Source organism: Armatimonas rosea, assembly GCF_014202505.1.
Taxonomy (GTDB): Bacteria; Armatimonadota; Armatimonadia; order Armatimonadales; family Armatimonadaceae; genus Armatimonas; species Armatimonas rosea.
This window is the reverse complement of record NZ_JACHGW010000001.1, coordinates 963,138-1,017,357: the sequence shown is the minus strand read 5'-3', so window position 1 is coordinate 1,017,357 and position 54,220 is coordinate 963,138. Positions and strand designations below refer to the sequence as shown.

The window sequence follows — 54,220 nt, the reverse complement described above, 5'->3', positions numbered from 1 at the left end:
CAGGAATCGTGTATTCGGGCCAGTCGTCGGGGCGGTGAAAGTCGCACTCGGCGTGGTTCGAGGTCGAGGCGACATCGGGTTCCGCGTCACGGTGAGCGTCGTAGCGGCAGACGCTCACCCGGATTTTGTCACCGGGAGCCGCGTCCACCGGCACGCCCAAAAGCCCCACCCATCCCTCATCCGTGCGCCACGCCCGAGCGATAATCTCACTTGGATCGTGCTTGAGCGTGTCCCCGTCGAGCTGGCCACCACGCGCCAGCGCAATGGTCGCCCGATCCGGGAACCTCAGGTGCAAGCGAACCCCATTCGGTGTCACATGCGCCTCGGTATAGGCATCGCTGTCCGAGCGCCGCACAAACACCTCAAAGACATCGCCCATTTCCCACGTGTTCTGGTTGTCCTCGGTCGCATCGTTGAAGACATCCGCATCGGTCAGCGTCCCCAGCGCCCACACCCGCCCGTCATGCCACGCAAGCTGGGCGAACGCGGGTAAGCCAGTTGGCTCAGACTGCCAACCTTGAATCAGGGGCAAGGGCGTCGACAATGCAAACACTGCCTGCACAGCAGCCACGTCCAACAAAACAAAAGGGGCAAGCGTTTTCAGCATGCCCCTATCGTACCCAATCGCGTCGGATTTATTCCTCGGCTGCCTCGGCTCCCCCGGTTGCTCCCAGGGAGAGGGCATCGTCGGCGACTCCAGAGTTCTTGATCTCCGCCTCGATCGCATCCATCATCTCCGGGTGCTCTTCCAGGTACTTCTTGGCGTTCTCACGCCCCTGCCCGATTCGCTCCCCCTTGTAGGAGTAGAACGCACCGGACTTGGTGACCACGTTGAGCTCGGTGCCGATATCGATGATCGAGCCCGCGCGGGAGATTCCGGTTCCGAACATGATGTCGAACTCCGCCTGCTTGAAGGGCGGGGCGACTTTGTTCTTTACAACCTTCACACGGGTGCGAATCCCCACCATGTCCGTGCCGATCTTGAGGGTCTCGACACGGCGCACATCGAGGCGCACCGACGAGTAGAACTTCAGGGCACGGCCACCCGGCTGGGTCTCCGGGTTGCCAAACATCACCCCGATCTTCTCACGGAGCTGGTTGATAAAGATGGCGGCGGTGTTGGTCTTGCTCAGCGAGCCGGTGATCTTGCGCAGGGCCTGGCTCATCAGACGGGCCTGGATACCGACATGGCTATCGCCCATATCGCCCTCAATCTCGGCCTTGGGCACGAGCGCGGCGACAGAGTCCAGCACCACCAGCGCGACCGCATTGGAGCGCACCAGCGCATCGACAATCTCAAGCGCCTCTTCTCCCGTACTGGGCTGGGAGATCAGGAGCGTGTCCAAGTTCACCCCAAGCGCCTTGAAGTAGATCGGATCGACCGCGTGCTCAACATCGACATAGGCACAGATCCCACCCTGCTTCTGCGCCTGAGCGACAATATGCGCCGCCACGGTGGTCTTACCCGACGACTCCGCGCCGTAGATCTCGGTGATGCGGCCCTTGGGCACGCCTCCGACCCCGAGTGCGAGATCGAGGGCCAGTGCGCCGGTCGGAATCGACTCGATCGGCTCGATTGTCTTCTCACCCAGGCGGACAATGGTCCCCTTACCAAACTGTTTCTCGATCTGCGCAAGGGCAATATCGAGCGCCTTTTCCTTATCCATAACAAACTCCTCACCGTTGCCCCGCTATCCACGGGGGCTTCCTACGGTTAAAACGGTCCAGAGACCGCGATTCTGACAAAATCCCACGGATTTTATTTTTTGTCAGAAATTGGGCTTGAAGCTCCAGGTGCCACGCGTGTCGTACGTCGCTCCCTCCGGCCCCAAGAAACTCTCAATCAGGGTGAGGCGGCGTGCCCACTGCACGCCACACTCCGTCAGTGCCTCCGCCGCCAGCGCCGAGCGCAAGGACTCGCTCTCTTCCTTGACCCGCCCCAAGGTGATATGCGGCACGAGCCCCCCGTGCTTGGGTGCCCCCAGCGGGGTCATCCACGGCTCCACGGACTCCACCAAGAGCTTCCACTCCTCGGAGCCCTCACTGAGCCCGACCCACAAGGTCTTGAGGGGACCTTTTTTCGGGAAGTAACTCGCTCCCGTCAGCCCCACCCGGAAGTCGGCGCGGGGTGGCACGAGAAACTCACAGGCCTCGATCACGCCCGGTAGCGTTGACTCGGCGACCTCGCCCAGAAACTGAACCGTGAGGTGGAAGTTCTCCGGCTCGACCCAGCGAACCTTGGCGTCCGGCGCACGCTCCTGAAGGCGTGCCTGGAGGCTACTCAGTGCATCGGCGAGGTGGGGTTCGAGCTCTATGGCGAGAAATAAACGCATGGCAAACTACTGTTCTACTATACCCTATCTTTTCACAAACTCACGGGAAAGGGGGCAAGGCGGAAAGAAAAATAAAAAGAATTTTCAGCCGGGGATTGAAAATCCCCGGCTGCATTGCAGGGAGCATCCCGAGGACGCAGGAAGCGAAACTGTATCGTTAGGGTAGAAGCTCGGCAACCGAGATGGGGACGGTAGTGAAGAGCGGCGCGACAGTGTCGGTCTCGGTGTAGGTTTGCAGGCTACGGTATCCGCTAGGGCCAGGCTGACGGCGAACCTCGACCGTGCGCTCATTGATATTGATAATCCAGTAATCTTCTATCCCTGCCGCCGCGTAGATCGGGGCTTTAACGACTTGATCGTACTCCAACGTGGTGTCTGAGACCTCGACAACGAGAACGGCAGTGGCTGGATGGGAGTTCACAAAGGAGCGCAGTTGGCCTTGGACAACCGCAACATCAGGCTCAGGGACGCTGGTAGTGAACTTCAGCGGAAGCTGCACACGAACGCGATAGCCCTCAGGTGCAATGGCTCGACAGGCTTCTTCGACAAGTTCAATCGTACTAGAATGACGTGGCTTCTGGGGCATAATTTCTACCAGCTCTCCATCAATGAGTTCGATGCGCTGCTCAGGTGCAAAGCCGCCCAGCGCGACGACACGCTCGTAGGCTTCGACACTCCAGCGAAAAGGGGTAGGATTGGCACTCATGGTCGTATTTTATCCGATGAGCTGCTTGCGGAGCATGTCCAAGGCGGTCTGGGTGGCGCGCCAGCGCACATCGGCGCGCTGGCCGGGGAAGATGTTTTTCGTGAGCTCGGTGCCGGCGGGGCCGGCCACCGCGATATAGACCAAGCCGACGGGTTTCTCGTCGCTGCCGCCCCCCGGCCCGGCGATCCCGGTGATGCCGATTCCAAAGTCCGCCTGCCCCAGCTCGCGCACCCGCTCGGCCATGGCGCGCGCGACCTCCGGGGAGACCGCGCCCACGGCTCCGATCAGCGCCCGTGGAATGCCCAAGAGCCCGATCTTGGTCTCGTTGGCGTAGGTGACCACGCCGGTGTGAAAGACACTCGACGAGCCCGAGATCGCGGTAATGCGCTGCGCCAGCCAGCCACCCGTGCAGCTCTCGGCGGTGGCGACGGTCTTGCCCTGCGCCTCCAAGAGCCGGACAACCACTTCCTCTAAAGTCTGGTCGTCCTCGCCGTAGACGACGCTCCCCAGCCGCGCCTTGATCTCGCTCACGACTGGCGCGATCAGCGCCTCGGCGTCTTCGGCACTCGCGGCTTTTGCGGTGACGCGTAGATGTACCTCGGCGGGCTTGGCGTAGGGCGCGACACTGGGGTTGGCTCCGGCCATGAGGTCGGCGGTCTTCTCCTCGGCGACGGACTCGCCCATACCAACAATGCGCAGGGTCCGTGAGCGAATCACGCTCCCACTCGCCTGGCCCCCCGGCCCCCACAAGCGGGGGAGAAGCTCGGTGTCCACCATCGGGACGAACTCATTGGGCGGCCCCGGCAGCGCGACCACGGTCTTGCCGTCTTTCTCCACCCACAGCCCCGGCGCGGTGCCGTTGGCGTTGGGGATGGGCTTGCCGCCGGTGGGGACATCGGCCTGCAAGAAGATCGCATCGTTGGTAGTGTAGCCGCGCTTCTCAAACCACGCCGTCAGGTGCGCCACGAGCGCCGGGTCGCGCACCAGCGGGGCATCCAGCGCCGCCGCAATTGTCGCGCGGGTGAGATCGTCGCCCGTCGGCCCCAGCCCCCCGATACAGAACACGATATCCGACCGAGAGAGCGCCAGCGTCAGCGCCGCAATCGCCCGCTCCAGGTTATCCCCCACGGTCGCCCGGTTGTAGACGCTCACCCCGCACTGCGAGAGCTTCTGCGCCAGATACGCCGCGTCGGTGTCCACGATCTGCCCGAGGAGAAGCTCGGTGCCGAAGGAAATAATCTCTGCTGTCATGCGGGGATGATACCCGGATTCCCTGCACGGGTTCGCGGCAAGCCAGGATGGAAATCATCCGGCTATGGGGCCTTCGGCCGCCTCCTCGTGCCTCGTCGGTAGAACTACGCCGCAGGCGCGGCGGTGGGCACCCTCTGGGTACTGCCCCAGAGCAGGACGTTCACCGTCCAAGATTAAATTCACCCCACGCGTGGGCTTTTTCCAGGAGTGCCTGCACGCACCCGGACTTTTCTTCGTGGTAGCCGTTGAGATCACTCTGGTGCTTGGCTGCCGACATACGCTTGACTTCCTGGTAGTGGGCCGCTTCATCCGGGTGCACACGCAGGTAGTCACGCAGGAGAATGGGTTCCTTCCAGGTCGTCGAGCCATGCACGGTAAAGTGCAGGTGGTGTGTCCCCTCGTTGTAGGGCCCCTTGCAGAAGAGCCGTCGCTGAAAGATGGGGTTAATATTGGCATCCTCGTAACCCAAGCGGGCGAGAGCCGGCACAAAATCATCGACATCACTTAAGGCAAGTACGGAGACAGAGATGTCAATAATCGGTTTCGCCCCCAGCCCCGGGACGGAGGTGCTTCCGATGTGCTCGATTTGCTGGAGGATGGGCGCGAGGTGGGTGGTAAGCTGTTGGCGCTCTTGTTCATACAAAAGCGGCCACTGCGGGTCGTAGTCAGCAATGACGATAGGTTTGCTCAAGTGGTAGGACATAGCAATAAATCGGTCTCCATTTTTCTCTGTATCGCGCCACCTGGAAGAGGTACTAAAGAGCTTCAGTAGGGCATGTGCAGACGCTGCTTGAGAGCGAGAATCCCTTCGTCGTCGCGGTCTGCGGGGCAGCGGTGCCCCCCCCGCCAAGCGAGCATTCGCAGGGGAGCGGTTTCATGACGAGTCCGGGTTGAAAGCCTGCTACGAGGCGCTTTTTCCGGAGGCTCGGATCAGAAACGCGACTCCCAGCACGGCACACACACCCGCAAGAACTGTCAGCTCATTTCCGACATACCGATACGATGCCTCAAATAAGCTACTATCCCAGTTCTTCAAACCTGGTCCCATAAACAGAGCCGCCGCAACGTAGCGAGCCGCAAAGAGAAATGCTGCTATCTTGAGAAATTCCATCCCCATGTAATCAAGTTTCATCCGCTCCGCCTCCTTTACCCCGATGTTTCGTCTACCAGCTCCTGCGCTTCAGCGGTAGGCGTGGTTTCTGGATCATCATACCGCGCACTAACCGGCTCCGTGTACCAGAGCGACGGTAGACGACGGCACTCTCTCCAGCAGGTCAGCGATCTCAGGAACCAGGAGATAGTCCCCCACGAGAAGATCAATCTCTTCCAGGCCGGGAATCCATAAGTGCCTCCCTCGCACGGGCAGAGGGGGAAGCTCGTAGCTCAGGGTCAGGCTGAGCTGAAGTGCTACATCGTCACTCTCGGCAGGAACAATCTGACGTGTAAAGTTTAAGTACGGCAGCTCCTCGGTGGTGTACTGATCCTGTGTCAGGGCTCCCCCCCTCCCACGTAGGTCCGTGGGTTCGTCGAGCAGCAGCTGCCGACTATTGCCCCACTGGAAAAGTAGCCGATCCCCCTCCTCCACCCGATCCGTGCCAGCGATCCAGAAATCGGCGTAGAACGCCACGAGCTCGGGAACCACCTGTCGCCCTGTCAGCGCCTGTGCTTTCCACTCCCGAGCACGCTCCAAAAAGAGAGCAATCGCCGCTTCTTGATCGATTTTCTTTGCTACCTTCACCCTAAATCCATTATACGCCGATGCAGAGTTGGTCGCGGAGCGCGGCGGCTTGTCCGCCCCATAGCGGGACGTTTACCGTCCACGCTAGGGGGCGATATTCTACCGCTTCCAGTGCGCCTTAAGCACAGGCAGATAGAGTCCTCCGACCACGGAGCGGGCTTGGAAGCCCACTTGCTTGCCGTCGGTGGTCTCGTACCAGTCGGTGAGGGGGACGCGGGTGGGGGTCTCTTCCACCCAGAGCAGGAGCGGCTTGACAAGCGCCTCGAACTCCGGGCGGCTCCCCGCGAGAGTGGCGGTCCAGACCGTCCAGTCCAGCTTGGCGTAGGTGCGCCGGTTGTCCAGCGGCAGGCCATAGCGCATCTGGCGGCGCTGGTAGAAGGCAAGCTCGGTCCTGGCGAGCTGTGGCGGGAAGAGGTTCAGCCCCAGCAGCGTGTCCCAGACCAGGTTGTACTTCTGGCTCCAGGTCCCCGGTCGGTCAAACGCCAGGCGGAAGTGGTCGCCATCGCCGGCCAGGGTCAGCCACTTGCCCGCCATCTCTCTTGCGGCGCTCAGGAACTGTTTGCTCTCGTCCGGGCGGCCGAGCCTCTCACAGAGCTGACCCCACGCGCCAATCGCCAGGATCGCCTTGAGCGAGAGGTTTGCGTTGTGCGCCAGGTGCCCCGCAAAGTCATCGGTGCAGAGCTGGTTCTCCGGGTCGAGGCCCTTTTCTAAGAGATACTTTGCCCAGGTGGAGAGCGTCTTCTCGTGCTTCTTGGCGAAGCCGACACTGCCCTCGGCGCGGGCCAGGGCGGCGGTGAGCAGCAGCAGGTTTCCCGACTCCTCCACCGGCATCTGGTCGCGCTCGTCGCGCTCCCCGCCGCCGTAGACCTGCCCATTGGCCTTGGGGTAGGTGCCCAGGTCGTGGGGGGCGAAGGGGAACTTCCAGCGCAGCGTCTCGGCGTAGGCCACCAGCGGCTCGATCATGGCCTTGAGGAGCGCGGGGGCGTAGCGCAGGAAGAGCGGCGCCGACGGGTAGGTGACATCGACCGTCGCGATACAGCCGTTGGAGAAATTCTCCTTGGAGAAGAACACCGGCTGGCCATCGGTGCCGGCCGCGAGCTTGTGGGCGGAGATCGCCTGCCGCCACGCCAGTGCGAGGAGCTGGGCGTAGCCCGCCCCCCCGACCGCGGTCCACTCCGCCAGCATCTTCTTATCAAAGGCCGTGCAGCGCGCGATCAGGCTATCGGCGTCTTTGTGGGCCACCTGCACGAGGTCGTTGATCCCCGCCCCATTGCGCCGCCACCAGCCACGCAGACGCTTGCCTAAATGCTCCAGCGAGAACTCGTCGTCGTAGGAGACCACCCAGCGGCGCGTGACCGGGCGAGTACTGACCTTGAGCCCCGTGAAGCTCGCAGCCAGCACGGGCCAGTCCTCGCGGGCGGGGCGCGGGAAGCGGGTGTCGTCGGCGCTGGGCAGCTTGCCGTCGCGGATAAAGCCATCGCGCACCAGCGTGTCGGTGCCGATCCGGGTCTCGGCGCTCTCGCTGGAGAGCTGGGCGTAGCCCCAGTCGATCCGCAGGTTGTCGCCGGTCTTTCCCAGCACGGGCTGCTCCGCGGTTCCGATCGCCAGCACCTCGAGATTGCCGACTTTTCGCCGGGTGGCAGCCACGGGCTGCGCGACATCGTTGACACACCACTCGCCGGTGATATCCAGGTAGAGCGCCACATCATGCGGCTTGCCATCGGTGGCGACCACCTCGGCGGTGATATACGATGCCGGGCGACTCAGCACATCAAGGTCATCGGGGAGGAGCGGCGACGTGAAGGTGACGCCAAGCCGGACGCCTTGGCCCTCGAAGGTGAAGCGGGTCTGGGTGGCACTGATCGTGTAGCCGGTCTGTGGGAACGGTGCGACACTCTGCGGCCCCTGCCCGGACCAGCGATAGGCCGTGCCATCCACCCGGATCAGCCCGACCAGCGCATTGACCGCACCGGTCCAGTGGCGCGCCCAGTCGGTGTTGAGGTTGTCACCAAAGGCCCAGACCGAGAAGTACGGGTCGTGGGTGATGAGCGGGATCGCCGGGGCGCGGTGGCTGGGCTGGCTCGGGTCGCGTGGGGCGGCGGGGACATGGGGCGCGGGCTGCGGGGTGGTGCTGGCGACAACCGGCTGCGGCATGCCGTCCTGCCAGACCAGCCGGTCCAGCCGCAGCGTCCGCCCGGTTGGGTTGGAGCCGTAGCGTGGCGCGCCTTGGTCACTCCAGCCGTGGTAGAGCAGCCAGTCGTCTTTTCCGATTGTCACGACAGACTGGTGCCCCGGCCCATAGACACGGCCCGGCTCCTGCGCTAGGATCGCCCCGAATTTCTTGTACGGCCCCGCGAGGGTCTCGCTCATGGCGTGCGCCACGCAGTAGCCCGAGTCCCCCTTGCCGGTCTCAAAGCCATTGGCCGAGTAGAGCAGGTGGTACTTACCGTCGCGCTTGAGCAGAGTCGGGGCCTCGGTGACCCCTTTCTCCCAGGGCTCCGTGGGGCGCAAGAGCTCGACCGTCGGGCCGACCGTCGAGAGCCAGTTCGCCGCGAGCTTACGCAGGACGATTCGCCGCGGGTCTTCCTCGGAGTAGAGCAGATACGCCGTGCCATCGCTCTCCACAAAGACGGTCGTGTCGATCACCCCAAGCTTTTGGTTCGCATCGGGCACCACCAAAATGGCCTTGTGCTCAAAGGGCCCCGTGGGCGACTTGCTCGTGGCGATCCCGATCTCGCGCTTGCCGGTCTTGGGGTTCTGCGCCGAGTAGGTCATCCAGAGCAGGCCATCGCGCTCGATCACCTCCGGTGCCCAGAGCTGCGACTTGCTCCACGGCGGGGTGAAGCAGGTCCCCCGATGGACCCAGTGCACCAGGTCCGCCGACTCCAGCACTTGAAAGCCATTGCCGTGCTTGGCGGTCTCGGTGGCGTAGGCCCAGAACTTGCCGTGCGCACTCAGAACAAAGGGGTCGGGGGCGTCTTCCGCCCAGACGGGATTGGTGTAGGTGCGCCGATTTTCTTGTGGATTCACAGGGCTCAGTATAGGTAGGCCCGAGACTCCCCGCCATGCGTCAGACGCAGGAGTCCCTTTGAGATACCTACGCCCCTGTGTGCCGCCGCCGCCGCCGTACCAGCGCCAGCCCGCCCAGCCCCATCAGGAGCAGCGGGGTAGGCTCGGGCGCATCGGCGGCGGGAACCAGGAAGCCACGGATCTCGCCGCCCGGAAACGCAGAGGTGTAGATATTGACGTAGGCCCTGCCACCGTCCATGGCGAGGTCCAGCGCATTGAGCGAGTCGGAGACAATGGTGGAGGGGATGTTGCCTAGGTCATTGGCCGCAAGATAGCCCGCCGTGTACGATCCGCCATCGGTCAGGTCGAAGTTATGGGTGTAGCTGCCACTCTTCCCCCCCGTCGGAAAGCCCGTGAAGGGAATCGCCTCAATCGCAGTTCCCGCAAACGGAGCTGCTGTCGCCGCATGAATCTGCGCCGAGACGACCGTTCCCTGTAGCCCCGAGAACGTCACATCGACATCCAGTGTCACAAGGTCCAAGTCCAGGGTGACGGTCGCAATGCCCACCCCCGGCGAGGCATTGGCTGGCGATGACAGCGGCCCCGAGAGAATCGCGGTGTAGACCGTGGTGTGCGCCTGGCTGGCGACCCCCGTTCCACAAACCAGCACGAGCGCAAGAGCAAGACGAGACGAAAACGACATAGAGACCCTCCGCTAGCTTAATCGCAGATAAGGGAGGGGAAAGTTGGGCAGTGGCTTGTTTGCTTTGCGAGTGGTAGATGCGAAGACAGCTACGGATGAAACAACAATTTAAAAGGCTGTCGGCTGAGGTTATCCCGCTCCGGGTGGTAGTAGGCAAGCTTGTTGGGAATGACGATAATAATCGCCCCGTTAGTGAGGTCAAAATCCGACTCTGCTGCGCTGAGATTCATCACCTGACCATCTTTATCACCGTAAACAATTAAGTGGCACAGCTGCTTTGGATTCGTTTTTGCCCACTCTGCCAGAGCTTGCCCTGCTTGCGCTGCGATCTCAGCGGGCGGCGAGTCTTTGTCAAAAACAAACCGGGGATCGAGATCGTCCTCTAAAACATGGGCAAGGCGCCCCAGCACTTTAAGACGGTTCTTCTCCGAGGCAAGAAAGGACAGCCAGCGCTCTCGCTTGTCGCGGGCGATAAATGTCTTGACAAAAGTCTCTTCGATAGGGTTCATATCTCTCAGGAAACGATACCACAAAATATGACGCCCCTCTTGCCCCAGCCACGCTACTTTCCGCCTGAGAAGGGGCGCTATGTCACGACGCCCGATCTCAAGCCGCTTGGCACCGACTACGGCAACGGGCGACTCGACCAAGTCGCGTTTCAGTTCGATGAGCACACGCCGCAGTTCTTAGCCAATAAAGCGGGGCGAGTCGCGCTCACCGACAGCTTCGCGGAGCTGGAAGCGCCCGTGGTGGCGGCGCTGGGCGAGCGCCTAGCGACCGAGTGGCCGGAGCGCACGTTTACCTTCTCCGACTTCAACACGCTCTGCCAGCAGGTCTGTGAGGACATTGCGATTGTCAGGCGCACCCCCACGCGCGGCGACTGGAACGCGGCACTGCATATCTGTGCGCCCAGCCATTGGGCTCCCGAGGAGAAGCTGGGTCTAGGCTACGCCGCGACCCATGCGCCAGTGCCAGGGACAGAGAGAACACGGAGCGCGGCGGGGTCGCTGGTGGAGCTGATGGTGACCCGTGGGCCGTTTGTGCGCTTCACCTGGGGGCTCGCATTCGACAACCGCTTGGACTGCCACCCGCGCCACGGCAAGTCCCCCTTTGATGGCGAGCACCTCTGGCTTCGGGTAGAGCGCCAGGTGCTCCTGCCCCTCCCCGAGCTCGATGCGGTCGCGTTTCTGATCCGGCTACACCTCTACGATGCCAAGAGCGTGCCCGTCGCGCCGCTCCTTGCCGCACTGGAGAGCATGTCTCCTGAAGCGCGTGCCTACAAAGGCCTCACCGAGAGCTGGGAAAGTGTCTTGAGCTGGCTCCGAACCTCCGCGACCGAGACCGTCCCCACCCAGCGCGCCACTTCCTGACCACCCACAAAGAGCAAGAGCGCGGGGATCGCCAGCACCTCAAAGCGCACCGCCGCGGGCAGCTCCTCATCGACATTGAGGGTAAAGACCCGCACCAGTCCTTGCTGCTCCCGTGCCAGCGCTTCTAGCTCAGGCGCAAGCCGGCGACACGCGCTACAACGGGCGGCCCAGAACTCCACCAGAGCGGGCACGCCCGCTTCGAGCACGTCTTCGTCGAAGGCATCGCTATTGGTTGCCTCCGCCCCCCCGGGCCAGTGGGCAATAAATCCTGTCTCGTTTAGATCGTCCATAACAAAAGAAAGCCCCTCCGCCACACCGTGACGGAGGGGCTTGACCTCTCAGGCCTTACTTAGGAATGGGCATTCCCATGCTGGTGTAGGCATCCTCGATCGCCTTGATATCGTCGAGGGCGACCTTGTTCTTCGGATCGAGCGCCTTGGCCTTGCGCAGGGTCGCGAGGGCCTGCGGGTAGCGCTGGCGGGGCGGGACGGTCTGGTCGAGCATCTGGCCATGACCATACTCTGCCATCGCTTGGGCAGCGGCAGCCTTGAGCTTGGCGTCCTTGGGCTTCTTGGCGAGCGCGGCGGAGGCGGCATCGGACTTCTTCTTTAGGTCAGCAACGCTGGGGCCTTTGGGGGCCTCGGGTGCCTTGGAAGCGGGCTTCTCGCCCTCCGCAGCCTTGGGAGCGGTCCAGCTCTTGGGCTTGGGCTCGGGGTCGGGGCCAACCTCGACACCGGCCTTCTTCGCCTCGGCGGCATCGTCAAAGCCCTCGAAGGTCAGGTTGTGCATCTTGTAGTAGAGCGCACGGTAGCCTAGCTTGGGCGGTGCCGGTGCGTGGCAGTAGTTACACTTCTTGCCTTCTTTTTCGGCGAACGGGGGACGGGCTTGCGCACCACTGACCATGAGGGCCAGGGCGACACCGCTCAGTGCGGCGCGAGTAGTAAAACGAATCACGATGAAAAACCTCCCAAACAGTTGTGTTTGATCTTGTTCACGTAGACGATTCGGCAACGCCAGGGTTCATTCCTGCATGAATCGCTAAAATCGTCGCCCCAACCCCAGTGTCAGCCCACTAGGATGGATCCCTTGGGTTCCTGGTCGGTAGCTGTAGCCCACCTCAAGCAGACGGCCATCGGAGGAGTCTTTGCCCGCAAAGAGCCGAAACCCTATCCCTGCATTTGTCGTGTGCCTTGCTCCCACAACCCGAGTGGCATAGAGACCACCTCCCATGCCGTAGTACCAGCCCTTCTTGGCAACCACACCGTCCTGGAGGTGCGTGGATGTCAGCCGAACCGCTCCGCCCAGCCCAATACTTGCCAGAGTCGTGTCGGCGCGGCTCCCCGTCAAGATGTCCACAAACCAGCCAAAGTTTGGCAAGTGCAGGCTAGTCACGGGGAATGTCTTGTTGTCATCGTCTCTTCCAATAAAGACATCGCCTGTCTGGAACTTGCTGTAGGTAAACCCCACCAAGGGATTTCCCGCAGCCTGCACCAGCCTGTTCTCCCCATAGAGCCCCTGGAGAGTCACCTGCTGGATCTGTGGGAGAAGAATCTTGTGCCCTTCCCGCTCGGTTCCTTCTTGAGCCCATCCCGGTGTGGTCAGTGCCAGGCAGCTCAGAGCAAGAATCATTTGTTTCATCACACTCACAGACAACGCAAGAGTATCGGTGGTTGTGACATTAGTGGTAGAATGACGCAGAATTTCACCTTAAAACCTTATGCCTTTGCCTCCCATTAGCCGACGGATTGTCGGGCAGATACTGATCGACGCCGCCTTGGTGAGCGTGGCCAATCTAGTGTCTTTTCTGCTCAAGTACGGCCCTCCCGCGCTTAGTCCCAGCGATGGGCACCTGCGGATTGTTCTGGTCACGCTCCCCGTCCTGGTAATCTTGCGGGTTTTAGCCTTTGGGATGCTTCGTCTCTACCGTATCCGCTGGCGCTACATGTCGGTGCACGACCTGAAGACAGTCGCGGGGGCGACCACACTCTCCAGCGCGATCTTCGCCGTCAGCCTGAAGCTCTGGGGCTTTGGGCAGGCATCGGCGTACTCGTGGAGCATGCAGATCATCGACTGGGTACTGACAATCTGCCTGCTCTCGGGTGTCCGGATCGCCTACCGCCTCTGGTCGGATAGGAGCCTGGAGGTGACCACTCAGCCGCGCCAGCGCGCCCTGATTGTCGGAGCGGGCGATGCGGGCGAGGCGGTCGCGCGGGAGCTCTTGCGCAGCCCGGCGCAGGGGATTGTCCCGGTGGGGTTTGTCGATGACGAGCCCAAGCGGCGGGGGGGGCGCATCCATGGGCTTCCCGTGCTGGGGACCACCCACGATATCGCCGCGCTCACCCAGAAGATCGGGGTCGAGGTGATCCTGATCGCCAGCCCCCGCACCGACGGCAAGACCTTGCGTGATATTGTCTCCCGCTGCGAGTCCGTGCCGGCGCGCCTCTGCCTGGTTCCAGGCATCCCCGACCTGATCGAGAGCAGCAGCGCCGCGGGCATCTCCCGCCTGACCTCCATCCGCGCCATCAAGATCGAGGACCTCCTCCACCGTGACCCGGTCCAGACCGACATGGCCGAGCTCTCGGGCTACCTCAGCGGCCAGCGTGTCCTGGTCACCGGGGCCGGCGGCAGCATCGGCAGCGAGCTCTGCCGCCAGATCGCTGCGCTCAACCCCGCGCGCCTCTTGCTCCTGGGACGGGGAGAGAACTCCATCTTCGAGATCCAGCAAGAGCTCATCCGTGAGTTTGGGATCGCCCCCACCGCCATTATCGCCGATGTGAAGGACCGCAACCGCATGGAGGAGGTCTTCCTCACCGAGCGCCCCACAGTGGTCTTCCATGCGGCGGCCCACAAGCATGTCCCCCTGATGGAGGCCAACCCCAGCGAGGTCGTGAGCAACAACGTGCTGGGCACCCGCAATGTCGCCGAGATCGCCGCGGGGTGCGGGGTGCGCAAGCTGGTCTATGTCTCCACCGACAAAGCGGTCAACCCTGAGAGCGTCATGGGGGCCACCAAGCGAATCGGCGAGCAGATTGTCTCCAGCCTCTCACGCCAGTACCCCGGCACCGAGTTTGCGGTCGTGCGCTTTGGCAATGTCCTGGGCTCCCGCGGCTCGGTTGTCCCGACGATGCAGAAGCAGATCGCCCGTGGCGGCCCGGTGACGGTCACCGATCCGCAGATGACCCGCTACTTCATGACCATCCCCGAGGCGGTCCAGCTCATCCTCCAGGCCGGCGCGATGGGCAAGCATGGTGAGACCTTCCTGCTGGACATGGGCGAGCCCGTGCGCATCCTCGACCTCGCCCGCGACCTGATTCGCCTCTCCGGCCTGCGCCCCGACCTCGACATCAAGATCGAGTTCACCGGGATGCGCCCCGGCGAGAAACTCAACGAGGAGCTGCTCTACGCCAGCGAGGCACGCCGCCCCACGGCCCACGCCAAGATCTCGGTCAGTGAGAGCGAGCCGCCCTCGCCGCTGCTCCTTCCCGCCGTGGACCGCCTGATCCGGCTCGCTAGCGAGGGCGAGCGCGATACCCTCCGCGACGAGATCCTCAAGGTCGCACGCGGCGATGTTCCCTACGCCGAGCCGGTCTTTGCCGGAGGAACCCCGATCCGCCGATGAGTATGGAGACGCCTCCCGCGCTCACCCAGGAGCTTGTCTCCCCCCGCGATCCTATCTACGCCCGGCTCGCCGCCGCTGCACGCGCGGGCCTGCTCCCCGGCTGGCAGCCCGTGGACTTCCTGCGCGGCGACCGCCTCTTCACCCGCCGCGAGCTAGCACAAATTTCAGCCCCCCTAACCCCCGTCCAACGGGGGGACAAAGCAGAATCCAATTCCTTCTCTCCCCCCCGTCGGACGGGGGCAGGGGGGGTAGAGAGCTTTCTTGTGGTCGGCAACGCCCCACGTGCCCTGATCGCCGCGCCGGGCTGGCAGCTTCAGGCCACCCGCGCCGGGGTCACCGCGGCAGAGCTAAGCACGCAGTGGCGGGGCTGGGAGCTCTCCGCAGGGCGCATGCCGCTGCGCTGGGGGCCGGGCTGGAGCGGGGGGATGCTCTTCTCCGACAGCGCCCCGCCCCTGGACCGAGTCAGCGTGAGCAAGCAGCTGGGCAAGTTTCGCCTCGAGCAGTTCTACGGCCAGTTCTTCGAGCCCAACGACCCCACCGCGCCACAGGACACGGCCAGCGGCACGCGACGCCACCTCGCGGGGCGGCGGCTGACCCTCCAGAGCACCGGCCCCTGGGAGCTCTCTGCGGGCGAGGCGATCAAGGCCCTGCGCCTCCCCGACCCCGCACTCGCCGCCGCCCTCCCGTGGTATGTCTACGAGCACGACTGGAGCGCGATCGGAAGCGGGCGCTGGCTGGGCCTGCCCCGCTCCGCCGCCTATAAAAACTCCGCGTGGCTCAACTACATGGCCGATCTCACCGTCGGCTACCAGCGGGGCACAGGAGTGCGCTTCTACGGCGAGTACCTCCTCGATGACATCAAGGCCCCCGCGTTTCTCGGTGGTAAGGAGACCACGCCCCAGCGCTCCGGGCTGCTGCTAGGCGCAGCGGGCGGACACGGACCGCTGGCCTGGCGCGTAGAGGCAGTCGATACCAACCGACGCACCTACCGCAGCGATGTCCTGCCCAACGAGTGGAGCCGGGGAGACTCACTGCTAGGGAGCCCCATCGGGTCCAATGCCTTCCAGCTCTTTGCCCGCACGGACTACCGTGTCCAGGAGCGGCTCTCTCTGGCGCTGGAGGCGCAGCGCGTGCGCCGCCGGGACACGACCCAGCCCGGCCCCGCAGACCTCAACCGCGTGACTCTCTTTGTCGCCACGACCCTCACCCCCCAGGCCTACGCCACCGCACGGCTGGAGCGCGACGGGGCGCGCTTGACCTTGGGATGGATGCCGTAACAGTCGCGGTCCAGGACCGCCAGGGCCGCCCGCTCGCCCACCGCTCGCTCAAGGTTCGGCTCCAGCTCTCCGGCTGGCGACAGCTCCCCGATGGCTCGACGCTCCCTTGCTTCGACCGCCTGGAGCGGCGCGGGGTCACCGATACACAAGGCAGGCTACGGGTCGCGCTAGGCTTTGACTTCGAGGGAGACTGGCGTGCGAGTCTCACCCCCGCGGAGCCCGAGCTGCTCGCCGTGCGCCAGAGCGACGCTACCCTGACGGTCTTTGAGCCGGCGGACCAGCAGCTCGCGGAGGGGACACCACTCTGGGGGCCCACACGGGGGCAGACGGGCCCGGCCGCGCTGGTGCTCATGGGCTTCGATGCGTCCAATGCCTTCACCGCGACCCAGCTCCTGCAGCTCATGGCCCCCGCCACCGACTTGCTCCGGGCGCTGGGCGGGAGTGTGGCGGTCCTGCGGTTTCCTAATACCCACCTCGCCCCCGAGCAGCTCGCCCCGCGTGCCGTTGAGGCGATTCGTGCCCTGGCGACACACGCACGGCAGCCGATCTCCGTGGTGGGGGTCAGCACGGGCGGACTGATCGGGCGGGTGGCTCTGGCGGACCGCTCGCTCCCCGTTCGTTCCCTCCTGACGTTTGACACCCCGCACCGCGGCGCGAACCTAAACCCCGAGCTCCAGGCGCTGATCCGCCGCTACGGAGGCCCCGCGATGCTCCGCCCTCTCGAGAGCCCGATCGCACAGCGGATCCTGCGCGACTACGCCTCCCAGATCCGCTGGGGCAAGCGCGGACTGGCAGCCTGGCCCGAGGAGATTGTCACGCGCCCCTGGCGCCCTCTCGCCCTCCCCCCCTGGCCACGCTGGTGCCACACCGCCGCCCTGAGCAACGGTGCCCGTCAGGGAACCCACACGGCGGGAGCCCTCCTGCGGCTCTGGCAGCCCTTTCGGAGCGACTTTGTCCAGGCGCGCCCCGCCGATCTTCAGCCTGGCTCGCTCCTCTCCGGGCTCGCCGGTTTCGCCACCTCGCTTCCCCTCGGGATCGCGGGGGCGATGATCCAGAGCCTCCCCACCTTCATCCCGACCGAGTCCGCGCTCGATGCCACTCCGGGGGAGACGCCCCCTATGGACGCCTATTTCTGCCTCCCCGACCATGCCCCTCCCCTGCTCCACGACCAGCTCAGCGAGCCCGCCGCCCACTTCCTGCTCCACCAGCTCCTGGGATAAACATTCCTGTTGGAAAAACCATAATATCTCTAGAATGACTCAGGAAACGTCGGAATGGATGCTCTGGCTTGCGGCCGCTTCGCAGAAAAGCCCGGACATCTCGTGCCTCCTCGATCCGCTGGGACGCCTGGTCTACCTCAATCCCACCACGGAGCGCCTTGTTCTCACCACGGAACTGGCACAGATGCTCTGGGCCACGACACTGGAGGAGCTCGATACCCCGACGGAGACCGCTCCTCTGAGCCACCTGGATGTCCTCAAGCAGGCCCAAGAGAGCCAGCACTGGCAGGGTTTTCTCAAGCTCCAGTACCATAGCCAGCCGGCGGTTCTTCTCACAGCGACGGTTGTCCCTCTGCTCTCCGCAAGCGACGAGGTCGCGCGCTTTCACCTGAGTGCCCAGGACATCACCCCGCTGAGCGCGGAGAGAGCCTTCCTCCCCGACCCGCAGAAGTACGGCCAGATGATGGAGCTCCTGGATGATGTCGTCAGCCTCCACGATGCCCACCTCAACACGCTCTTTGCCACTCCCGCGCTCAAGCGCCTGACAGGCTTTCCGACGCGCCAGCTGATCGGGCGCTCCGCCTTTCAGAAGATGCACCCCGACGATCAGAAAAAAGCACTTCAGGCACTCAAGTCGCTCAAACGTCGCGGAGAGACCACGGTTCGCTGGCGGCACAGTACCCGGCAGGGCGAGTGGATCTGGCTGGAGACACGAGTACGTCGCCTGGAAGACAGCTGGGCTCCGGCACGCTACCTCTGCTCCAGCCGCGATGTCAGCCCCCAGATTGTCAGCGAGGAGCGTGTCCTCTGGCGCACCCGCCACGATATTCTTACCGAGCTCTCCAACCGGAGCTACTTCCAGGAGCAGGTCCGCGATGCGATCACCACTCTCCCGGATGGCCAGCTCCTCGCCACTCTCTTTCTGGACCTCGATGGCTTCAAGCGCATCAACGACTCCCTGGGCCATGAGACCGGCGACTCGCTCCTGCGGATTGTCGCCCAGCGCCTGCGGGACACGCTCCGCGGCAACGATGTGATCGGGCGCATGGGCGGCGATGAGTTCACGATCCTGCTCAATCCCATCCACTCCCGCGAGGAGATCGAGGTGCTGGTGCGACGCCTGCTCGCAGCGGTGGCACGGCCCGTGACAATTCAAGGCCAGGAGCTCTTTGTCTCGACAAGCATTGGGATCAGCACCTACCCCGACGATGGCGCAGATGCGGAGACGCTCATCCGGCACGCGGATGTCGCGATGTACCAGGCCAAGAAGGTGGGCAACACCTTCCGCTACTTCACCCACGCCATGAACAACGATGCGCAAGAGCGGCTCCGGCAAGAGCGTTGCCTGCGCCGCGCTCTGGAGCTGGGGGAGTTTGAGATGCACTACCAGCCGCAGACCAACCCAAAGACCGGGGCCGTGGACTACATGGAGGCGCTCCTGCGCTGGAACCGGCCCAAGGACGAGTCCCCGATCAGCCCGGCACGCTTTATCGCGGTCGCGGAGGAGTGTGGCCTGATCGAGCCGCTGGGCTCTTGGATCCTGCAGAATGTCTGTGAGCAAGCGGCCACCTGGCTCCGTGAGTTCGGCTTCTGCCCGATTGTGGCGGTCAATGTCTCGACTCTCCAGCTGACCCAGCCGTGGTTCCTGCGGCGTGTGGAGCAGACCCTGGAGGCGACCGGCCTGCCCGCACACCAGCTAGAGGTCGAGATCACCGAGTCTGCCCTTTTGGACCGCAAGGCCGTGGCCCTGCGCACCCTCGACGGCCTCCACCACCTGGGCACCCGCCTCGCCGTGGACGACTTCGGCACCGGGTACTCGTCGCTCTCGTACTTGCGGGACCTGCCGCTGGACTGCCTCAAGATCGATGCGACCTTCCTGGTAGATATGCTCAACGCCCCCCAGACCCAGGCGATCATCCGCGCCATTATCGAGCTCTCCCACGCCCTGAACCTTGAGGTCGTGGCCGAGGGGGTGGAGTACGAGGAGCAGCGCCGCCTCCTCGCGGAGCTGGGCTGTGATCGTATCCAGGGCTTCCTCGTCTCCCCGGCGGTTCCCGCCCACGAGGTGCCCGCCCTGCTGGCGCGGCTCAACCCGCAGGTGCAAGAGCTACCAGAAGCAAAAGAGGCCCTCGCGGCCTAGCCGCGAGAGCCTCCGTGTGATCTCTCTTCTCTACTTTAGATTCTGCTGAGGAGCTCGGCGCGCTTCTTGTCATACTCCGCCTGCGAGATCGCTCCCTGCTTGAGCAGCTCGTGCATCATCGCCAGCTTCTCGACTGTCTCCGAGACATTGTCCCGTGGCTCGTCGGCGCTGGCGCTCGCGGCCTTGGCTGCGGTCTTGCCCGCGGCAGGCTCCGCCACCTCGGCGTCTTTTCCGCCCGGCAGCTTGACGGTCTTGAGCTTGAGGTGGAGCGTGTTGGTAAACGACTCTTTCAGCGCCTCGATCCCCGGGTCGCGCCCCTGGCGGCAGGCCTTGAAATAGTTCTTGAGCGAGTCGCCGGCGGCCCAGGCCACGGCGGCGGTCAGGGGTGCCTGAATGGCGACCGAGACCAAGTACCCGGCTCCCGGAATAAACTTGGCGATCTTGCTGGCCGCGTACGCCGCGCCGTAGGTCGCCCCCAGCACCGCGCCGGTCGTGGAGGCGATCGCCCAGCCCATCTGTCGCGCCCGCTTGGCCGAGACCAGCACCTGGTAGACTCCCGCAAGCTCCGTGGCCATCTTCGAGAAGGTCGCGGTCACCACGGCAACATCGACGAGCGGCAGGACGGTCGCCGCCGCAGAGACAGTGGTGTACGTGATGACAATGGCATTGGCCTTGCGGTCTAGCTCATCCCAGTCGGGCTCCATGTAGCTCATATCTTCGTTCCTCATCGGGGGCCACGGGGTCGGGCCCCGCTTTTTGTCTTCTTCCTCGGTACCGAGGGCTTCCTTGACCTTTTTCTTGGCCTGGTTGCCCAGCATTTTAGCAAGGGAGAGAATGTTGTCGCTATCCGGCATAGTGGTTGTTATCCTACCCTCATAGACAGAGAAACGGTATGCTAAGTTGCATGTCAAGAGTCGTGATGCGCCAGGAGTGGCGCGAGCTACTGTTTCTCCACTGGGAGGTCTCCCCCGATGCGGTGCAGGCTCGCCTTCCCCCAGGCCTGACAGTCGATACCTTTGCGGGCAAGACCTATCTCGGGCTGGTGCCCTTTACCATGCGCAATGTCCGGCCCGTCTGGTCGCCCCCCGTTCCCTGGCTCTCGCACTTTCACGAGACCAATGTCCGAGTCTATGTTCGGGACAACGCGGGGCGCGCAGGAGTCTATTTTTTTAGCCTGGAGGCCGCCAACCCGATCGCGGTCGAGCTGGCGCGTGGGCTCTTCAAGCTCCCCTACCACTGGGCCAAGATGCGCCTCCAGCACGACGGTTCCCAGATTCACTACGCCACGGAGCGCCTCACTCACCCACCCCGCCCCGCCCACTGCCGCCTGCGCTACGCCCCCGAGCCCGGCACCGTGCTCGCTCCCGCCGCCCCCCAGACCCTGGAGCACTTTCTCGTGGAGCGCTACCTGCTCTTTAGTATCGCGGGCAGCACCCTCTACTCCGGCCGGGTCGCCCACCCACCCTACCAGTTCCAGCCCGCGGTCTACGCCGAGCTTAGCCAGAACCTCACCCACGCCGCAGGCTTTCCGCTAGAGACGCCGCCGCTCCTGGCGCACTACTCCCCGGGGGTAGAGGTGGAGGTCTTTGGCCTGGAGCGGGTGCCAGACTCCCCTCGCTAGAAACCAGGAGGTTATAATAGCACCATGTCAACGATTGTCGTGGTCCGTAAGGGCGAACAGGCCGCTATCGCCGCCGATACGCTTACCAAGTGGGGCAGCCAGAAAGAGACCGCCGACTACGTGGTCAACCACCAGAAAATTGTCCCCGTGGGCAAGGGCTTTGTCGCCTACTGTGGCCCCTCCAGCGCGCGCCACATGCTCAAGAACTACTTTGGCAGCCTCAAGACCGCGCCTAAGTTCACCGACCCCGACGATATCTACGCGACCTGGCTGATGCTCCACCATGCCTGCAAAGAGCGCTACTTCCTCAACCCCAACGAGGACGACTCCAACGCCGTGGAGTCGACGCGCTTTGACTCCTTGATCGCCAGTCCCCACGGCATCTTTGGGGTAGACTCCGACCGGCTGGTGCAGGCCTTCACGCGCTTCTACGCCTACGGGAGCGGCTCGCAGTACGCCATGGGCGCCCTCTGGGCGCTCTACGACGACCCGTCGCTGACGGCAGAGGACCTCGCGAACAAGGCGATTGCGGCCTCAGCGGAGTTCAATGACAGCACCGGGCTCCCGGCAGTCTGTTATAAAGTGGAGCTAGTATGAAGACAACACTAGAAAAAACAACAAGCGGCTGGCAGCTCAAGCGCGAGGGCAAGCCCTACTTTATCCGCGGGGCGGCAGGTGCTCACCTGCTGGAGGACCTGGTCGCGGCAGGCGGAAACTCGATCCGCACCTGGGGCGCCGATGAAGCGGGCGGGATGCTCGATAAGTGCCAGCGCCTCGGGCTGAGTGTCACCGTGGGGATCTGGCTGGGCCACAAAGAGCATGGCTTCCGCTACACCGATCCCAAGGCAGTCGCGGGACAGCTGGAGGCGGTCTACGGCCATGTCGCCCGCTACAAAGACCACCCCGCGCTGCTCTGCTGGGCACTGGGCAATGAGATGGAGGTCGGCCTCGACGATACCGAGAGCGAGGCGATGTGGAAGCACCTGGAGCAGGCCGCGCAGTCTGTCCATAAGGCCGACCCCGACCACCCGGTCATGACCGTAGTCGCCGAGATCAGCGATAAGAAGATCGCCCAGCTCAAGCAGCTCGCGCCCTCGATCGATATCCTGGGGATCAACTCCTACGGCGGTGCCCCCAGCCTGCCCGAGCGCCTTAGAAAAGCGGGCTGGACCAAGCCCTATGTCCTCACGGAGTTTGGGCCGCTGGGCCCCTGGGAGGTCGGCAAGACCGAGTGGGGCGCCCCCCGCGAGGAGAGCAGCACCCAGAAGGCCCGGCGCTACGCCGAGAGCTACGCCCGCGCGGTCGCGGGGCAGGCGAGCTGCCTGGGGAGCTACGTGTTCCATTGGGATGATAAAGTTGAGGGGACCGTGACCTGGTTTGGGATGTTTCTCCCGAAAACAAGTGAGAAGCTCGCCTCGGTGGATGTGCTGACTCAGGCGTGGACCGGCAAGCCCGTTGCCAAGCCCTGCCCGGAGCTGGTGAGCCTGACCAGCACCGCCGAGGGCAAGACGGTCGCGCCTGGTGCCACGGTCTCTGCGACAGTCGCCGTGCGTGCGAGCGGGCCGGTGCGGGTGCGCTGGGAGTTACGCCGCGAGAACAATGCCTGGCTCACCGAGCTTCCGGGAGAGGCCGGCAAGCCCTTCACCCTCGCTGCTCCCACCGAACCAGGAGCCTACCGCCTCTTTGTCTATGTCCGCGATAGCCACGGCGGCGCGGCGACCGCCAACGTTCCGTTTCAGGTGAAGTAGCATGCCGGTCACGATTGCCGCGGTCGGGGATATCATGCTGGGGAGCGACTGGCCGTCGCCCCGGCTCCCGCAAAAGAACATCCTCCTGCCTGCTGCCGCGCTGCTTCGGGCCGCCGATATCGCCTTTGGCAACCTGGAGGGGCCGCTCTGCGACGGTGGCACGGTCACCCCGGCAAAGGCGAACGCGGCCCATAGCTTCGCCTTTCGCACCCCGACACGCTACGGCAAGTGGCTCCAAGAGGCCGGCTTTGAGGTGCTGTCCGTCGCTAACAACCATGCAGGCGACTTCCAGGCCACGGGCCGCACCCAGACACTCCAGACCCTCAAGCGCCTCAAAATCGCAGCGGCGGGCGCGAGTGGCACGGCCGTGCTGGTCAAGGAAGTGGCCTTTCTAGGCTTTGCGACCAACCCCATCTCGCCCAACCTCAACGATATCGCGACCGCACGACGGCTCGTGGCCGCAGCACGCGCCCAGAGCTCGCGGGTCGTGGTCTCGTTTCATGGCGGCGCGGAGGGAGCGGCACACCAGCATGTCCCCCGCGGCACCGAGGGGTTCTTCGCCGAGGCCCGCGGCGACCTGCGGCGCTTTGCCCACGCCGTGATCGAGGCGGGCGCCTCGCTGGTGATCGGGCACGGGCCGCATGTCCTGCGGGGAATGGAGCTCTACAAGGGGCACCTGATCGCCTACTCGCTGGGGAACTTTGCCACCTACGGGCGGATGAACCTACGCGGTCCCTGCGGGGTCTCCGCCGTCCTTCAGGTCACCCTGGATGAGGAGGGGAGGTTTGTGCGCGGCCAGCTCCATCCCCTGCTCCAGCGCTCCCCTGGCGGCCCACTCCCCGACCCCAAGAAGCAGGCCCTCACCCTCGTAAGGGCGCTCTCCCAGGCGGATTTTGGCAAGAGCGCCCCTAAGCTTGGCCCCGACGGCCAGCTGACTACTTAAGCACGGGGGGATCCAGCTCCCCCCCACGGGGTGCCTCGGGCCTCGGCGCGCTCTTCTCGATACCGTCGCTGAAGCCCTTCACAAAGCCCCCGAGCGCCTCCCCCAGAGCGCGCCCGGTCTTCTCTGCGCCCTTGCTCAGCCCTTCCAGCCCCTTGGCCAGCTCCCCAAACGCCGCGCCGAGTGCCTCGCCCACGATGCGCTCGGGGTGCTCAAAGTCCAGGGTCAGCTCCGGGCCACCGTCGGTGTGGAGCCGTAGCGCCCAGACACGCCACTCTTTCTCTTCTCGTCGTAGCAGCAGGCTCCCCGTCGTGGGCTTGGAGTCGCGACTGGTCAGCGTGACCGGCACCTCCGCGGTATCGTCTTTTACGGTCGCCTCGCCCAGGGTGAAGCCGCCGCTCTCGGATTTCTTGTCCTTGAGCAGGGTCGCGATATTGGGGCGGGCAGCCACGGTGGCCACGGCCTGCGCCGCGCTGGCATCGCCTCGGTTCATCGCAGAGAGAAAGGTTCGTGCGGCCTCTCGGGCACGCGACGAGTCGCTGGCACAGCCACAGGTAAGCGAGCACATCAGAGCAACTGTAGGAAAAAGTAAGACACGCATTGCAGAAACCTCCGCAAGATCGGACACAAAACGGGGAAAAGGGTTGCATATGGGTATTTTTTTGGAACTTGGCCGCGCATAATTACGGTATACTTCCGAGGATATTGTTATGCGACCTGTAATTCCGATCTCTCTTGTCTTGACCGCCGCAACTGCCGGCGGCATCCTCGTGCACAAGACCCAAGCGGCCCAGCAGCAACCCCTCTTCACCGAGGCGGAGCGCAAGGCCCTGGTCTCTTTCTGGAACGCGCCAGGGCGCTATAGTGTCGAGGTAAGCTCCCCCACACCGGGCAAGCCGGGGCCGTGGGCCGTGCGCCTCACCCCCGAGGGCTCGACCTGGTTCCTGGCCTACCAGCGCGCGGTCACCGGTGGCAAGAAGATCCCCCCCAGCCAGACCGCCAAGGGCGGAGTCACCGAGTGGGAGAGCTGGATCGACTCCAAGATCGCCTGGGATAAGTTTCAGGCACAGCGCCTCGCCGATGCCGCCAATGGTGCCAACCAGACCACGGTTGCCTCCAGCGGCACCACGCCCGTCCGCCAGCAGCCCACTCCTCCACCGTATCCGGGCCTCGCGCCCGCCGGGCTGATCGCGGCTGCGGGGAACCCGCCCGCCGCGTTCCACAATGCGACTGTCCCGCTGCAGTACACGGTGCGCTTCGATGAAAACGACGAGCCCTATGTCTACCGCGACAATGTCCGCTTTGACAAAGACCGCTTCGCCTACTACCGCTTCGCCAAGGGCGTGGTCTCCTACGGCAAGCGGGTCAAGGATATCCCCGAGGCCGAGCTTTCGATTCTCTTCAAAGAGGCGGGCTTCTCCCCCAGCGAGCGCAAGTGCTTCGCGCAGGTGAGCGCTCTGGAGGGCGGCTTCGAGACCACCCAGACCTACGACACCGGCTATGTCTCGGTGGGCTTTATCCAGTTTGTGACCATGGCCGACGGAAGCGGCGAGCAGGATATCTGCAAGGCGCTGGCGCTGGAGAAGAAAGAGAACCCGGCCGCCTTCCAGCAAGACTTCCGCCAGTTTGGCCTCGATATCCAGACCGACAAGACCCTCACCGTGGTCGACCCCGTCACGGGGGTGGAGCTGCAAGGAAAAGACGCGGTCAATAAGATCATCGAGGACAAGCGCCTCACCGCGATCTGGCAGCGGGCAGGGCGCCGGAGCGCGGCCTTCCGTGTAGCACAGATCAAGCAGGCAAAGGCGTCGTACTGGCCCGAGAACGACCCGATCACGGTCACCCTCACCGACGGCACAAAGCTCACCGGGACCGTGGGCGATGTGGTGCAGAGCGAGGCGGGCCTGGCGACTCTCCTCGACCGCAAGATCAACACGGGCAATATCCGCCCCTTTGTCGATGTGGTTGCCAAGGTCATGACCGAGAACAAGCTCAAGACCCTCGCGGAGGCTGCCAAGTACGAGAAGCCCATTGTCGCGGAGCTCACCTACCGCCGCAGCTTCTTGGAGGAGCCCAGCCTGAGCCAGCCCCCCGCACCGCCCACTCCCAAGCCGATCCAGACCGCGCACGCCAGCCACTTCTCTCTCTTTGGGTGGTTCAAGGACCTCCTCCACCTCTAAGCGCGGACGAAGTCGGATAGAATGGGAACATGAAGCTCAAGCACCCGTTCTCGGCGCTCTCGCACGGCATCGGGGCCCTGCTAGGAGTGGCTGCTCTGGTGCTTCTACTGGTCTGGTCCAAGGGTGAGCCCTGGCGCGCGACCGCGTTCTCGATCTACGGCGCGACCCTCATCCTGCTCTTCACCGGCAGTGCCCTCTACCACAGCCTGCCGGTCTCGGAGAAGGCGGAAGACGTCCTCTACGGGCTCGACCGCACGGGAATCTACCTGCTGATCGCGGGGACCTACACCCCACTGTGCCTGCTCCCTCTACGGGGTGGCTGGGGCTGGACTCTCTTTGGGATTATCTGGGGCCTGGCGATCACCGGAATCATCGTGGACTGGGTCACCAAGCGCAAGGCCCCCCACTGGGTCCAGGGCATGCTCTTTCTGCTGATGGGCTGGGTCTTTCTCATCGCGATCGTCCCCATGGTCAAGCTCATGACGGTCGCGCAGCTCGGGTGGCTCCTCGCAGGGGGGCTGATCTACTCGGTCGGGGCCGCGATCTGCGTGAAGTACCCTCTCCCTAAACCAGGCCGCGTCTTCCACTACCACGACCTCTGGCATGTCCTGGTACTCGCCGCAAGCGCTTGCCACTTTGTCTTTATGAGCCTTCTCTAGCTCTGGGCCGCTTAAGCCCTGCCCTATCGGGTAAGCTAGAGGCATGACAGAGCAAGAGTTTCTCACGGCGGCGACCACAGGCGATGAGGCAGTCGCGCTGGCAGCCCTCGCGGCCAATCCCGCCCTCGCCAATACCCACGGCCCCGATGGCACGCCGGCCGCGCTGCTGGCGCTCTACCACGGGCGAAAGGCACTCGCAGAGACACTCGGGGAGCTGCGCCATGAGACCCTCTCGATCTTTGAGGCCGCAGCACTGGGGCGTATCCGCGATGTCGCCGTGCTCCTCCAGCTCCACCGGGACCGCGCCCTGGAGGTATCATCGGATGGCTACACCGCCCTGCACCTGGCGGCCTTCTTTGGGCACCACTACTGTGTCCGCCTCTTACTCGACGAGCACGCCAATCCCAATGCTGTCAGCCAGAACGCGATGCAGGTCACCCCGCTCCACTCCGCTGTGGCCGGTAAAGACGAAGCCGCGGTCGAGGCGGTGGTGGCGGCGCTCCTCAATGCCAAGGCTGATCCCAATGCGATCCAAGCAGGGGGCTTCACGCCGCTCCAAGCCGCCCAGCAAAACGGCTACGCGCGGGTGGAGAGACTGCTCCGTGCCAAGGGTGCCCTGTGAGATGCAAAAGGGAATGAGCATTATCGAGGTAACCAGCCCGGACCTGGAGCTTGCGCTGACACTCCCCGAGAAATACGACCCTGCCCGCGCCTGGCCCCTCCAGACCGAGGGCCGGAGCACACAGGCGCTCGTGCTGAGCGCCGCACCCAAGTTTCTGGAGAAGGCCCTCGCTTGGACCAAGGCACGCTACCCGGTCGCGCTGGCCGACGGTGAGAAGCCGCAAGAGACAGCACTCACGGTGGAGGTCGAGGGGCTGCGCAGTGCCAAGGGCCAGCTGATCTACTCGGTCTTCGCCGGCCCCGACGGCTTCCCCGACAAGGGGGAGAAAGCGCTCACCAGCGGTACGTGCGCCCTAACCGACGATAAATCGGCGCGGTTTGTGGTGCCCAAGCTGGCTCCAGGAGTCTATGCCGTGACACTCTTCCACGATGAGAACAGCAACGGTAAGCTCGATACCAAGACCTTTGGGATTCCCAAGGAGGGCTTTGGCTTCTCCAACGATCCCAAGATCCGCATGGGGCCGCCGCGGTTTAAAGACACTGCGTTCGCGATCACCGGTGCCGGCCCCGAGCGGCTACTTTTTATCAAGGTGGTACACCTATGAGCCCCCTCTCCCTGGGTCGTCTCTCGGTTGCCTGGACACCGGCAAATGGCCTCCGTGTCACCCTAGACGGTGTCCCCGTGATCCGGCGCTCCACGCTCTACCTGGTCAAGGCCGGCTGGAGCGGGGTGCTCTTCAACCCCACCACGGTCCGCTGGAGCGAGACGGGCTGGCACAAGACCGGTGAGAGCTGGCAGGCCGAGGTGAGTGCCGAGAACGAGAGCGCTGCGGTCGCCCTAGAGTGGCTAGTCACGGAAAACGCTGTTACGACCACTCTGCGCTACCGCCTGAAGTCCGATATCCCCGCGGAGCTAGAATGGGCGGCGGGCTATGTCAATGCGAACCTGCTGGAGGGCGCTCCCCTCAGCGGCGACACCCGCCTGGCAACCGTCCCCCTCACGCCGCTCACCGGCTCCCAGGACGAGCGCCGCCTCGGGCCGCCGTTTCGCAAGCTCGCCTTCGAGACCAAGCTCGGACAGGTGGCCTTTGGCTGGCACAGCACCCAAAAATCCGAGCTACCGGTCTGCTTCGATGCACGCAAGGAGCCCTTCGAGTGGGCCCAAGCCGCCCCGATCTTCTGGCTCGGCCTGGGCTCCCCTCCCCGCCCGGTGCGTTTCGCCGACGGCGAACAGGCCGCGACCTTCACCATCACATTTGCCCCTCTTCCCAGCGACGAAGGAGCTATTAGGGGAAGAGGGGAGGCGAGGAACGAGCCGGGGAGATGGCCGCGAAGCGGGGCTAGGGGCCAAAAAGATGCCTTCGTCCCGCAAGCCGCCAAGACCCCGCTGGTGATCCCCACCCCCAAGAAGCTCACGGTCACCGGCCCGCCCGTGCGCCTGACAGACAAGACCAAGATCGAAGTCCTCGGCCCCGGTGCGGAGCGCGCGATTGCATTGTTATCTTCCTCCCCCGGCTCGCTGGGGCTCGCCACCCCCTCCAGCTCCGCGAAGGGGGGCGCTGCGAAGGGGGGGAGTAGGCCGGAGTCGTACACGGTCTCGGTGCGCAAAGATCGCATCCAGCTCGTAGGCAGCGATACGGCCGGGACACTCTGGGCGGCGCAGACCTTGCTCCAGCTCCTCGATAGCGATGAGCGCGGGCAAGTCATTCACTCGGTCGAGATCGAGGACTGGCCGACCCTGGGCTTTCGCGGCGTGCACTTGTTCCACGGGCAGAACGCGCTCCCGTTTCAGAAAAAGCTCATTGAGCGTCTCTACTCGCCCTTTAAGCTCAACCACCTGGTGATCCAGTGCGAGCAGCTCAAGTGGGAGAGCGACCCGTCGGTGGCCCCGAGCTGGGGCGGCACGAAGGCGGCGGTCAAGGAGGAGATTGCCTTTGCCAAGGCGCACGGGATCACGCTGACCCCGCTGGTGCAGAGCTACGGCCACATGGAGTGGCTCTTCAACAAGCCGCAGAACCGGGCCTTCGCCGAGGACCCGGAGCTGCCCTACGCGGTCAATATCTCCAACCCCGCCGCGGTAGGCTACCTGGAGCGGCTGGTCGCGGAGGCAGATGATTTGTTCGGGGCCCCGGCGTTTCATGCGGGCCTCGATGAAGTGACCATGCGCGGGCGCTTTCCGTACCGCTCCGCCCCCCGCACCTTCTCCGAGCTCTTTGTGAGCAATGCCAAGCACTGGCAGGCCTTCCATAAAAAACGCGGCAAGGAAATGTGGATGTGGGCCGACATGGCGCTGCACCCGTCGGAGGTGGCCCCGTGCTTTGGCACCGCTCCCAGTGCCGCCGATGCCAAGGCGGTTCGCGACGGCCTCCCCAAAGACATTGTCTTGTTTGACTGGCAGTACGGAGCGCATCAGACGTTTCCGTCGCTGAAGAAGCTCCGCGACGCCGGGTTCTCGCGGCTCGTGGCCTGCACCTGGTTCAATCCGGGCAATGTCTCGGGGTTCGCCAAGGCGGCCGCAGAGGTCGGCGCGTGGGGCGGCCTGCAGACCACCTGGTGCGGCTACGAGTCCAAGGCCGAGGTACTCGATGGCCCGGAGCGGCGGCAGTTTGTGGCGATGGTACTGGCCGCAGAGCACTTCTGGAACGGCGGCGCAACCAAGCCCCGTTGGGATGCCGGCGAGGTCTTCACGCGCCTCTGGGGCGAGAAGCAAACCCAGCCCACCAAGCCACGCCCCGGCGCGGTGGCGCAGCTCCCCGGCAAGGCACGCGAGGCGCGCCTGAGCGATGGGGTCCTCTACCGTCTCGCCCCCACCCTGCTCGCCGGAAAGCTCACCGAGCCCGCACCGCTCTCCCTCACACTGGAGCTTCACGGCACGACCGAGCTGCGGCTGATTATCGCAGCGACCCATAAAACCGAGCGGGGGACAGTCGTCGGAACCGTGACCGTCAAGGGAAAAGAGACGGCGCTGGTCTACGGGGTGAATCTCTCCACCAGCGACGATCCCAGTGCGCTCTCGGACCCGAGCGCACGCACGGTCGCGCCGGGGCTGCGGAGCCTGACGATCCCCAGCGGCGGCACGATAACGATCACTAGCGCCAACGGAGAGTCTGGGCTGCTCGTCCACGCCGCGACAGGGTTGGTATAATCGCCCCATGCTTTGCGAGAAATTCGATAACCCCGGTAAGGTGAGCTTTACCACGATCCCCACCAAGAGCGACGGTGGCATGACCGAGGCGCAGGCCCTGGAGCGCTTTGCCAAGCAGGCGGTTGAGCTAGGAAAGCTCCAGGAGCTGCTCTCAGCGGCGGGGACACATGCGCTCCTGGTCGTGCTCCAGGGCCGGGACGCGTCGGGGAAAGACGGTGCGATCAAGAGCGTGGCCGGCGCGATGAACCCCGGCGGGACTCGGGTTGCGTCGTTTAAAGTCCCCACCCCCGAGGAGCGCGCCCACGACTTCCTCTGGCGCATCCACAAGCAGACCCCCGGAAAGGGCGAGGTGGTCTTCTTCAACCGCAGCCACTACGAGGACATCCTGGTCGTCCGGGTGCACGAGCTGGCCCCCAAAGCGGTCTGGGAGAAGCGCTACGACGATATCAATAGCTTTGAAAATCTACTCGTAGATAACAATGTGATTGTGGTGAAGTTCTTCCTCCACGTGAGCAAAGACGAGCAAGAGCGGCGGCTTTTGGAGCGCGAGGCCAACCCGGACAAGGCCTGGAAGCTCAATCCCAGTGACTGGACCGAGCGCAACTTCTGGGACAACTACAGCGCGGCCTACGACGATGTCCTAGAGCGCTGCTCGACCAAAGACGCCCCTTGGTACGTCATCCCCGCCGACAACAAGTGGTTCCGCAATGTCGCCATGGCCGAGGTGCTGATCGAGACCCTCAAGCCCTACAAAGCCGAGTGGAAGGCCGCGCTGGCAAAGCTCGGGGCGGAGCAAAAAGTGGCGCTCGACAAGGCCCGCGCTACGGCAGGGTGAGCTACGGCGACAAGTGAGGCCCATGCCAGCCACCGATCACCGCCCCCGTCTCAATATCCACGTAGACAGAATAGATGGAATGTTTTGCTCCGTAGAACAACCGGCTCTCGTCGTACGGGACAGGATACACCACAATCCAGGCAACACGGGAAAACTCCTCACTGGGATCGGTACTGATGTGTCTGGTCTTGTCTCCCTTCCAGTTCGCTTCGTCCCAGAAAGCGCTCGGCTGCACCACACGCTTATTTTTGGTCACCTCCTGCAGTGACGTCGGGGAAAGCTGGAGGGAGCACCTGCGAATGCACGCATCGGCGATGGCAACTGCCTGCGCGGCAGAGATACGCTCCACGAAACTTTTTGGGGCGGGAGTATAATTCGGACGCTCAATGCGTAGCACCTGCCCCTGCCCACTGATCCGAAGCCATGCCCCTTGGGAAGAAAAACGCACTCCCTGTGCCACACGAGGCAAGTCAGCGCCCCATCCAGGCCGCTCCTCATCGTGTCTGGCACTCAAGTCAGAGATGTCGGGATACTCCGCTGACCAGCCCAGTTTTTGGACAAGCTCCCCGATGCGCTTGCGAGCCATCGCTTCTGGCAGAAAAGGCTCATGCTTGACAAGCTCTCTGTCATTTGGCCCGATTCGAATGAGGCTCAGAAGCAGGTCTTCCCGAAGCTCCATCCGGAGACTACCCTCAGGATCGCTGAAACGCAGATGCCAGAACTCCTCGTATTTTTTATTGCAGAGTCTACTCCCCACGTTTTTTGCGGAAAGAAGACTTCTTCTGTCCAGCTCAAGTTTCTGAAGATAGCTCTCCGCTATTTTTTGCGCCTGTCGTGTATCCATATCCAAGAAGACCCCTCAATCTGCACCATGCTTCACTCAGTTACTCTTACGGCGGCTCTGATCGAAGGCGACTGCGCCGATAATCAGCAGGCCGATGTAGATCTTCTGGTCGAAGGCGGGGACCCCGAGCAGGTTGAAGCCATTGCGTAGGACCGCGATCAGGAGCGCTCCGAGCAGGGTTCCTGAGACCCGGCCCTCGCCGCCCGCCAGGCTCGCGCCCCCGACCACGACCGCGGTGACCACATCGAGCTCGTAGCCATCGCCGCCAGTGGGGTTGCCCGAGCTCAGGCGCGCAGACTCGACCAGACCAGCAAGTCCGGCAAGGGCACCGCCGATCGCATAGACTGCGAGCTGGACTTTCTCGACGGGGACCCCCGAGACACGCGCGGCCTCCGGGTTGGAGCCGATAGCGTAGACATAGCGTCCCAGCTTGGTGTAGTGCAGGATAAAGGCCACCAGCCCCGCCACGAGAAGCACCAGGATCAGCGGCATGGGAATGTGCTGCACGGTCCCCGAGGCCAACTGGTTGAACTGCTCCGGGGTGCCGTCGACAGTCACGCCATTGGCCGCACGGAGCGCCACGCCGCGCACGACGAGCAGCATCCCGAGGCTCGCAATAAAGGCGGGGACCTTGAGCTTGGTGACGATCAGCCCGACCAGGCCCCCCGAGAGTGCCCCGGTCGCGATCCCCGAGAGAACCCCGACAGCCACCGACTGGCCGGACTTCACCATCAAGTACGATGCGATCACGCCCGAGAGCGCGACCACGCTTCCCACAGAGAGATCGATCCCCCCGATAATGATCACCAGGGTCGCCCCCATGCCAATCAGGAGCAAGTAGGCGTACTGCCCCGTGATCCCGTAGAGGTTATCGACCGTCAAGAACGACTGGTGGCCAGTCACGGCGGGGACACGAAAGGTGAAGAAGATACAGAGCAAGAGTAGGGAAACGGCGGGCAGGAGGCGCTTGGCAAGTGTCATAGGGCGATATCTTTTCCGGTCATCATGTAGTGCAGAACGCGGTCAGGGGTGGCATCGGGGCGGGCGAGATTGGCGACAAGGCGGCCTTGGAAGAGCACCAGGACGCGGTCGCTCATCCCCAGAAGCTCGGGGAGCTCGGAGGAGACTAGCACAATGGTCGCACCACCCTGGGTGAGGAGGTTCATCTGCTCGTAGATCTCGACCTTGCTGCCCACATCGACCCCGCGCGTCGGCTCGTCAAAGAGCAAGACCGACGACCCCGCGTGGAGCCAGCGCCCGAGGACACCTTTTTGCTGATTGCCCCCGGAGAGGGTCCCAATCAGGGTCTCGGTGCTGGAGGTCTTGATCCGCAGGCGCTCGATCTCGGTCTTGGTGGCGGCCTTGTCCGGCCCGTGCGAGAGCCACGGCCCCGGCGCGATCTTCTCTAGCCCCGCCAGGGTGACGTTGTGGCGCACGGGCAGCCCCAGCGCCAGCCCCGTGCGCTTGCGGTCCTCGGTGAGCATCCCGACTCCGGCTTTGATCGCGGCACGTGGGCCTTTGTTGAGGGGAAGTGGCTTGCCATCGACCAAGACACTCCCGCTCATGTGGCGCAGGCCAAAGATCGCCTCGAGGAGCTCCGTGCGGCCCGCGCCCATCAGCCCCGCGATCCCGACCACCTCACCGGCACGTGTCGCGAACTCCACACCATCTAAGTTGACCTTCAGCCGCTCCGCGCCGGGCTCGCCGGCCACGCGCGGGTAGAAGTCCGAGAGCTCCCGCCCGACCATCGCGCGCACCACCGTGGACGTGTCCGTCTCCGAGATCGCGGCCTCGTAGACCTTCAGGCCATCGCGCAAGACCACCACCCGGTCACAGAGCTCAAAGCACTCGGGCAGGCGGTGGCTGACAAAGACCATCCCGATCCCGCGCTCTCGTAGTGCCTTCAGGGTGGTGAAGAGCTCCTCGATCTCTTTCTCGCCCAGCGACGAGGTCGGCTCATCGAGAAGAAGCAGCTTTGCTTCCTCGGAGAGCGCCTTGCAGATCTCGACTGCCTGCCGCTGCGCCGGACCGAGTGTCCCGACCAGCGCATCCGGGTTGAGGTCAAAGCCATGGTGGGTAAGGAGTGCCTGCGCCTTCTCGCGCATCGCCTTGTGGTCCAGCAGGCCACTCTTCATCGGCTCCGCGCCCAGATAGATATTCGCCGCCACACTCAGGTGCGGTGCCAGGTTGAGCTCCTGGTAGACCGTCCGGATTCCCAGGGCACGCGCCTTCGCCGGAGAGTCCAGCACCACCGGCTCGCCAAACCAGCGCACCTCGCCCGCCGTGGGGGTGTGCACCCCCGTGATGGCCTTGAGCAGGGTGGACTTGCCCGCCCCATTCTCCCCGAGCAGCGCGACAATCTCGCCGGGGCGGACCTCAAAGTCCACTCCCTTGAGCGCTTTGACCTCCGTCCCAAAGGACTTCTCGATCCCACGCATCGTCAAGATCGGCTCACCCGCTGACATTGCCTTGTTAGATGACATCAAGCCTGAGATTCGGCAGAAGAACGGGGAAAACCTCTTTCGCCACCACTCCCGTGGCGTAGTTTGTCAATCTCTAGGGTTCCCTGACAGAGAGTGATAAACGAGCCTGCAAGCGCAAAGCAAGCCTCAGGCTCCCAGCCAAGGTTGCCGGCATGCGCACAGACAATCGGATACTCACCGTCTACCGCAGGGCTTCGCAGGTCAAAGAGATAGAACGTCCCGCTGCCATTGAAGGCAAAAGGTAAGGCATAGGGCATGTACTCCGGCAAACAGTAGGAGAGCAAGATAGGCCGCAGGTCATGGGTGGGGAAGAACTGGAACCAGCGCTCCCCCGTGCGGAACTCGCCGCCATTAGACCACTGAAGCAAGGAGAGATAGGCAGGCGGCAGAGGTCGCTGAGGAAGAGGCCAAAGCACGGGATCAAGAGGCTCCCACGAGGCATAGAGCGGATCTGTTTCAAAAAATGGATTGCTCTGGCTCGCACGTATCTCCGCGAGCTCTTGAGCGGTAAGGGGCTGCCCGATCTCTTCGAGAAATGCCTCACACACGTCGTCGGTCGCGCCCGGCATAGGGTACGCCTCATCAAAAACCTCAGGCCAGCGTATCATTATGCTCAAGTTTAGCACAGTAGAGCGGGCTTCAGCCTGCTTGCCGCACCAGCGGGCCGCTTTAGCCGCCCGTTTCAAAACGCCGTAAAATGCATCCCATGAAACGCCCGCAAGACATCCAGCGCACCGCGCGGGAGATTGTACTGCCCGACGGTCGCCGTGTCTCGACGCTCTACAAAGACGACTTCCCTGGCGGTGAGGGGCCAGTCTTGCTTACCGCGCGGAGTGTGTGGTGGGGGACGCGGGACATGGTCTTTCGCGCCGACCTGGCCACGGGCAAGCGCGAGGTGTATCTTCCCTGGGCCGGGGGCAAGGGCATCGTGCAGGCGCTGGAGCAGACGGGGGATGCGGTCCAAGTGCGCACCGACTCCCGCGCGGCGAAGATTCGCCCGGAGAGTACCACGTTCGATGGCTACGTCCGCCTGCGGCTCGGCGACGACCAGCTTATCCCGCCGCCGGGAGTCTGCCAAAAGCTCGCGCGCACGGTCGAGGAGTGGCTGGGGGTTCCCTATCTCTACGGCGGCGATACCAAGAGCGGCTGCGACTGCTCGGGGTTTGTGGGGGCGATGCTGCGCGTGGCGGGCAAGAGTGTCCCACGGACATCGGGGGCGATCGCGCAGGCGGGCAAGCCGGTGCTCGGAGAGCTACGCTTTGGCGATGTGGTATGCACGCCGGGCCATGTCGCGCTCTACCTGGGCAGTGGCTGGCAAGCCGAGGCCCCGCAGATGGGCGATGTCGTCAAGAAAACCACGATCTGGCACCGGGCCAGTGCAACTGCTCGGCGGTTTCTGGGCACTTAAAAAGTATGAAAACGATTCGTCGCATTGGTGTGATCTCACTGGGAATTTTCTTAGCAATCGGAAGTACGGCTACCTACCAGTATGTTCAGGAAATTCAGCAAAGCCAAGTAGCCTGGGACTGGCACTGGAAAGCCTGGAAACTCCAACAGAAGCGACATTGGGTTGAAGCAGAACAGGCATGGAAAATGGCACTTCGCTATGAGAAGCCTCAAAGACAAGGACATATATACCTGGAGCTTGCCAAAATTTATCAAAAACAAAAGCAGAACCAGAGCGCGATAGATCACTACCAAAAAGCACTCTCCTACGACCTTGGACGTGAGCAGTGCGCCGATGCACACTTGCAACTTGGTGATCTATTAAACACACAGGACTCAGTTGCTACTGCCCTGCCACACTGGCAAGAGGCTGCCCGACTCACACCTGTAGGCATGCCCTTGATGGCAGCAGGCTATATGGTTCACAAGGAAGCAGAAGCAAGGCTAAAAACAAAAAACCTCCCGCATCGTCGGTGACGCGGGAGGCCGTCCGCCGCTGGGAGGGAGGCTACGTTTCCGGGCGTAGCCGTGCGAGCGGACGCTGGTCCGGGCAACGGAGGGTTGCGTGCTGCCCGTGGTGGTTGCCGAAGCGGTAGTTGCGGTCGTTGCCTTTCTGGAGGCGGCGCTCCAGCTTCCCCGCCGCGCGGGAGAGAGCAGCGTAGAGATCCTCCCCGTGGGCCTCGCTCCGCAGGTCCAGCCCCTCCGCCCAGACCCGGATATCGACCTGGTGCTCCTGGCGGCCCAGCGTGAGGGTGATATGGCCGTGGCGGATCGCGGGAAACTGCCTGCCTAGGCGCTGGAGGACAAGCTCGGCGTGCTGCCGAAGGACATCGGAGACGACCAGGTGACGACCTTGTACTTGAATGTTCATCAGTATCCTTTCTCTAAGCAAAAGACCCTCGCCAGAGGGTGCTCTGGTGAAGGTCTTGCAAATCTGGTGAGAAAGGAGGGCTCCGGCTCGCACTGCGAGCGTCCTGACGAAACTCTCCCCGGCTAGCCGAGCCGGTCGCTACTCCCCTTCGTTAGTAATCAATACCAAGAAACGCAATTGCACGTTCCCTGTTTCCTGAATTATTTTTCTTAAAATCGCTGGATGAGCCCTGCACTCAGATAGTCTAGCCGGGCGAAGTTGTAGACCCGCTCGTTATCGGCGCCGCCTTCGAGGGTTCGCACGCCTACGGTGAGATCGGTCTTGGGCGAGAGCGTGTGCGCCAAGAAAAGCCCGACATCGAAGGCGCGGCCCTGTGGTGCGGCCAGCCCGTCGGCGTCCAGCAGTAGCTTCCAGCGCTCGCTGAGCCGCCGCTCGCCGCTGAGATAGACCAGTGGGACAATCCCTAGGTTGTACGACGAGGCGTAGGTGCTCCCCTGGCGCAGGGCGATCTTTGCATCGCGCACCTTGAGGGTCCCGCCCACACGCCAGGTCTCGCGCTCGCTCTGGCGCACCGTGGACCAGTAGCTCACGCGGTAGGAGTTGAACATATAGCTCCCTGTGGTGGGCGTATTGGCCGAGAAGGTTGTCTCCTGAAAGCGCACCGGCGCGGCAAACTGCCCCGTCCCTGAGTAGCCCAGCGGCGCGAGCATCAGGCGCAGGCCATGGTTGGCATTGAGCGGGTGGAGCACGGTCACACGGCCGTAGCCGAAGCTTCCCTTGCCCTGGAGGTCGCGCAGGGAGAAGGTCGTGCCCGTGTCGCCAAAGATCCGGGCGGTGTTGTAGGGCTGGCGGACACTGCCAAGCTCCAGGTGGACGGTAGTTACTTGCGGGGGGATATCCATGCTCTCCCTAACGCCCTCAGGGCCGCGCAGGTTCCGTGAAATAGGCCATTTGGCCCATGACTGGCCCTAGGGAGCGTGGTACCACAAAACACCATGCTACGCAGCCACGAAGACGACGAACTCAACGCACGCCAGAACGCCACCACGGAGCGCTCTGCCGCCGCGATGCTCGATAAAGAGACCGAGCGGACGCTCTACACGCTCTACAAAGACCACTTCGCCCGCGCCGACGCGGAGCGGCTGTGGAACCCCTGGGGCTCGCTGGACTGGACAGTGGAGACGCCGGCACCCAGCGCCGCTCTCGTGGATGCCGTGCTGGCGCTCTGGCGGGATGCGACCCTGCTCCCCGACTACGCCGCCCTCAACCAGAACCTGCTCCGTGCCAGCCGGGGCCGCGCTTGGTTCTGGACCCACTGGAGCTACGAGGAGAGCAAGCACCTGGTCGCGCTGCAAGAGTGGCTCACCCGCAAGGGCGGCTGGAGCGAGGAGGCACTCGCTACCGCTGCCGACGACCTGCTCGCCCGCTACCGGTGGGAGCCCCCGTGCGACGAAGCAACCTGCGTCTGTGTGGATGCCCTGCTCTACGAGCTGCACCAGCTAGAGAGACTCGAAGCCCTCGTGGCGCAGGCCACCGACGAAGGCGAGACCACGCTTGCCACACTGGCGGGCTACCTCATCGCCGACGACCAAGCGCAGCGGGACTACCTCGCGGAGGCACTGCGGGTGATTGGCAAGCGCTACCCCGAGCGCCTCACCGAGGCCCTTCAGACAGTCGCCACCAGCCACGAGGCCCCGGAGCTCGTCGCTGAGCTCCAGGCCTACCTCGGCTAGGGTTCCCTACTGCCCCTGGGCAAGCGCGAAGCCGGGGATTCCGTCGAACTCGTAGAGGTTCTCGGTCTTGATGAAGTCCAGGCTGGCCATGTCGATTCCTGCCAGGAGCGCCAGGACATCGCCGTGGCAGATCAGCTTGGTTCCCTTTGCCACAAACCGGCAGCGCCAGTGGTCGGTGCAGAAGGTCTCGGGGAGGCCGCCGGGCCAGACCTTCACGCCCCGGTTGGTGATCAGCGCGAGCTTCAGCCGGGGCGCACCGAGCTTCTGGAGCCGCAGTGCCAGCTCCTCCGGACAGGTGCCGCGCCAGTGCAGAAAGACATCCACTCCGACCAGGTCCTTGTGGGCTCTAGGACGAGGCAGGGTAGGAGCGACTGCTGTGGGCTCGTCGGAGACAAGTGCCTCGGTGTAGCAGGCCGAGGGCAAGAGAGTCGGCACCTGACCCAGCCGGGCAATCACCGCATCGGCGAAGGCCTGCGTCCCGACGCACGCCTTGCTGGTCTCGGGGCGGAAGATATCGGCGGTGTGGATCCCCTCTTCCAGTGTTTTTAGCCACGCATTGTGAACCAGTGTCGCCGTATCGGGCAGGTTGAGGTGCACGAGCATCTGGACCGCGGCTTGGAGCAGTCCCGAAGGGTTGGCGAGGTCTTGGCCGGCGATATCGGGGGCGCTGCCGTGGATCGCCTCAAAGAGCGCCCCGTGCTCCCCGATATTGGCCGAGCCCGCCAGCCCCACCGACCCTGCCACCTGGGCCGCGATATCGGAGATAATGTCGCCGTAGAGGTTACTGGTGACGATCACATCGAAGCGCTCGGGAGTATCGGCGATCCGGGCTGCACCGATATCGATAATCATGTGCTCGGTCTGGATATCGAGGTACTCCAGAGAGACCTCCTCAAAGACCTGACGGAAGAGCCCATCGGTGAGCTTCATGATGTTGTCTTTGGTCATGCAGGTCACCTTGGAGCGGTTGTTCTTGCGAGCGTACTCAAAGGCGTAGCGGACAATCTTCTCGCAGCCCGGGCGGCTGATGAGCTTGAGGCACTGCACCACATCGTCGGTCTGCCGGTGCTCGATCCCCGCGTAGAGGTCCTCTTCGTTCTCGCGGATGATCACCAGGTCCAGGTTCGGGTGCTTGGTGGCCACAAACGGGGCATAGGCGACACAGGGCCGCACATTGGCATAGAGCCCCAGAGACTTGCGCAGGGTCACATTGACGCTTTTATAGCCCCCGCCTTGGGGAGTGGTCAGCGGTGCCTTCAGGAGCACCTTGGTCTCGCGAAGGGTCGCCCACGCCTCGGGTGCGATCCCTGAGCTCTGCCCCGCCTCGTAGACCGCCTTGCCCAGCTCCACGGGTCGCCACGTCAGGGGTGCCTTGGCGGCGGCAAGAATGCGCTGCACCGCTCCCATGATCTCCGGCCCAATCCCATCGCCACTCGCACAAGCCACTGCGTACTGTTCCATGATAAACCTCCGGTGACTACATTATCACGAAATTATTTACACGACAATATTTTCATAAATATTTTTTCACGACTACGTTATAATAGAACTCAAATGGCTGTTGAAACGGGCTGGACCTACCTAACCAACCACACCCATGTCTTGATCTGCCTTGCTCAAGACAGTGAGATGCGCCTGCGTGATGTCGCCGAAAAAGTGGGCATTACCGAGCGGGCGGTGCAACGTATCGTCGCGGAACTTGAGGAAGCCGGCGCGCTCACCCGTGTGCGCGACGGGCGGCGCAACCACTACGAGGTGCACAGCGATGCCCACCTGCGCCACCCCATCGAGGCGCACCGCACGATCCGTGAGCTGATCGCCCTCGCCGAGAAGAGCTAGCGCGCCTAGAGCGGGGTCACCGCGCTCAGGAGAACACGGTACTCGTCATCGGCCAGGGCCTTGCTTGGATCGACATAGAGGCTCGTGGGCCAGCCCTGAGGGGCGAAGCTCACGGTGAGCGTATCGGGCTTGCCTTTTTGCGCAGACTCCACCGCATCGAGCGCTTTCTCTACCGTGCCGTAGGCGGCCAGGTACTCAGGAGCATTGGTCGCGACACCGTCGCGGACCGTGATGGTCACCGGGCGCGTGTACTCCTCCGGGCAGAAGCAGATCTTCTGCACCGTAACGCTGTAGGAGCGCAGCCCCTGCGCACGCCAGCTCGCCCGCGCCTGGTCAAGGTCAGACACCGCCGTTCCGCCGCCACACCCCGCCAGCACCAGCAACACGAGTAAAATCGTTCGTTTTCCCATCTCACCTTCTCAGACCGCAACCGACGACAAGAGCTTTAGTCTACCGTCTCTACCAGTGAAGCGGTAAAAGAAGCCGCGCGGGAACTCTTGTCCACGGAGGGTGGTTAAGGTATCCTGAGCCAACACACTTGCATTGGAGTTTTCCTATGATCGCTTCCCGACGGCGCTTTTGTGCGCTTCTCTCTCTTAGCCTTGTCTTTGCGGGCTGCTCGCAGCAAGAGGCCCCTAAAGAGGCGGCCACCAACACTCCCGCTGCCACAACCGGGGGCGGGGCAACTCTGGACAAGCTGACGATCGGGCTCATCACCCCCGGTAAGATCAACGACAAGGGCTGGAGCCAGCTCGCCAATGATAGTGTCGAGAAGATCAAGGGCGAGATCGCCGGCACGGAGACAGTCCCTGCCATCGAGGACCCAGGCCAAGCCAATGTCGCCGGCGCCGCGCGCGATCTGGCAAAGAAGGGCTGCAACCTGATCTTCTTCCACGCCTCGGAGTACGACGATGCCGCCGCAACCGTGGCCAAGGAGTTCCCCAAGACCTACTTCGTGGTAGTCGGGGGCCGCACGACCGCTCCCAACCTCACCCCCATTCAGTTCAAGGCGGGCGAGGCAACCTACCTGGCCGGGATGCTGGCGGGTGGGATGACCAAGACCGGAAAAGTGGCCTGTGTGGGCGGAAGCGAGATTCCGATTGTCAAAGAGGCGTTTGCATCGTTTGAGAAGGGCGTGAAGGCCGCCAAGGCCGACGCCGAGGTCAAGATTGTCTTCACGGGCAGCGGCGACGATATCGCCAAGGCCAAGCAGCAGACCCAGGCCCTCCTCGATGGCGGGGTCGATGTCGTGCACCACAACGCCAACGCGGCCGGTCAGGGAGTCGCGCAGGCGGTCACCGACAAGGCCGATGCGATGTTTATCGGGGCCAACGCTCCCCAAGACGACCTTGCCACGCCTAAAAACCTGGGCTCGTTTCTCGTCGATGCACAGGCGGCCTACTTGCTCGCCGCCAAAGCCGTCAAAGAGGGCAAGGCGACCGGCGCGTTTAGCTACGGTCTGAAGGATAAAGTGGTCGGCCTGCACTACAACGACAAGTTCGCTGGCAAGGTCCCCGATGAGCTAAAGGCCAAGATCGCCGCCGCCGAGGCGGATATTGTCGCCGGTAAGGTCACGCCGTAGTGGAAAACCCGCCCCCCCCGCCCCCGTCCGACGGGGGAGCCTTTTCCTCTGTCGAACGGGGGCTAGGGGGGGACAATCTCTTAGAGGCCCGCGCCCTCACCCGCCGCTTTGGCAGCTTCACCGCGCTCGACTCGGTCGACTTCGACCTGCGTGCGGGAGAGATCCATGCCGTGCTGGGGGAGAATGGCGCGGGCAAGTCCACCCTGATGAATATCCTCTCGGGCCTCCTGCGCCCGAGTGCAGGGGAGCTACTCCTAGAGGGCACTCCCACCCGCTTCGCCTCCCCCGCCGATGCCACCGCGCAGGGGATCGGCATGGTCCACCAGCACTTCTTGCTCGTCCCCCCGCTCTCGGTCGCGGAGAACCTCCTGCTCTCCGCCGATAAGGGCAAGGGCGGCCCCCTCTCCTGGCCGATGAAGAGCGTCCTCGCCGAGGCACAAGAGCTGGCGCAGCGGCTCGGCTGGACAATTCCCTGGGACGCGCCTGCGGGGAGCTTGCCCGTCGGGACCCAGCAGCGGATCGAGATCCTCAAGGCCCTGCGTGGCCAGACCCGTGTCCTGATCTTCGACGAGCCCACCGCCGTCCTCACCCCCACCGAGACCCCCGAGCTCTTCGCCACCCTGCGCCAGCTCGCCGCCGAGGGGAAAGGGATTGTCTTTATCTCCCACAAGCTCGATGAAGTTCTCGCCCTCTCGGAGCGCGTGACAGTCCTGCGGCGCGGAAAAGTCGTGGAGCGCCTCGTCACCGCCGAGTGCGATGCAGGAATGCTGGCCGAGGCGATGGTGGGGAGTCAGCCGGTGCCATCTCCGCAGGCCATCTCCCCCGGGCCATCTCCCCGGCTCGTTCCTCGCCTCCCCTCTTCCCTAGATCGCTCGTCCCTCGCTAGGAAGAGGGGCATTCCAGACAGTCCCTCTTCCCGCGACGAAGGAGCAATAGGGGAAGAGGGAAGCCGTCTCAGCGGCAGGGAGATGGCGCGAAGCGGCGGCAGGGAGCTGGAAGTCAAAGAGATCCCCCTCACCGTCCACAACCTCACCCTCGGCAAGCTCAACGCGATCTCATTTACGGTCGCGCCGGGCGAGATTCTGGGCTTTGCGGGCGTCGATGGCAACGGCCAGACCGAGCTTGCCGACTGCCTCTCCGGGATGGCAAGGCCCCCCCAGGGCGAGATTCGGGTCGGTGGTCAGCCGCTGGTACCCACTCCCACCGCCGTGCGCGATGCCCGGATCGGGGTGATTCCCGCAGATCGCCAGAAGCGTGGCCTCGCGCTGGAGCTGACCATCACCGAGAACCTGACGCTGGGTGTCCAAGATAGCCCAGAGTTTAGAAAAAGCGTCTTTCTCAAAGCCAAGGCGCTCCGTGCCCGCGCCGAGCAGCTCATCCAGCGCTTTGATATCCGTGCCGAGGGCCCCGACGCAAAGGCGAGCAGCCTCTCGGGGGGCAACCAGCAGAAGGTTGTGATCGCGCGTGCGCTGGCGGGCGAGCCGAAGATCGTTGTCGCGGTCAACCCCACCCGTGGCCTCGATGTGGGCGCGATCTCTTATGTCCACAAGGCCCTGCGCGAGGCACAGGCAAGCGGCGCGGCCATTGTCTTGATCTCCACGGAGCTCGACGAAGTCCTTACCCTCTCGGACCGAGTCGCGGTCCTCTTCGACGGCAAGCTGATGGGCATTGTCTCCCCCGAGACTCCGCGCGAGGACCTAGGCCGGCTGATGGGAGGCGCACGGTGAAGCTCATTGCATGTATCTTCGGGGGCTTGCTACTCTTAGCCGCTGTCATCTTAGCCGCCAAAGCCTCCCCCCTTGCCGTGGCGGCGGCGCTGGCACGCGGGGCGTTTGGCTCCAAAGATAGCCTCGCCAACACGCTCCTCCAGACCACGCCGCTCCTGCTCACCGGGCTTGGGGTCGGGCTGGCGTTTAAGGGCAAGCTGTTTAATATCGGGGCCGAGGGGCAGTTCCTGCTCGGGGCGGTCTTTGCGATCTGGGCGGGGACACAGAAGCTCCCTGCGCCCCTCCTCCTGCCTGTCGCGCTTGCAGCCGGCGCTCTGGGCGGGGCGCTCTGGGCGGGGCTGGCGGCGGCGCTCAAGCTCTGGCGTGGGGTCCAAGAGGTGCTCTCGACCCTCCTGCTCAACTTTGTCGCCATCCAGCTGGTCGCCTGGATGGTGCGTGGCCCCTTGCAAGAGGCGGTCAAGCAGTACCCCCAGTCCGACAAGCTCGCGATCCCGGGGCGGCTCGCCTTTCTTTGGCCGGGGACACAGCTCCACCAGGGTTTTCTCTTAGCGCTCGTGCTCGCAGTCGTGGCCTGGGCCTACCTTGCCAAGACCGCCTCGGGGTTTGCGCTGCGTGCGGTCGGGGCGGGGGCGGAGGCGGCAGCGGCAGCGGGAATCTCCGTGGCCAAGACCACCTGGCTCACTTTTCTGCTCTCGGGCGCGCTCTCGGGCCTGGCGGGCGCGATCCAGATCTGCGGGGTCACCTACTTCCTCGCCGACCCGTACTCCAAGGGCTACGGCTACACCGCCATCGCGGTTGCCCTGCTGGCCAACTTATCCCCACTCTGGACCATCGTCACTGCGCTGTTCTTCGGTGCCCTCACCGCCGGTGCCACCGAGGTCCAAAGCGCCGGGGTCTCATCAGTCGTGATCCAGGTGCTCCAAGCGGTCACCCTCTTTACCGTGCTGGCCTATAGCTGGCTAAAGGAGCGTGGGAAGTGAGCCGAACCACCCACCCCCTACCCCCCGCCCGGCGGGGGGAAAACAAGGAATCCGATTCGGCTTTGTCCCCCCGCCCGGGTACCCCGCGAAGCGAGGGTGGTGGGGTTAGGGGGCGAACATGATCCCCTTTCTCCTCCAGACCCTCACCTTCGCGACACCGGTTCTTCTCGCGGCACTGGGTGCCGTCTTCGCTGAGCGGGCGGGTGTGGTCAATATCGGGCTAGAGGGCCTGCTCCTCGTGGGGGCGCTCGTGGCGGTGCTGGTCTCGGCAGCGACGGGCCAGCCCTACCTCGGGGTCTTGGTGGCAGCGCTGGTCGCGGCGGCGCTGGCGGGAGTCTTTGCGGTCTTTGCCATTGGGATGAAGCGCGACCAGGTGATCGTGGGCACGACCATCAACTTCCTGGCGCTGGGCGGGACGGGAGTCTTCTACCGGGCGATCAAGAGCACCGGCGAGGTCAAGACGCTCCCTGTGCTCTTTGGCGATGGCTCTACCGCGATACACGGGGTCACCCTGCTTGGCCTTCTCCTGATTCCTCTCGCGCAGTGGCTCCTCTACCGCACTCGGCTCGGAGTGATGGTGCGCTCGGCGGGCGAGAAGCCCCAGGCAGTGGCGGCGGCGGGAGTCTTTGTCAACCGCCTACGCACCGTCACGATCTTGGCGACCGGCGCACTCTGCGGTATTGGCGGGGCGGCGCTCTCGATTGGGATCGGCAACACGTTTACCGAGGAGATGACCAGTGGGCGCGGCTTTATCGCGCTGGCGGTCGTGGTCTTTGGGCGCTGGAATCCCTTGGGTGTCCTCACGGCCGCGCTGCTCTTCGCCGCCGCCGATGTCTGGCAGACGCGGCTCCAAGCCGACGGCAAGCTTCATATCCCCTACCCGATCTTCTTGGCCCTCCCGTATGTCCTGACGCTTCTGGCCCTCGCCATTCGGGGTGCCAAGGTCAAGCCCCCCGCCCACCTCGGCGAGCCCTTCGAGCAAGGCTAGGGCAAGCGGCGGGAGTAGAGCCAGCTCCCCAAGGCGCAGAGCCCAAAGAAAGCCGTTGGGAACGTGTAGAGAAACGGGGTTCCTTTGGCGCTCATCTTTGCGCCGTCCACCTGTGAGCCGATCACAAAGAGCACCGCAAGCACCCCGCAGACCGTGGCGACCTCTTCCCACTCCTCCTGGCTACGGTAGTGAAACATGGCTCAGACCTCCGGGTTGAAGATAGGGGCGAGCTCCAAGACAAGACCAGGAAGCTCGGGGGAGCAATCTAGGGTTGCGGGGTCGTCTAGCTCGCTCACGTCGGTGTTGGGGCGGTAGACGTAGACTTTCTTCGTGCTTGGGTCGAGGAGAAGCGCGAGGGCGACACCTGCGGTGAGGTACTCCTGCATCTTGGTTTTTAGGGGTGGGAGGCGGTCGCTGTCGGAGCGGAGCTCGATCACAAACTCAGGCGCGACGGGGAGAAACCTCTCGCGCTGCGTCTCGGGGATAGCGTCGAGTCGGGCTTTGCTCACCCAGGCCGCATCGGGCGCTCGCATTGCGCCGTTGGGAAGCTCAAAGCCTGTGTTGGAGTCAAAGACATAGCCCAGGCGGCTCTGGCGGTTCCAGGCCATGAGCTGATAGTTCAGCTCCGAGTTACGATTTCCGGTTCTGCCTCCGGTGGGCATGGTGACACAGAGTCTCCCTTCAGGGTTTCGCTCCAGGCCGAGCGGCCGGTTCTCCTGGCAGACTCTGAAAAACTGGTCACGGTCGGTGGGATCGAAGCCGGCGGGCAGACGCAGCTCGTACTCGCCGAAGAGAAAGATCGGCGGGGCCAGCTCTTTTTCCTTTGGTTGCACAGGTCCACTCATCGTCGGCACTCCTTGCCAAAATTATATCGCGTGGCCTTGGGAACTTTCCTTTTTGAATTTACGTCTTTGTTCTCAGAAGATACTTGACAGCAACACACTCAAGTGATATAACCACGACGGCAATAATTCTTCTCAGAGGAACTGAAACACTATGGCAAAGACAGTAGGAATTGACCTGGGGACCACCAACTCGGTTGTGGCGGTGATGGAGGGCGGCGAGCCCACTGTGATCGTCAACTCCGAGGGCGCTCGCACGACGCCGTCGGTGGTGGGTTTTAACAAGACGGGCGATCAGCTGGTGGGTGTCCCCGCCAAGCGCCAGTCGGTCGTCAACCCCGACCGCACCATCGTCTCCATCAAGCGGCACATGGGCACCAGCCACCGCACCACGATCGATGGCAAGGGCTACTCCCCCGAGGAGATCTCGGCGAAGATCCTGCAGAAGCTCAAGGCCGATGCCGAGGCCTACCTGGGTGAGCCGGTCACTGCGGCCGTGATCACGGTTCCTGCCTACTTCAACGATGCCCAGCGCCAGGCGACCAAGAACGCCGGGGAGATCGCGGGCATGAAGGTCCTGCGCATCATCAACGAGCCCACCGCCGCAGCACTGGCCTACGGCCTCGACAAGCAGGCCAACGAGACCATCCTGGTCTACGACCTGGGTGGCGGAACCTTCGATGTGTCTATCCTGGAAGTGGGCGACGGCGTCTTTGAGGTCAAGTCCACCAGTGGCGATACCCGCCTGGGTGGCGACGACTTCGATGCCTGTATCGAGGACTGGCTTGCCGCAGAGTTCCAAAAAGAGCAGGGAATCGACCTGAAAAAGGACAAGCAAGCCCGCCAGCGACTGCGTGAGGCCGCGGAGAAGGCCAAGATCGAGCTCTCCAGTGTGGTCACCACCAATATCAACCTGCCCTTTATCACCGCCGATGCCGAAGGCCCCAAGCACCTGGACCTGACCCTCACCCGTGCCAAGTTCGACGATCTCACCAAGAGCCTCGTGGACCGCACGACCAAGAGTGTTCAGCAGGCGCTCAGCGATGCCAAGCTCAAGATCGAGGATATCGACGAGGTGATCATGGTGGGCGGCTCGACCCGTATCCCCGCGATCCAGGACCTGGTGCGCTCGCTGACCAACAAGGAGCCCAACCGCTCGGTGAACCCCGACGAAGTCGTGGCCGTGGGCGCGGCGATCCAGGCCGGTGTGCTGGGCGGCGAGGTCAAGGATGTTGTCCTGCTCGATGTCACCCCGCTCTCGCTGGGAATCGAGACCCTGGGCGGCGTGATGACCAAGCTGATCGACCGCAACACGACCATCCCCACCCGCAAGTCCGAGATCTTCTCGACAGCGGCCGATGGCCAGACCGATGTCCATGTCAAGGTCTACCAGGGTGAGCGTGAGATCGCGGCACACAACAAGATGCTGGGCGACTTCCAGCTCTCCGGGCTGCCCCCGGCTCCGCGTGGCGTGCCAAAGATCGAGGTCACCTTCGATATCGACGCCAACGGAATCCTGAATGTCTCCGCCAAGGACCAGGGCACGGGCCGCGAGCAGCGCATCACGGTGAGTGGCTCGTCGAACCTGAACAAGGACGAAGTGGATCGCATGGTCAAGGAGGCCGCGGCCAACGCCGAGGCCGACCGCAAGGCCAAAGAGGCCGCCGAGCGCCGCAACAAGGCCGACCAGCTGATCTACGCCACCGAGCGCACGCTGACCGACCTGGGCGACAAGGCAACCCCGAGCGAGAAAGAAGACCTGGAGGCCAAGATCGCCGCGGTGCGCCAGGCAGCCGAAGGCGACGACGAGGACCGGTTCAATACCGCCCTCAACGAGCTCCAGACCGCAAGCTACGGCATGAGCGAGCGCCTCTACCAGCAGGCCGCCGCCAACGCCGAGCCCGGCCCCGATGCGCCTGTCGATCCCGACAAGACCCAGATGGGTGGCGACGACGTGATCGACGCGGAGTTTAAAGAGACCCCCTAACCCCCGCCGAGCGGGGGGACAATAAGGAAACGACCTTGTATTCCCCCCGTTCCACGGGGGCTAGGAGGCAGGCGGAGAGAAAAAGAGATCACCTCACACACACAAAAAAACACAGTTTGGTTTGAGTTAAGGAGAAAAATAAAATGAGTATCGTTCGCTACGACAACCCAGCGCGCACGCTGGACAAGCTGTTCTACTTCGACCCCTTCACCGAGTTCGCCCGCGCCTTTGGGCAGCCCGCGACCAGCACCCCCGCTCCCAGCCCGTGGAGCCCCGCGGTCGATGTGGCGGAGACCGAGGACGCCATCACGCTCCATGTTGAGCTGCCTGGTATGAAGCTTGAGGAGCTCGATATCGAGCTCACCGGCGACACGCTCACGCTCCGGGGCGAGCGCCAGCGGGTGAAGGAAGAGCAGAAAGACAACTTCGTGCGGGTCGAGCGCAGCTACGGCCGCTTCCAGCGCAGCTTCACGCTCGCCACCCCGATCCAGCACGACAAGGTTAGTGCCGCCTACCGGGACGGCATCTTAGAGATCACGCTCCCCAAGTCGGAGGAGACCAAGCCGCGCAAGATCGCCGTCACGGCGGAGGCGTAGCCGACAACGCCCCCCGTGCGGTGCGCGGGGGGCAAAAAAATGCCTCGCACTTGACAGTAGTGCACTAAGGTGGATTGAGTATGGGACCGAGCTATAAAGACTACTACGCCACACTGGGCGTCCCCAAGACCGCGACCGAGAAAGAGATCAAGGCCGCTTACCGCAAGCTCGCCCGCAAGCACCACCCCGATGTCAACCCCGGCAACAAAGGCGCAGAGGATAAGTTCAAGGAGATCAGCGAGGCCCACGAGGTCTTGGGCGATGCTGAGAAGCGCAAGAAGTACGACCAGTACGGCGAGCAGTGGAAGGCCTACTCCCAAGGGGGCTTCCCCAGTGGTGGCCCCGGCCCTGGCGCAGGGGGCTTCCCCGGCGGGCAGCGTGTCGACTTCGGCGGAGCCTTCCCCGGCGACCTCTCCGACCTCTTCTCCACCCTCTTTGCGGAGCAGTTCCGCCAGGGCGGCGCTCCGGGTGCAGGGGGACAGCGGGGCCGCACCGTCAACTTTGGCGGAGGCGATCCCTTTGCCTCCCAGCAACCTGCCAGCCGCGACCTCGAGTCCGAGCTTCGTCTCACCCTTGAGGAGATCTACCACGGCGGCACCAAGGGAGTCTCGATCCAGGTGCCTACGGGGCGCTACGACCTCGACCGTGGGGGGCGGAGCACCGAGCTACGCCGGGTGGATGTCAAGGTTCCCGCCGGGGTCAACGAGGGGCAGAAGATTCGTCTTGCGGGCCAAGGGGTCAACGGCGGCGATGTCCTGCTCACGGTGCGCCTGCTGGCTCACAGCACCTTTGAGCGCAAGGGCGATGATCTGATTGTCGATGTCCCGGTTCCCTACACCACCGCGGCACTGGGCGGCGAGATGAAGGTCCCCACGATCGAGGGCAAGACCCTCACGGTCAAGCTCCCCGCCGGCACCCAGAGCGGCCAGCAGCTCCGCCTCACCGGCAAGGGCATGCCCAAGCTGAAAGAAGGCGGCCACGGCGATCTCTACGCCCGCATCAAGATCACGGTTCCCAAGGTGCTGTCGGAGCGGGAGCGGACACTCCTGACAGAGCTGGCGGGGGGTGCCTCGTGAGACGCTCCGACGAGCCGCTCTACACGATCTCGATCGCGGCGCGCCTCGTGCGGATCGAGAAGCCGGAAGAGCCCGCCATCCACCCACAGACCCTCCGCATGTACGAGCGCTTGGGGCTGGTCACCCCCGAGCGCGTCGGCAAGAACCGCCTCTACTCGGAGAAAGATATCGACCGCGTTCGCCAGATCCAGCGCCTCACCCAGGAGATGGGGGTCAACTTAGCGGGAGTCGAAGTCATCCTCGGACTTCTAGAGCAAATCGAGGAGCTGCAAGCAGAAGTCGAGCGGCTACAAAAGGCCGCCACAACCTCCGGGTCCTAAACTGCCCGGCATGGGGGCAATGAGATGTTGGAGAACTACACAGAGCGGGCAAAAGATGCCATCGCGGCGAGCCAGGATATCCTGCGCCGCTACAAACAAAACCAGCTCGATACCGAGCATATTCTGCTGGCACTTCTGGAGCAAGACGACGGCCTCACGGGGCAGATTCTCACCCGGATCGGGGCCGATGAGCGCGGGATCGTCCGGCGCGTCGAGGAGGAGCTCGCGCGGCTCCCCAAGACCTTTGCCAGCGAGCGCTCGGCGTCGGACCAGATCTTCATCACCCCCCGCGCCAAGCGCACCCTCGACTACGCCGAGAGCGAGTCCAGCCGCCTCAAGGATAAGTTTGTGGGGGTCGAGCACCTCTTGCTGGGCGTGCTCAAGACCGACGACTCCCCCGCCGCGCGGATTCTGGCGTCGTCACATGTCGACGAGGAGCGCATCTACCGCGCTCTCCAGCAGATTCGGGGCAACCAGCGCGCCGACTCGGAGAACCCCGAGGGCAAGTACCAGATGCTCCAGAAGTTCTCGCGCGATCTCACGGCACTGGCACGCGAGGGCAAGCTCGACCCGGTGGTGGGGCGCGACGACGAAGTGCGGCGGGTGATCCAGATTCTCTCGCGGCGCACCAAGAACAACCCCGTGCTGATCGGCGAGCCGGGCGTGGGCAAGACCGCCATTGTCGAGGGGCTCGCCCAGATGATTATCGCGGGCTCGGTCCCGGAGAACCTGCGCGGCCGCCAGCTCCTCTCGCTCGACCTGGGCGCGATGGTGGCGGGGAGCAAGTTCCGCGGCGAGTTCGAGGAGCGCCTCAAGGGGGTCATGGACGAGATCAAGAAGGCCGCAGGGCAAGTGGTGGTCTTTATCGATGAGCTCCATACCGTTGTTGGGGCTGGGGCGGCGGAGGGCGCGATGGACGCCAGCAACCTGCTCAAGCCCGCGCTGGCCCGCGGCGAGCTCCAGTGTGTCGGGGCGACCACGCTGGATGAGTACCGCAAGAATATCGAGAAAGACGCCGCCTTAGAGCGCCGCTTCCAGCCCGTGCTGGTGGGCGAGCCGACGGTCGAGGACACGATCGGGATTCTCAAGGGCCTGCGCGAGCGCTACGAGAAGCACCACCGGGTCAAGATCACCGACAAGGCGATCGAGGCCGCGGCGCAGCTCTCCGCCCGCTATGTCACCGAGCGCTTTCTCCCCGACAAGGCAATCGACCTGATCGACGAGGCCGGAGCCGCGGTGCGAATGGATGTCTCCGAGATGCCCGAGGGCCTGCGGGAGCAAGAAGAGGACCTGGAGCGCCTGGTCGCCGAGGGGCTGGCCGCCGCCGAGGCCCGCGACTACGCCCGTGCCGCCACCCTCCAGAAAGAGGAGCAGGCCCTGCGCGAGGAGTACCTCAAGGCCCGCGCCGAGTGGGAGCGCACCACGGGCCACGATGCGATTGTCGATGAGAGCGATATCGCCCGAATTGTGGCCCGCATGACCGGGGTTCCTGTCAGCCGCATGTTCGAGGGCGAGGCGTCCAAGCTCCTCCAGCTCGAGACGACGCTCCACGACCGGGTGATCGGGCAGGACCGGGCCATCGCCGCCGTGAGCGAAGCCATCCGCCGCAGCCGCGCCGGCCTCTCCGATCCGCGTCGCCCGATCGGCTCGTTTCTCTTCCTCGGCCCGACCGGCGTGGGCAAGACCGAGCTGGCAAAAGCGCTCGCGGGGTTTCTCTTCGACGATGAGGCGGCACTGGTGCGGATCGACATGTCCGAGTACATGGAGAAGCACGCAGTCGCGCGGCTGATCGGGGCGCCTCCCGGGTATGTGGGCTACGAAGAGGGCGGGCAGCTCACCGAGGCGGTGCGCCGCCGCCCCTATCGGGTGATCCTGCTCGACGAGATCGAGAAAGCCCACCCCGAGGTCTTCAATGTCCTGCTCCAATTACTCGACGACGGGCGCCTCACCGACGGCCAGGGGCGGGTGGTGAACTTCAAGAACACGGTCGTGCTGATGACCTCTAACATTGGTGCGGTGCAGATTCAGGAAGCCGCCGCCGCCGGGCGCGACCCGGAGCCCGTGGCCCTCGCCGAGGTACGCAGCTACCTGCGGCCCGAGCTGCTCAACCGGATCGACGAAGTGATTGTCTTCCATGCTCTGACACGTGGGCAGATTGGCCAGATTGTCGAGCTGCTCCTGCGGCGCACGGAGAAAGCCCTCGCCGACCGCCAGCTACGGCTCAAGGTCACCGACTCCGCCAAGGCGCTCCTCGCCGAGCAGGGCTACGACCCACTCTACGGCGCCCGCCCCCTGCGCCGGACGATCCAGCGCCTACTCGAAAACCCGCTCAGCTCCGCCATTCTCCGTGGGGAGTTCAGCGAGGGCGACACGATTACCGCGGATACCGACGGCAGCGGTGGGCTGAATCTATCCAGAGCTTAAAGAACAAGGAACATCCCGAGGACGCACGTAGAGCTATAGGGCCTTCGCGCGTCCTCGGGACGCTCTTTTGGGGAGACGGGTATTTCAATGCCCGTCAGGGAGAGTGACGGGATTTGAACCCGCGATTACCTGAGCCACAGTCAGGCGCGTTTACCCCTTCGCCACACCCTCCACAAGTCTCCCTGGTCGGACTCGAACCGACACATTCACACGCTCTCGACGTGCGCCCTCTACCAAATTGGGGTACAGGGAGAAAAATGCCCCGAGTCGGATTCGAACCGACACCGTTCACTGTCTTAAGCAGCGTGTCTCTACCCATTGGACGCAACCGGGGCACGAACCAAAAGCCGGAGGCGGGATTCGAACCCGCGATACGCACAAGGCGCAGCAGCTTTGCAGGCTGCCGTCTTGAACCACTCGACCACTCCGGCAAACTCTTTCGTTCTCTCTTTTTTGACTTGCAGGCCCGGCCTCGAACCGGGAAATCTCCTGCTTCAAAGGCAGGCATGTTGCCCATTACACCACCTGCAACCATCCCAGACCGCCGGTTGAACCCGGCGTCTGCAGTGGCACTGCAAACGCCTAATTTCATTGGGCGTAGATGCCCCCCATGGGATTCGAACCCACACTGACATGGTCCTAAGCCATGCGCCTCTACCAATTGGGCTAAAGGGGCCTATTTTCCGTTTTCCAAGCTCGTGGACCTGGAGTCGAACCAGGACTTTTCTGTTCCAGAAACAGACGTGTTGCCGATTACACCATCCACGAATATTCTCCCCTCCCGGGGGGAACGGAGAGCAGCGGACTCGAACCGCACGCAGAGTTTTCGCCCTGCGCCCACTCGTTAGCACCGAGGTCCCAGCCCCTGCTAGGTTTACTCTCCCAAAACCCTTCGCTTGCGAGGGGTGGCGAGCCCCAGCGAGCCGGGGTTCACACGGAAGGCGGAGGAGTCGAACCCCCAGCTTTCGCCTGAGCTGTTTTCAAGACAGCCTGTGCACCTTGCACATTCACCTTCCTTAGCTTGCAAAACTTGCAATTAAACACCTTTGGCAGGAGTTGAACCCGCAACCGTTGGCTTCGTAGGCCACTGCTCTATCCAATTGAGCTACAAAGGCAAACCCAAAACTCTCCCGGAGGGACTCGAACCCCCGACATCCGGTTTAACAGACCGGCGCTCTACCAGCTGAGCTACAGAAGATTACATCTCATATATATTCGCCATACGAACGAACTTAGTCTGGCAATTCTTCGTTTCATCAATACGCAGAACTCCCATACGAATTCCGACATCATTAACAGGAACAAGATATATTTTCTCATTCTCAAAACAATAAACACCAAAAAAATCTACTTCTCCTTTATAATCT

Annotated in this window: 55 protein-coding genes and 11 tRNA genes (2 of these 66 only partly in view); 28 read left to right on the top strand and 38 right to left on the bottom strand. The window is 63.6% G+C overall.

What is annotated here, in order from left to right; genetic code table 11:
• From HNQ39_RS04650 to HNQ39_RS04600, 11 genes are all read right to left on the bottom strand, one after another.
• Positions 1-532, bottom strand: the 5' portion of a protein-coding gene (locus HNQ39_RS04650; protein WP_184192781.1) for a DOMON domain-containing protein. It extends 5 nt beyond the left edge of the window; 532 of the gene's 537 nt are visible here — the first part of the coding sequence; the start codon lies at positions 530-532; the stop codon falls past the left edge of the window.
• A 103-nt stretch (positions 533-635) separates the two neighbouring features.
• Positions 636-1,667 (bottom strand): recombinase RecA, encoded by a 1,032-nt coding sequence (gene recA / locus HNQ39_RS04645; protein WP_184192780.1) that lies wholly within the window; start codon positions 1,665-1,667, stop codon positions 636-638.
• A 102-nt stretch (positions 1,668-1,769) separates the two neighbouring features.
• Complete coding sequence (thpR, locus tag HNQ39_RS04640; protein WP_184192779.1) at positions 1,770-2,333, bottom strand: RNA 2',3'-cyclic phosphodiesterase; 564 nt, start codon at positions 2,331-2,333, stop codon at positions 1,770-1,772.
• A 157-nt stretch (positions 2,334-2,490) separates the two neighbouring features.
• The gene (locus HNQ39_RS04635) at positions 2,491-3,039 is read right to left on the bottom strand and encodes a Uma2 family endonuclease (RefSeq protein WP_184192778.1); all 549 of its coding nucleotides are present in this window, start codon (positions 3,037-3,039) and stop codon (positions 2,491-2,493) included.
• Positions 3,040-3,048: 9 nt separating this feature from the next.
• Entirely contained in the window at positions 3,049-4,290 is a 1,242-nt protein-coding gene (locus HNQ39_RS04630) for a competence/damage-inducible protein A (protein WP_184192777.1), read from the bottom strand.
• A gap of 160 nt (positions 4,291-4,450) precedes the next feature.
• A complete protein-coding gene (locus tag HNQ39_RS04625) occupies positions 4,451-4,993 on the bottom strand; it encodes a GrpB family protein (protein WP_184192776.1) in 543 nt (180 codons plus the stop codon).
• A 198-nt stretch (positions 4,994-5,191) separates the two neighbouring features.
• Positions 5,192-5,422: a hypothetical protein gene (locus HNQ39_RS04620; RefSeq protein WP_184192775.1), complete on the bottom strand. Its 231-nt coding sequence runs from the start codon at positions 5,420-5,422 to the stop codon at positions 5,192-5,194.
• Between the two features lie 87 nt (positions 5,423-5,509).
• Positions 5,510-6,028 carry a hypothetical protein gene (locus HNQ39_RS04615; RefSeq protein ID WP_184192774.1) on the bottom strand — a complete coding sequence of 173 codons (519 nt, stop codon included), beginning with the start codon at positions 6,026-6,028 and terminating at the stop codon, positions 5,510-5,512.
• 99 nt (positions 6,029-6,127) lie between these two features.
• Entirely contained in the window at positions 6,128-9,058 is a 2,931-nt protein-coding gene (locus HNQ39_RS04610; protein ID WP_184192773.1) for a glutaminase domain-containing protein, read from the bottom strand.
• Positions 9,059-9,125: 67 nt separating this feature from the next.
• Positions 9,126-9,740, bottom strand: a complete 615-nt coding sequence (locus tag HNQ39_RS04605; protein ID WP_184192772.1) for a CHRD domain-containing protein — start codon at positions 9,738-9,740, stop codon at positions 9,126-9,128.
• Between the two features lie 89 nt (positions 9,741-9,829).
• Positions 9,830-10,249 carry a hypothetical protein gene (locus HNQ39_RS04600; RefSeq protein ID WP_184192771.1) on the bottom strand — a complete coding sequence of 140 codons (420 nt, stop codon included), beginning with the start codon at positions 10,247-10,249 and terminating at the stop codon, positions 9,830-9,832.
• Positions 10,250-10,276: 27 nt separating this feature from the next.
• On the opposite strand from HNQ39_RS04600, the gene HNQ39_RS04595 reads away from it, so the two are divergent.
• Complete coding sequence (locus tag HNQ39_RS04595; RefSeq protein ID WP_184192770.1) at positions 10,277-11,110, top strand: heme-dependent oxidative N-demethylase subunit alpha family protein; 834 nt, start codon at positions 10,277-10,279, stop codon at positions 11,108-11,110.
• Here the strand turns inward: HNQ39_RS04595 and HNQ39_RS04590 are convergent.
• The 3 genes from HNQ39_RS04590 to HNQ39_RS04580 form a co-directional block, all read right to left on the bottom strand.
• Positions 11,017-11,400 (bottom strand): thioredoxin family protein, encoded by a 384-nt coding sequence (locus tag HNQ39_RS04590; RefSeq protein ID WP_184192769.1) that lies wholly within the window; start codon positions 11,398-11,400, stop codon positions 11,017-11,019. The two genes, HNQ39_RS04595 and HNQ39_RS04590, sit on opposite strands and share 94 nt — an antisense overlap.
• A gap of 55 nt (positions 11,401-11,455) precedes the next feature.
• Positions 11,456-12,064 (bottom strand): hypothetical protein, encoded by a 609-nt coding sequence (locus HNQ39_RS04585; protein ID WP_184192768.1) that lies wholly within the window; start codon positions 12,062-12,064, stop codon positions 11,456-11,458.
• 84 nt (positions 12,065-12,148) lie between these two features.
• The gene (locus tag HNQ39_RS04580) at positions 12,149-12,748 is read right to left on the bottom strand and encodes a hypothetical protein (protein ID WP_184192767.1); all 600 of its coding nucleotides are present in this window, start codon (positions 12,746-12,748) and stop codon (positions 12,149-12,151) included.
• An 85-nt stretch (positions 12,749-12,833) separates the two neighbouring features.
• Between HNQ39_RS04580 and HNQ39_RS04575 the strand changes: the two genes are divergently transcribed.
• From HNQ39_RS04575 to HNQ39_RS04560, 4 genes are read left to right on the top strand one after another with little or no spacing between them, the layout of a single operon-like run.
• Positions 12,834-14,729 carry a polysaccharide biosynthesis protein gene (locus HNQ39_RS04575; RefSeq protein WP_184192766.1) on the top strand — a complete coding sequence of 632 codons (1,896 nt, stop codon included), beginning with the start codon at positions 12,834-12,836 and terminating at the stop codon, positions 14,727-14,729.
• Positions 14,726-16,006: a capsule assembly Wzi family protein gene (locus tag HNQ39_RS04570; RefSeq protein ID WP_184192765.1), complete on the top strand. Its 1,281-nt coding sequence runs from the start codon at positions 14,726-14,728 to the stop codon at positions 16,004-16,006. The genes HNQ39_RS04575 and HNQ39_RS04570 overlap by 4 nt, the downstream gene beginning before the upstream one ends.
• On the top strand, positions 15,994-17,226 hold the full coding sequence (locus HNQ39_RS04565) for an esterase/lipase family protein (RefSeq protein WP_184192764.1): 1,233 nt from the start codon (positions 15,994-15,996) through the stop codon (positions 17,224-17,226). Before HNQ39_RS04570 ends, HNQ39_RS04565 begins: the two co-directional genes overlap by 13 nt.
• Positions 17,227-17,260: 34 nt before the next feature.
• Positions 17,261-19,366, top strand: a complete 2,106-nt coding sequence (locus tag HNQ39_RS04560; protein WP_184192763.1) for a putative bifunctional diguanylate cyclase/phosphodiesterase — start codon at positions 17,261-17,263, stop codon at positions 19,364-19,366.
• A 35-nt stretch (positions 19,367-19,401) separates the two neighbouring features.
• On the opposite strand, the gene HNQ39_RS04555 is transcribed toward HNQ39_RS04560, so the two are convergent.
• Positions 19,402-20,220 (bottom strand): DUF697 domain-containing protein, encoded by an 819-nt coding sequence (locus HNQ39_RS04555; RefSeq protein WP_184192762.1) that lies wholly within the window; start codon positions 20,218-20,220, stop codon positions 19,402-19,404.
• Between the two features lie 50 nt (positions 20,221-20,270).
• Here HNQ39_RS04555 and HNQ39_RS04550 point away from each other — a divergent pair, with 50 nt between their 5' ends.
• Genes HNQ39_RS04550 through HNQ39_RS04535 form a run of 4 tightly spaced genes read left to right on the top strand, consistent with a single transcriptional unit; the run spans position 20,271 to position 23,678 of the window.
• Positions 20,271-20,987: a YqjF family protein gene (locus HNQ39_RS04550; protein WP_221289804.1), complete on the top strand. Its 717-nt coding sequence runs from the start codon at positions 20,271-20,273 to the stop codon at positions 20,985-20,987.
• A 24-nt stretch (positions 20,988-21,011) separates the two neighbouring features.
• Entirely contained in the window at positions 21,012-21,584 is a 573-nt protein-coding gene (locus tag HNQ39_RS04545; protein ID WP_184192761.1) for an Ntn hydrolase family protein, read from the top strand.
• Positions 21,581-22,735 (top strand): glycoside hydrolase family 2 TIM barrel-domain containing protein, encoded by a 1,155-nt coding sequence (locus HNQ39_RS04540; protein WP_184192760.1) that lies wholly within the window; start codon positions 21,581-21,583, stop codon positions 22,733-22,735. Before HNQ39_RS04545 ends, HNQ39_RS04540 begins: the two co-directional genes overlap by 4 nt.
• A gap of 1 nt (position 22,736) precedes the next feature.
• Positions 22,737-23,678 carry a CapA family protein gene (locus HNQ39_RS04535; protein ID WP_184192759.1) on the top strand — a complete coding sequence of 314 codons (942 nt, stop codon included), beginning with the start codon at positions 22,737-22,739 and terminating at the stop codon, positions 23,676-23,678.
• On the opposite strand, the gene HNQ39_RS04530 is transcribed toward HNQ39_RS04535, so the two are convergent.
• Complete coding sequence (locus tag HNQ39_RS04530; protein ID WP_184192758.1) at positions 23,671-24,276, bottom strand: hypothetical protein; 606 nt, start codon at positions 24,274-24,276, stop codon at positions 23,671-23,673. The genes HNQ39_RS04535 and HNQ39_RS04530 overlap by 8 nt on opposite strands.
• 109 nt (positions 24,277-24,385) lie before the next feature.
• Here HNQ39_RS04530 and HNQ39_RS04525 point away from each other — a divergent pair, with 109 nt between their 5' ends.
• The 6 genes from HNQ39_RS04525 to HNQ39_RS04500 are packed head-to-tail and all read left to right on the top strand — an operon-like array spanning position 24,386 to position 31,115.
• Positions 24,386-25,855, top strand: a complete 1,470-nt coding sequence (locus HNQ39_RS04525) for a hypothetical protein (protein WP_184192757.1) — start codon at positions 24,386-24,388, stop codon at positions 25,853-25,855.
• A gap of 29 nt (positions 25,856-25,884) precedes the next feature.
• On the top strand, positions 25,885-26,514 hold the full coding sequence (gene trhA, locus HNQ39_RS04520; RefSeq protein WP_184192756.1) for a PAQR family membrane homeostasis protein TrhA: 630 nt from the start codon (positions 25,885-25,887) through the stop codon (positions 26,512-26,514).
• 43 nt (positions 26,515-26,557) lie between these two features.
• Entirely contained in the window at positions 26,558-27,136 is a 579-nt protein-coding gene (locus tag HNQ39_RS04515) for an ankyrin repeat domain-containing protein (RefSeq protein ID WP_184192755.1), read from the top strand.
• 1 nt (position 27,137) lies between these two features.
• Positions 27,138-27,740 carry a DUF2141 domain-containing protein gene (locus tag HNQ39_RS04510; RefSeq protein ID WP_184192754.1) on the top strand — a complete coding sequence of 201 codons (603 nt, stop codon included), beginning with the start codon at positions 27,138-27,140 and terminating at the stop codon, positions 27,738-27,740.
• The gene (locus HNQ39_RS04505) at positions 27,737-30,280 is read left to right on the top strand and encodes a beta-N-acetylhexosaminidase (protein WP_184192753.1); all 2,544 of its coding nucleotides are present in this window, start codon (positions 27,737-27,739) and stop codon (positions 30,278-30,280) included. Before HNQ39_RS04510 ends, HNQ39_RS04505 begins: the two co-directional genes overlap by 4 nt.
• A gap of 7 nt (positions 30,281-30,287) precedes the next feature.
• Positions 30,288-31,115: a PPK2 family polyphosphate kinase gene (locus HNQ39_RS04500; RefSeq protein WP_184192752.1), complete on the top strand. Its 828-nt coding sequence runs from the start codon at positions 30,288-30,290 to the stop codon at positions 31,113-31,115.
• A gap of 1 nt (position 31,116) precedes the next feature.
• Here HNQ39_RS04500 and HNQ39_RS04495 read toward each other — a convergent pair whose 3' ends face one another.
• Genes HNQ39_RS04495 through HNQ39_RS04480 form a run of 4 tightly spaced genes read right to left on the bottom strand, consistent with a single transcriptional unit; the run spans position 31,117 to position 35,050 of the window.
• The gene (locus HNQ39_RS04495) at positions 31,117-31,959 is read right to left on the bottom strand and encodes a hypothetical protein (RefSeq protein WP_184192751.1); all 843 of its coding nucleotides are present in this window, start codon (positions 31,957-31,959) and stop codon (positions 31,117-31,119) included.
• A gap of 36 nt (positions 31,960-31,995) precedes the next feature.
• Positions 31,996-32,940 carry an ABC transporter permease gene (locus tag HNQ39_RS04490; RefSeq protein ID WP_184192750.1) on the bottom strand — a complete coding sequence of 315 codons (945 nt, stop codon included), beginning with the start codon at positions 32,938-32,940 and terminating at the stop codon, positions 31,996-31,998.
• Complete coding sequence (locus tag HNQ39_RS04485; RefSeq protein WP_184192749.1) at positions 32,937-34,424, bottom strand: sugar ABC transporter ATP-binding protein; 1,488 nt, start codon at positions 34,422-34,424, stop codon at positions 32,937-32,939. Before HNQ39_RS04485 ends, HNQ39_RS04490 begins: the two co-directional genes overlap by 4 nt.
• Before the next feature lie 17 nt (positions 34,425-34,441).
• Positions 34,442-35,050 carry an SMI1/KNR4 family protein gene (locus HNQ39_RS04480; RefSeq protein ID WP_184192748.1) on the bottom strand — a complete coding sequence of 203 codons (609 nt, stop codon included), beginning with the start codon at positions 35,048-35,050 and terminating at the stop codon, positions 34,442-34,444.
• Positions 35,051-35,148: 98 nt separating this feature from the next.
• Here HNQ39_RS04480 and HNQ39_RS04475 point away from each other — a divergent pair, with 98 nt between their 5' ends.
• Positions 35,149-35,850 (top strand): C40 family peptidase, encoded by a 702-nt coding sequence (locus tag HNQ39_RS04475; protein WP_184192747.1) that lies wholly within the window; start codon positions 35,149-35,151, stop codon positions 35,848-35,850.
• Between the two features lie 5 nt (positions 35,851-35,855).
• Positions 35,856-36,365 (top strand): tetratricopeptide repeat protein, encoded by a 510-nt coding sequence (locus HNQ39_RS04470; protein ID WP_184192746.1) that lies wholly within the window; start codon positions 35,856-35,858, stop codon positions 36,363-36,365.
• Between the two features lie 31 nt (positions 36,366-36,396).
• On the opposite strand, the gene hpf is transcribed toward HNQ39_RS04470, so the two are convergent.
• Together hpf and HNQ39_RS04460 are read right to left on the bottom strand one after the other, a co-directional pair.
• Positions 36,397-36,759 (bottom strand): ribosome hibernation-promoting factor, HPF/YfiA family, encoded by a 363-nt coding sequence (gene hpf / locus HNQ39_RS04465; RefSeq protein ID WP_184192745.1) that lies wholly within the window; start codon positions 36,757-36,759, stop codon positions 36,397-36,399.
• Between the two features lie 209 nt (positions 36,760-36,968).
• Positions 36,969-37,661, bottom strand: a complete 693-nt coding sequence (locus HNQ39_RS04460) for a hypothetical protein (protein ID WP_184192744.1) — start codon at positions 37,659-37,661, stop codon at positions 36,969-36,971.
• A 75-nt stretch (positions 37,662-37,736) separates the two neighbouring features.
• Here HNQ39_RS04460 and HNQ39_RS04455 point away from each other — a divergent pair, with 75 nt between their 5' ends.
• On the top strand, positions 37,737-38,492 hold the full coding sequence (locus tag HNQ39_RS04455; protein WP_184192743.1) for a hypothetical protein: 756 nt from the start codon (positions 37,737-37,739) through the stop codon (positions 38,490-38,492).
• Between the two features lie 6 nt (positions 38,493-38,498).
• Here HNQ39_RS04455 and HNQ39_RS04450 read toward each other — a convergent pair whose 3' ends face one another.
• Positions 38,499-39,953 (bottom strand): NADP-dependent isocitrate dehydrogenase, encoded by a 1,455-nt coding sequence (locus HNQ39_RS04450; RefSeq protein WP_184192742.1) that lies wholly within the window; start codon positions 39,951-39,953, stop codon positions 38,499-38,501.
• A gap of 93 nt (positions 39,954-40,046) precedes the next feature.
• Here HNQ39_RS04450 and HNQ39_RS04445 point away from each other — a divergent pair, with 93 nt between their 5' ends.
• Positions 40,047-40,331 (top strand): helix-turn-helix transcriptional regulator, encoded by a 285-nt coding sequence (locus tag HNQ39_RS04445; RefSeq protein WP_184192741.1) that lies wholly within the window; start codon positions 40,047-40,049, stop codon positions 40,329-40,331.
• A 5-nt stretch (positions 40,332-40,336) separates the two neighbouring features.
• On the opposite strand, the gene HNQ39_RS04440 is transcribed toward HNQ39_RS04445, so the two are convergent.
• A complete protein-coding gene (locus tag HNQ39_RS04440; RefSeq protein WP_184192740.1) occupies positions 40,337-40,741 on the bottom strand; it encodes a DUF6174 domain-containing protein in 405 nt (134 codons plus the stop codon).
• Between the two features lie 146 nt (positions 40,742-40,887).
• Between HNQ39_RS04440 and HNQ39_RS04435 the strand changes: the two genes are divergently transcribed.
• The 4 genes from HNQ39_RS04435 (at position 40,888) to HNQ39_RS04420 (ending at position 45,608) form a co-directional block, all read left to right on the top strand.
• Positions 40,888-41,913 carry a BMP family lipoprotein gene (locus HNQ39_RS04435; protein WP_184192739.1) on the top strand — a complete coding sequence of 342 codons (1,026 nt, stop codon included), beginning with the start codon at positions 40,888-40,890 and terminating at the stop codon, positions 41,911-41,913.
• The gene (locus tag HNQ39_RS30490; RefSeq protein WP_184192738.1) at positions 41,913-43,640 is read left to right on the top strand and encodes an ATP-binding cassette domain-containing protein; all 1,728 of its coding nucleotides are present in this window, start codon (positions 41,913-41,915) and stop codon (positions 43,638-43,640) included. Before HNQ39_RS04435 ends, HNQ39_RS30490 begins: the two co-directional genes overlap by 1 nt.
• Positions 43,637-44,620 (top strand): ABC transporter permease, encoded by a 984-nt coding sequence (locus HNQ39_RS04425; protein ID WP_184192737.1) that lies wholly within the window; start codon positions 43,637-43,639, stop codon positions 44,618-44,620. The genes HNQ39_RS30490 and HNQ39_RS04425 overlap by 4 nt, the downstream gene beginning before the upstream one ends.
• A gap of 118 nt (positions 44,621-44,738) precedes the next feature.
• Positions 44,739-45,608, top strand: coding sequence for an ABC transporter permease (locus tag HNQ39_RS04420; RefSeq protein ID WP_184192736.1), 870 nt, complete (start codon positions 44,739-44,741; stop codon positions 45,606-45,608).
• On the opposite strand, the gene HNQ39_RS04415 is transcribed toward HNQ39_RS04420, so the two are convergent.
• Positions 45,605-45,805: a hypothetical protein gene (locus HNQ39_RS04415; protein WP_184192735.1), complete on the bottom strand. Its 201-nt coding sequence runs from the start codon at positions 45,803-45,805 to the stop codon at positions 45,605-45,607. The two genes, HNQ39_RS04420 and HNQ39_RS04415, sit on opposite strands and share 4 nt — an antisense overlap.
• A gap of 3 nt (positions 45,806-45,808) precedes the next feature.
• Positions 45,809-46,453: a Uma2 family endonuclease gene (locus tag HNQ39_RS04410; RefSeq protein ID WP_184192734.1), complete on the bottom strand. Its 645-nt coding sequence runs from the start codon at positions 46,451-46,453 to the stop codon at positions 45,809-45,811.
• Between the two features lie 151 nt (positions 46,454-46,604).
• Here HNQ39_RS04410 and dnaK point away from each other — a divergent pair, with 151 nt between their 5' ends.
• The 5 genes from dnaK to HNQ39_RS04385 all read left to right on the top strand — a co-directional run bounded on the left by dnaK (position 46,605) and on the right by HNQ39_RS04385 (position 52,853).
• Positions 46,605-48,437, top strand: coding sequence for a molecular chaperone DnaK (gene dnaK, locus HNQ39_RS04405; protein WP_184192733.1), 1,833 nt, complete (start codon positions 46,605-46,607; stop codon positions 48,435-48,437).
• Positions 48,438-48,580: 143 nt separating this feature from the next.
• The gene (locus HNQ39_RS04400; protein WP_184192732.1) at positions 48,581-49,033 is read left to right on the top strand and encodes an Hsp20/alpha crystallin family protein; all 453 of its coding nucleotides are present in this window, start codon (positions 48,581-48,583) and stop codon (positions 49,031-49,033) included.
• 80 nt (positions 49,034-49,113) lie between these two features.
• Positions 49,114-50,109, top strand: a complete 996-nt coding sequence (locus HNQ39_RS04395) for a DnaJ C-terminal domain-containing protein (protein ID WP_184192731.1) — start codon at positions 49,114-49,116, stop codon at positions 50,107-50,109.
• Positions 50,106-50,429: a chaperone modulator CbpM gene (locus HNQ39_RS04390; protein WP_184192730.1), complete on the top strand. Its 324-nt coding sequence runs from the start codon at positions 50,106-50,108 to the stop codon at positions 50,427-50,429. Before HNQ39_RS04395 ends, HNQ39_RS04390 begins: the two co-directional genes overlap by 4 nt.
• Positions 50,430-50,453: 24 nt before the next feature.
• A complete protein-coding gene (locus HNQ39_RS04385; RefSeq protein WP_184192729.1) occupies positions 50,454-52,853 on the top strand; it encodes an ATP-dependent Clp protease ATP-binding subunit in 2,400 nt (799 codons plus the stop codon).
• A gap of 98 nt (positions 52,854-52,951) precedes the next feature.
• On the opposite strand, the gene HNQ39_RS04380 is transcribed toward HNQ39_RS04385, so the two are convergent.
• The 12 genes from HNQ39_RS04380 to HNQ39_RS04325 form a co-directional block, all read right to left on the bottom strand.
• Positions 52,952-53,024, bottom strand: a tRNA-His gene (locus HNQ39_RS04380).
• 6 nt (positions 53,025-53,030) lie between these two features.
• Positions 53,031-53,106: transfer RNA gene (locus HNQ39_RS04375), tRNA-Leu, on the bottom strand.
• Between the two features lie 5 nt (positions 53,107-53,111).
• Positions 53,112-53,188: transfer RNA gene (locus tag HNQ39_RS04370), tRNA-Leu, on the bottom strand.
• 10 nt (positions 53,189-53,198) lie between these two features.
• Positions 53,199-53,284, bottom strand: a tRNA-Cys gene (locus HNQ39_RS04365).
• Positions 53,285-53,310: 26 nt separating this feature from the next.
• Positions 53,311-53,384, bottom strand: a tRNA-Gln gene (locus tag HNQ39_RS04360).
• A gap of 71 nt (positions 53,385-53,455) precedes the next feature.
• Positions 53,456-53,529 (bottom strand) — tRNA-Leu (locus HNQ39_RS04355).
• A 19-nt stretch (positions 53,530-53,548) separates the two neighbouring features.
• Positions 53,549-53,621, bottom strand: a tRNA-Gln gene (locus tag HNQ39_RS04350).
• 23 nt (positions 53,622-53,644) lie between these two features.
• Positions 53,645-53,736 (bottom strand) — tRNA-Ser (locus tag HNQ39_RS04345).
• Between the two features lie 52 nt (positions 53,737-53,788).
• Positions 53,789-53,869, bottom strand: a tRNA-Ser gene (locus HNQ39_RS04340).
• A 25-nt stretch (positions 53,870-53,894) separates the two neighbouring features.
• Positions 53,895-53,968: transfer RNA gene (locus HNQ39_RS04335), tRNA-Arg, on the bottom strand.
• Between the two features lie 10 nt (positions 53,969-53,978).
• A tRNA-Asn gene (locus HNQ39_RS04330) sits at positions 53,979-54,051 on the bottom strand.
• Positions 54,052-54,220, bottom strand: partial view of a group I intron-associated PD-(D/E)XK endonuclease gene (locus HNQ39_RS04325; protein ID WP_184192728.1) — the end only. Its footprint extends 227 nt past the window's final position; only the last 169 of its 396 coding nucleotides appear in the window; its start codon lies off the right edge, out of view; the stop codon is at positions 54,052-54,054.

Excerpts from the sequence above, each read along its gene's own strand:
- HNQ39_RS04435 (WP_184192739.1), top strand. The coding sequence starts at position 40,888 with ATGATCGCTTCCCGACGGCGCTTTTGTGCGCTTCTCTCTCTTAGCCTT.
- HNQ39_RS04540 (WP_184192760.1), top strand. The coding sequence starts at position 21,581 with ATGAAGACAACACTAGAAAAAACAACAAGCGGCTGGCAGCTCAAGCGC.
- HNQ39_RS04570 (WP_184192765.1), top strand. The coding sequence starts at position 14,726 with ATGAGTATGGAGACGCCTCCCGCGCTCACCCAGGAGCTTGTCTCCCCC.
- HNQ39_RS04440 (WP_184192740.1), bottom strand. The coding sequence starts at position 40,741 with ATGGGAAAACGAACGATTTTACTCGTGTTGCTGGTGCTGGCGGGGTGT.
- HNQ39_RS04605 (WP_184192772.1), bottom strand. The coding sequence starts at position 9,740 with ATGTCGTTTTCGTCTCGTCTTGCTCTTGCGCTCGTGCTGGTTTGTGGA.
- HNQ39_RS04400 (WP_184192732.1), top strand. The coding sequence starts at position 48,581 with ATGAGTATCGTTCGCTACGACAACCCAGCGCGCACGCTGGACAAGCTG.
- HNQ39_RS04595 (WP_184192770.1), top strand. The coding sequence starts at position 10,277 with ATGACGCCCCTCTTGCCCCAGCCACGCTACTTTCCGCCTGAGAAGGGG.
- HNQ39_RS04500 (WP_184192752.1), top strand. The coding sequence starts at position 30,288 with ATGCTTTGCGAGAAATTCGATAACCCCGGTAAGGTGAGCTTTACCACG.
- HNQ39_RS04420 (WP_184192736.1), top strand. The coding sequence starts at position 44,739 with ATGATCCCCTTTCTCCTCCAGACCCTCACCTTCGCGACACCGGTTCTT.
- HNQ39_RS04580 (WP_184192767.1), bottom strand. The coding sequence starts at position 12,748 with ATGAAACAAATGATTCTTGCTCTGAGCTGCCTGGCACTGACCACACCG.
- HNQ39_RS04490 (WP_184192750.1), bottom strand. The coding sequence starts at position 32,940 with ATGACACTTGCCAAGCGCCTCCTGCCCGCCGTTTCCCTACTCTTGCTC.
- HNQ39_RS04445 (WP_184192741.1), top strand. The coding sequence starts at position 40,047 with ATGGCTGTTGAAACGGGCTGGACCTACCTAACCAACCACACCCATGTC.
- HNQ39_RS04510 (WP_184192754.1), top strand. The coding sequence starts at position 27,138 with ATGCAAAAGGGAATGAGCATTATCGAGGTAACCAGCCCGGACCTGGAG.
- HNQ39_RS04480 (WP_184192748.1), bottom strand. The coding sequence starts at position 35,050 with ATGATACGCTGGCCTGAGGTTTTTGATGAGGCGTACCCTATGCCGGGC.
- HNQ39_RS04630 (WP_184192777.1), bottom strand. The coding sequence starts at position 4,290 with ATGACAGCAGAGATTATTTCCTTCGGCACCGAGCTTCTCCTCGGGCAG.
- HNQ39_RS04450 (WP_184192742.1), bottom strand. The coding sequence starts at position 39,953 with ATGGAACAGTACGCAGTGGCTTGTGCGAGTGGCGATGGGATTGGGCCG.
- hpf (WP_184192745.1), bottom strand. The coding sequence starts at position 36,759 with ATGAACATTCAAGTACAAGGTCGTCACCTGGTCGTCTCCGATGTCCTT.
- HNQ39_RS04475 (WP_184192747.1), top strand. The coding sequence starts at position 35,149 with ATGAAACGCCCGCAAGACATCCAGCGCACCGCGCGGGAGATTGTACTG.
- HNQ39_RS04415 (WP_184192735.1), bottom strand. The coding sequence starts at position 45,805 with ATGTTTCACTACCGTAGCCAGGAGGAGTGGGAAGAGGTCGCCACGGTC.
- HNQ39_RS04410 (WP_184192734.1), bottom strand. The coding sequence starts at position 46,453 with ATGAGTGGACCTGTGCAACCAAAGGAAAAAGAGCTGGCCCCGCCGATC.
- HNQ39_RS04485 (WP_184192749.1), bottom strand. The coding sequence starts at position 34,424 with ATGTCAGCGGGTGAGCCGATCTTGACGATGCGTGGGATCGAGAAGTCC.
- HNQ39_RS04565 (WP_184192764.1), top strand. The coding sequence starts at position 15,994 with ATGGATGCCGTAACAGTCGCGGTCCAGGACCGCCAGGGCCGCCCGCTC.
- thpR (WP_184192779.1), bottom strand. The coding sequence starts at position 2,333 with ATGCGTTTATTTCTCGCCATAGAGCTCGAACCCCACCTCGCCGATGCA.
- trhA (WP_184192756.1), top strand. The coding sequence starts at position 25,885 with ATGAAGCTCAAGCACCCGTTCTCGGCGCTCTCGCACGGCATCGGGGCC.
- HNQ39_RS04545 (WP_184192761.1), top strand. The coding sequence starts at position 21,012 with ATGTCAACGATTGTCGTGGTCCGTAAGGGCGAACAGGCCGCTATCGCC.
- dnaK (WP_184192733.1), top strand. The coding sequence starts at position 46,605 with ATGGCAAAGACAGTAGGAATTGACCTGGGGACCACCAACTCGGTTGTG.
- HNQ39_RS04460 (WP_184192744.1), bottom strand. The coding sequence starts at position 37,661 with ATGGATATCCCCCCGCAAGTAACTACCGTCCACCTGGAGCTTGGCAGT.
- HNQ39_RS04470 (WP_184192746.1), top strand. The coding sequence starts at position 35,856 with ATGAAAACGATTCGTCGCATTGGTGTGATCTCACTGGGAATTTTCTTA.
- HNQ39_RS04505 (WP_184192753.1), top strand. The coding sequence starts at position 27,737 with ATGAGCCCCCTCTCCCTGGGTCGTCTCTCGGTTGCCTGGACACCGGCA.
- HNQ39_RS04550 (WP_221289804.1), top strand. The coding sequence starts at position 20,271 with ATGTCAAGAGTCGTGATGCGCCAGGAGTGGCGCGAGCTACTGTTTCTC.
- HNQ39_RS04625 (WP_184192776.1), bottom strand. The coding sequence starts at position 4,993 with ATGTCCTACCACTTGAGCAAACCTATCGTCATTGCTGACTACGACCCG.
- HNQ39_RS04395 (WP_184192731.1), top strand. The coding sequence starts at position 49,114 with ATGGGACCGAGCTATAAAGACTACTACGCCACACTGGGCGTCCCCAAG.
- HNQ39_RS04560 (WP_184192763.1), top strand. The coding sequence starts at position 17,261 with ATGACTCAGGAAACGTCGGAATGGATGCTCTGGCTTGCGGCCGCTTCG.
- HNQ39_RS04635 (WP_184192778.1), bottom strand. The coding sequence starts at position 3,039 with ATGAGTGCCAATCCTACCCCTTTTCGCTGGAGTGTCGAAGCCTACGAG.
- HNQ39_RS04515 (WP_184192755.1), top strand. The coding sequence starts at position 26,558 with ATGACAGAGCAAGAGTTTCTCACGGCGGCGACCACAGGCGATGAGGCA.
- HNQ39_RS04385 (WP_184192729.1), top strand. The coding sequence starts at position 50,454 with ATGTTGGAGAACTACACAGAGCGGGCAAAAGATGCCATCGCGGCGAGC.
- HNQ39_RS04620 (WP_184192775.1), bottom strand. The coding sequence starts at position 5,422 with ATGAAACTTGATTACATGGGGATGGAATTTCTCAAGATAGCAGCATTT.
- HNQ39_RS04590 (WP_184192769.1), bottom strand. The coding sequence starts at position 11,400 with ATGGACGATCTAAACGAGACAGGATTTATTGCCCACTGGCCCGGGGGG.
- HNQ39_RS04535 (WP_184192759.1), top strand. The coding sequence starts at position 22,737 with ATGCCGGTCACGATTGCCGCGGTCGGGGATATCATGCTGGGGAGCGAC.
- HNQ39_RS04555 (WP_184192762.1), bottom strand. The coding sequence starts at position 20,220 with ATGCCGGATAGCGACAACATTCTCTCCCTTGCTAAAATGCTGGGCAAC.
- HNQ39_RS04530 (WP_184192758.1), bottom strand. The coding sequence starts at position 24,276 with ATGCGTGTCTTACTTTTTCCTACAGTTGCTCTGATGTGCTCGCTTACC.
- HNQ39_RS04600 (WP_184192771.1), bottom strand. The coding sequence starts at position 10,249 with ATGAACCCTATCGAAGAGACTTTTGTCAAGACATTTATCGCCCGCGAC.
- HNQ39_RS04495 (WP_184192751.1), bottom strand. The coding sequence starts at position 31,959 with ATGGATACACGACAGGCGCAAAAAATAGCGGAGAGCTATCTTCAGAAA.
- recA (WP_184192780.1), bottom strand. The coding sequence starts at position 1,667 with ATGGATAAGGAAAAGGCGCTCGATATTGCCCTTGCGCAGATCGAGAAA.
- HNQ39_RS04525 (WP_184192757.1), top strand. The coding sequence starts at position 24,386 with ATGCGACCTGTAATTCCGATCTCTCTTGTCTTGACCGCCGCAACTGCC.